The sequence below is a fragment of the Promicromonospora panici genome, assembly GCF_900608595.1.
Lineage (GTDB): Bacteria > Actinomycetota > Actinomycetes > Actinomycetales > Cellulomonadaceae > Promicromonospora > Promicromonospora panici.
The window spans coordinates 224987-282448 of the sequence record NZ_UWYY01000007.1 but is presented as its reverse complement, the minus strand read 5'-3'; the positions used below and the strand labels follow the sequence as shown (position 1 = coordinate 282448).

48 protein-coding genes and 1 riboswitch (1 of these 49 running past the window's edge) are annotated in these 57462 nt (G+C 72.5%); of the genes, 31 read left to right on the top strand and 17 right to left on the bottom strand.

From position 1 onward, the window contains the following. The 6 genes from EW117_RS10515 to EW117_RS10490 all read right to left on the bottom strand — a co-directional run. The coding region (locus EW117_RS10515; protein ID WP_165362632.1) for a glycosyltransferase at positions 1-1268 on the bottom strand (1268 nt) is incomplete at its 3' end. Further along, positions 1268-2272 carry a glycosyltransferase family 4 protein gene (locus EW117_RS10510; RefSeq protein WP_129786390.1) on the bottom strand — a complete coding sequence of 335 codons (1005 nt, stop codon included), beginning with the start codon at positions 2270-2272 and terminating at the stop codon, positions 1268-1270. The genes EW117_RS10515 and EW117_RS10510, both read right to left, overlap by 1 nt. Beyond that, positions 2269-3375, bottom strand: coding sequence for a glycosyltransferase family 9 protein (locus EW117_RS10505; protein WP_129786388.1), 1107 nt, complete (start codon positions 3373-3375; stop codon positions 2269-2271). The genes EW117_RS10510 and EW117_RS10505 overlap by 4 nt, the downstream gene beginning before the upstream one ends. Then, the gene (locus tag EW117_RS10500; RefSeq protein WP_129786386.1) at positions 3372-4931 is read right to left on the bottom strand and encodes an HAD-IIIA family hydrolase; all 1560 of its coding nucleotides are present in this window, start codon (positions 4929-4931) and stop codon (positions 3372-3374) included. Before EW117_RS10500 ends, EW117_RS10505 begins: the two co-directional genes overlap by 4 nt. Continuing rightward, positions 4928-6616, bottom strand: coding sequence for a carbamoyltransferase family protein (locus tag EW117_RS10495; protein WP_129786384.1), 1689 nt, complete (start codon positions 6614-6616; stop codon positions 4928-4930). Before EW117_RS10495 ends, EW117_RS10500 begins: the two co-directional genes overlap by 4 nt. A 137-nt stretch (positions 6617-6753) precedes the next feature. After that, positions 6754-8178 carry an FAD-dependent oxidoreductase gene (locus EW117_RS10490; RefSeq protein ID WP_129786382.1) on the bottom strand — a complete coding sequence of 475 codons (1425 nt, stop codon included), beginning with the start codon at positions 8176-8178 and terminating at the stop codon, positions 6754-6756. Between the two features lie 236 nt (positions 8179-8414). Here EW117_RS10490 and EW117_RS10485 point away from each other — a divergent pair, with 236 nt between their 5' ends. Next, a complete protein-coding gene (locus tag EW117_RS10485; protein ID WP_129786380.1) occupies positions 8415-9191 on the top strand; it encodes a PAS and ANTAR domain-containing protein in 777 nt (258 codons plus the stop codon). 58 nt (positions 9192-9249) lie between these two features. Here the strand turns inward: EW117_RS10485 and EW117_RS10480 are convergent, their stop codons facing one another. After that, positions 9250-9531 (bottom strand): DUF4235 domain-containing protein, encoded by a 282-nt coding sequence (locus EW117_RS10480; RefSeq protein ID WP_129786378.1) that lies wholly within the window; start codon positions 9529-9531, stop codon positions 9250-9252. A gap of 37 nt (positions 9532-9568) precedes the next feature. After that, positions 9569-9673, top strand: a riboswitch (TPP riboswitch). Between EW117_RS10480 and EW117_RS10475 the strand changes: the two genes are divergently transcribed. The 4 genes from EW117_RS10475 to EW117_RS10460 all read left to right on the top strand — a co-directional run bounded on the left by EW117_RS10475 (position 9668) and on the right by EW117_RS10460 (position 15109). After that, positions 9668-10756 carry a thiamine ABC transporter substrate-binding protein gene (locus EW117_RS10475; protein WP_129786376.1) on the top strand — a complete coding sequence of 363 codons (1089 nt, stop codon included), beginning with the start codon at positions 9668-9670 and terminating at the stop codon, positions 10754-10756. Its footprint overlaps the riboswitch before it by 6 nt. Then, complete coding sequence (locus tag EW117_RS10470; RefSeq protein WP_242504209.1) at positions 10732-12438, top strand: ABC transporter permease; 1707 nt, start codon at positions 10732-10734, stop codon at positions 12436-12438. The genes EW117_RS10475 and EW117_RS10470 overlap by 25 nt, the downstream gene beginning before the upstream one ends. Continuing rightward, a complete protein-coding gene (locus tag EW117_RS10465) occupies positions 12438-13190 on the top strand; it encodes an ATP-binding cassette domain-containing protein (RefSeq protein ID WP_129786374.1) in 753 nt (250 codons plus the stop codon). The genes EW117_RS10470 and EW117_RS10465 overlap by 1 nt, the downstream gene beginning before the upstream one ends. Positions 13191-13282: 92 nt before the next feature. After that, positions 13283-15109 (top strand): CocE/NonD family hydrolase, encoded by a 1827-nt coding sequence (locus EW117_RS10460; RefSeq protein WP_129786372.1) that lies wholly within the window; start codon positions 13283-13285, stop codon positions 15107-15109. 86 nt (positions 15110-15195) lie between these two features. On the opposite strand, the gene EW117_RS10455 is transcribed toward EW117_RS10460, so the two are convergent. Then, positions 15196-15606: a winged helix-turn-helix transcriptional regulator gene (locus EW117_RS10455; RefSeq protein ID WP_242504208.1), complete on the bottom strand. Its 411-nt coding sequence runs from the start codon at positions 15604-15606 to the stop codon at positions 15196-15198. Between the two features lie 126 nt (positions 15607-15732). Here EW117_RS10455 and EW117_RS10450 point away from each other — a divergent pair, with 126 nt between their 5' ends. Then, positions 15733-16086, top strand: a complete 354-nt coding sequence (locus tag EW117_RS10450) for a DoxX family protein (RefSeq protein ID WP_129786370.1) — start codon at positions 15733-15735, stop codon at positions 16084-16086. A 25-nt stretch (positions 16087-16111) separates the two neighbouring features. After that, positions 16112-17212 (top strand): M20 family metallopeptidase, encoded by a 1101-nt coding sequence (locus EW117_RS10445; RefSeq protein ID WP_129786368.1) that lies wholly within the window; start codon positions 16112-16114, stop codon positions 17210-17212. Between the two features lie 78 nt (positions 17213-17290). Here the strand turns inward: EW117_RS10445 and EW117_RS10440 are convergent, their stop codons facing one another. Next, the gene (locus tag EW117_RS10440; RefSeq protein ID WP_165362631.1) at positions 17291-18475 is read right to left on the bottom strand and encodes a PrsW family intramembrane metalloprotease; all 1185 of its coding nucleotides are present in this window, start codon (positions 18473-18475) and stop codon (positions 17291-17293) included. Between the two features lie 75 nt (positions 18476-18550). Here EW117_RS10440 and EW117_RS10435 point away from each other — a divergent pair, with 75 nt between their 5' ends. The 7 genes from EW117_RS10435 (at position 18551) to EW117_RS10405 (ending at position 26869) form a co-directional block, all read left to right on the top strand. Continuing rightward, positions 18551-19315 (top strand): copper homeostasis protein CutC, encoded by a 765-nt coding sequence (locus tag EW117_RS10435; RefSeq protein ID WP_242504207.1) that lies wholly within the window; start codon positions 18551-18553, stop codon positions 19313-19315. Beyond that, positions 19312-21000: a glucose-6-phosphate isomerase gene (gene pgi / locus EW117_RS10430; protein ID WP_129786364.1), complete on the top strand. Its 1689-nt coding sequence runs from the start codon at positions 19312-19314 to the stop codon at positions 20998-21000. The genes EW117_RS10435 and pgi overlap by 4 nt, the downstream gene beginning before the upstream one ends. 278 nt (positions 21001-21278) lie before the next feature. Further along, complete coding sequence (locus tag EW117_RS10425) at positions 21279-22532, top strand: phosphotransferase (protein WP_129786362.1); 1254 nt, start codon at positions 21279-21281, stop codon at positions 22530-22532. Continuing rightward, positions 22529-24010 carry a sensor histidine kinase gene (locus EW117_RS10420; protein ID WP_129786360.1) on the top strand — a complete coding sequence of 494 codons (1482 nt, stop codon included), beginning with the start codon at positions 22529-22531 and terminating at the stop codon, positions 24008-24010. Before EW117_RS10425 ends, EW117_RS10420 begins: the two co-directional genes overlap by 4 nt. Beyond that, complete coding sequence (locus EW117_RS10415; protein WP_129786358.1) at positions 24007-24672, top strand: response regulator transcription factor; 666 nt, start codon at positions 24007-24009, stop codon at positions 24670-24672. Before EW117_RS10420 ends, EW117_RS10415 begins: the two co-directional genes overlap by 4 nt. 136 nt (positions 24673-24808) lie before the next feature. After that, entirely contained in the window at positions 24809-25249 is a 441-nt protein-coding gene (locus tag EW117_RS10410; protein WP_129786356.1) for a hypothetical protein, read from the top strand. Positions 25250-25375: 126 nt separating this feature from the next. Continuing rightward, a complete protein-coding gene (locus EW117_RS10405; RefSeq protein WP_277986458.1) occupies positions 25376-26869 on the top strand; it encodes a M81 family metallopeptidase in 1494 nt (497 codons plus the stop codon). Positions 26870-26956: 87 nt separating this feature from the next. On the opposite strand, the gene EW117_RS10400 is transcribed toward EW117_RS10405, so the two are convergent. Continuing rightward, positions 26957-28081 (bottom strand): GNAT family N-acetyltransferase, encoded by a 1125-nt coding sequence (locus EW117_RS10400; RefSeq protein ID WP_129786354.1) that lies wholly within the window; start codon positions 28079-28081, stop codon positions 26957-26959. Between the two features lie 63 nt (positions 28082-28144). Between EW117_RS10400 and EW117_RS10395 the strand changes: the two genes are divergently transcribed. After that, the gene (locus EW117_RS10395) at positions 28145-30649 is read left to right on the top strand and encodes a glycoside hydrolase family 3 C-terminal domain-containing protein (protein WP_129786352.1); all 2505 of its coding nucleotides are present in this window, start codon (positions 28145-28147) and stop codon (positions 30647-30649) included. Positions 30650-30725: 76 nt separating this feature from the next. On the opposite strand, the gene EW117_RS10390 is transcribed toward EW117_RS10395, so the two are convergent. Beyond that, positions 30726-31349 carry an NAD(P)-dependent oxidoreductase gene (locus EW117_RS10390; RefSeq protein WP_129786350.1) on the bottom strand — a complete coding sequence of 208 codons (624 nt, stop codon included), beginning with the start codon at positions 31347-31349 and terminating at the stop codon, positions 30726-30728. A 112-nt stretch (positions 31350-31461) separates the two neighbouring features. On the opposite strand from EW117_RS10390, the gene EW117_RS30495 reads away from it, so the two are divergent. Continuing rightward, a complete protein-coding gene (locus EW117_RS30495; protein ID WP_129786348.1) occupies positions 31462-32037 on the top strand; it encodes a TetR/AcrR family transcriptional regulator in 576 nt (191 codons plus the stop codon). A 3-nt stretch (positions 32038-32040) separates the two neighbouring features. Here EW117_RS30495 and EW117_RS10380 read toward each other — a convergent pair whose 3' ends face one another. After that, entirely contained in the window at positions 32041-33150 is a 1110-nt protein-coding gene (locus EW117_RS10380; RefSeq protein WP_129786346.1) for a LacI family DNA-binding transcriptional regulator, read from the bottom strand. Between the two features lie 184 nt (positions 33151-33334). Here EW117_RS10380 and EW117_RS10375 point away from each other — a divergent pair, with 184 nt between their 5' ends. The 8 genes from EW117_RS10375 to EW117_RS10340 all read left to right on the top strand — a co-directional run bounded on the left by EW117_RS10375 (position 33335) and on the right by EW117_RS10340 (position 45513). Further along, positions 33335-34627, top strand: coding sequence for an extracellular solute-binding protein (locus EW117_RS10375; RefSeq protein WP_422890633.1), 1293 nt, complete (start codon positions 33335-33337; stop codon positions 34625-34627). Between the two features lie 8 nt (positions 34628-34635). Beyond that, positions 34636-35658: a carbohydrate ABC transporter permease gene (locus EW117_RS10370; RefSeq protein ID WP_165362630.1), complete on the top strand. Its 1023-nt coding sequence runs from the start codon at positions 34636-34638 to the stop codon at positions 35656-35658. After that, positions 35658-36533, top strand: a complete 876-nt coding sequence (locus EW117_RS10365) for a carbohydrate ABC transporter permease (protein ID WP_129786342.1) — start codon at positions 35658-35660, stop codon at positions 36531-36533. Before EW117_RS10370 ends, EW117_RS10365 begins: the two co-directional genes overlap by 1 nt. A 75-nt stretch (positions 36534-36608) precedes the next feature. Further along, complete coding sequence (locus EW117_RS10360; protein ID WP_129786339.1) at positions 36609-39053, top strand: beta-xylosidase/alpha-l-arabinosidase; 2445 nt, start codon at positions 36609-36611, stop codon at positions 39051-39053. Continuing rightward, positions 39050-40624 (top strand): glycoside hydrolase family 43 protein, encoded by a 1575-nt coding sequence (locus EW117_RS10355; protein WP_165362629.1) that lies wholly within the window; start codon positions 39050-39052, stop codon positions 40622-40624. Before EW117_RS10360 ends, EW117_RS10355 begins: the two co-directional genes overlap by 4 nt. A gap of 70 nt (positions 40625-40694) precedes the next feature. Beyond that, the gene (locus EW117_RS10350; protein WP_129786335.1) at positions 40695-41051 is read left to right on the top strand and encodes an RNA-binding S4 domain-containing protein; all 357 of its coding nucleotides are present in this window, start codon (positions 40695-40697) and stop codon (positions 41049-41051) included. Positions 41052-41222: 171 nt separating this feature from the next. Beyond that, positions 41223-44291 (top strand): S8 family serine peptidase, encoded by a 3069-nt coding sequence (locus EW117_RS10345; protein WP_129786333.1) that lies wholly within the window; start codon positions 41223-41225, stop codon positions 44289-44291. A gap of 85 nt (positions 44292-44376) precedes the next feature. Next, positions 44377-45513, top strand: coding sequence for a dipeptidase (locus EW117_RS10340; RefSeq protein WP_129786319.1), 1137 nt, complete (start codon positions 44377-44379; stop codon positions 45511-45513). Between the two features lies 1 nt (position 45514). Here the strand turns inward: EW117_RS10340 and EW117_RS10335 are convergent, their stop codons facing one another. Further along, positions 45515-45787, bottom strand: coding sequence for a hypothetical protein (locus EW117_RS10335; protein ID WP_129786316.1), 273 nt, complete (start codon positions 45785-45787; stop codon positions 45515-45517). 203 nt (positions 45788-45990) lie between these two features. Beyond that, the gene (locus tag EW117_RS10330) at positions 45991-46533 is read right to left on the bottom strand and encodes a GNAT family N-acetyltransferase (protein ID WP_129786314.1); all 543 of its coding nucleotides are present in this window, start codon (positions 46531-46533) and stop codon (positions 45991-45993) included. 183 nt (positions 46534-46716) lie between these two features. On the opposite strand from EW117_RS10330, the gene dnaK reads away from it, so the two are divergent. The 5 genes from dnaK (at position 46717) to EW117_RS10305 (ending at position 51386) form a co-directional block, all read left to right on the top strand. Next, positions 46717-48582: a molecular chaperone DnaK gene (gene dnaK, locus EW117_RS10325; protein WP_129786312.1), complete on the top strand. Its 1866-nt coding sequence runs from the start codon at positions 46717-46719 to the stop codon at positions 48580-48582. Then, positions 48579-49286 carry a nucleotide exchange factor GrpE gene (grpE, locus tag EW117_RS10320; RefSeq protein ID WP_129786310.1) on the top strand — a complete coding sequence of 236 codons (708 nt, stop codon included), beginning with the start codon at positions 48579-48581 and terminating at the stop codon, positions 49284-49286. Before dnaK ends, grpE begins: the two co-directional genes overlap by 4 nt. Before the next feature lie 76 nt (positions 49287-49362). Next, the gene (locus tag EW117_RS10315; protein WP_129786448.1) at positions 49363-50367 is read left to right on the top strand and encodes a DnaJ C-terminal domain-containing protein; all 1005 of its coding nucleotides are present in this window, start codon (positions 49363-49365) and stop codon (positions 50365-50367) included. A gap of 92 nt (positions 50368-50459) precedes the next feature. Next, positions 50460-50912 carry a heat shock protein transcriptional repressor HspR gene (locus EW117_RS10310; protein WP_129786309.1) on the top strand — a complete coding sequence of 151 codons (453 nt, stop codon included), beginning with the start codon at positions 50460-50462 and terminating at the stop codon, positions 50910-50912. Between the two features lie 165 nt (positions 50913-51077). Beyond that, positions 51078-51386, top strand: a complete 309-nt coding sequence (locus EW117_RS10305; protein WP_129786307.1) for a DUF1540 domain-containing protein — start codon at positions 51078-51080, stop codon at positions 51384-51386. A gap of 114 nt (positions 51387-51500) precedes the next feature. On the opposite strand, the gene EW117_RS10300 is transcribed toward EW117_RS10305, so the two are convergent. Further along, positions 51501-52268, bottom strand: a complete 768-nt coding sequence (locus EW117_RS10300; protein ID WP_129786305.1) for a nucleotidyl cyclase domain-containing protein — start codon at positions 52266-52268, stop codon at positions 51501-51503. A 146-nt stretch (positions 52269-52414) separates the two neighbouring features. On the opposite strand from EW117_RS10300, the gene EW117_RS10295 reads away from it, so the two are divergent. After that, a complete protein-coding gene (locus EW117_RS10295; protein WP_129786303.1) occupies positions 52415-56023 on the top strand; it encodes a sigma-70 family RNA polymerase sigma factor in 3609 nt (1202 codons plus the stop codon). Between the two features lie 46 nt (positions 56024-56069). Here the strand turns inward: EW117_RS10295 and upp are convergent, their stop codons facing one another. Continuing rightward, on the bottom strand, positions 56070-56705 hold the full coding sequence (upp, locus tag EW117_RS10290) for a uracil phosphoribosyltransferase (RefSeq protein ID WP_129786301.1): 636 nt from the start codon (positions 56703-56705) through the stop codon (positions 56070-56072). A gap of 118 nt (positions 56706-56823) precedes the next feature. On the opposite strand from upp, the gene EW117_RS10285 reads away from it, so the two are divergent. After that, positions 56824-57258 (top strand): nucleoside deaminase, encoded by a 435-nt coding sequence (locus EW117_RS10285; protein WP_129786446.1) that lies wholly within the window; start codon positions 56824-56826, stop codon positions 57256-57258. Positions 57259-57282: 24 nt separating this feature from the next. Here the strand turns inward: EW117_RS10285 and EW117_RS10280 are convergent, their stop codons facing one another. Next, positions 57283-57462: the final stretch of a hypothetical protein gene (locus EW117_RS10280; RefSeq protein ID WP_129786299.1), read on the bottom strand. Its footprint extends 465 nt past the window's final position; the window shows 180 of its 645 coding nt (coding positions 466-645); its start codon lies beyond the right edge, outside the window — the gene reads right to left on this strand; its stop codon occupies positions 57283-57285.

The following is a 57462-nucleotide window of genomic DNA, read 5'->3' as shown; positions in this document are numbered from 1 at the left end:
TGCGGCAGCGGCGGTCGGGCGGACGAGGTGCTGACGACGTCGGCGTAGGCCTCGGCCGTCCGCCGGGCCACGGCGGCCCAGCCGTACCGGCGCTCGGCGCGGACCCGGGCCGCGGCGCCGAGCCGGAGCCGGAACCGGCTGTCCGTCAGCCGGAGCAGCGCGTCCGCGACTGCGGCGGGATCCCGGGGCGGGACGAGCAGGCCGGTGCGCTCGTGGACCACCGTGTCGAGCATGCCGCCGACCGCCGAGGCGATCACCGGCACACCGCACGCCGCGGCCTCCAGCGGAACGATCCCGAACGGCTCGTACCAGGGCGTGCACGCCACGACGTCGACGGAGCGCAGGAGTCCCGGGACGTCGTCGTGCGCCACCGCGCCGAGGAATCGCACCCGGTCGGCGACGCCGGCCCGTCCGGCGAGGCCGCGCAGGCGGCGCACCTCGGGATCCTGGTCGAGCTCGGCGCGGGGCGGCCCGCCCGCGACCAGCAGCTCCACGGGCGGTCCCTGCCCGGCGATCCGGGCGAGCGCCTCGATGACCGCCGCTACGTCCTTGCGCTCCACGAGCCGGCCCAGGGACAGCACCCGCAGCGGGCCGTCGCCGTCCGCTCGGCGGGCTCGGCCGGTGGCCGGGGTGAACACGCCGAGGTCGACGCCGCAGGGCACGACGCGGACCTGGTCGCTCGCCGCGCCCATCCGGCGGAGCTCGCGGACCTCGTCGTCGCAGGTGGCGACCACCAGGTCCACCTCGCGGCACAGGGTCTTCTCCAGGGCCAGGCGGGCGGTGGGGCTGGTGTCGGCGGCGCCCTGGTAGCGGCGCTTGACCGAACCCAGCGCATGAAAGGTCTGCACCACCGGGACCGTGGGTTCGTGGTCGGGATCGCTGTTGAACTCGTGATCGAGCCGGCGGGTGGCGCGCAGTGCCGCGAGGCCCGACATCCAGAAGTGGGCGTGCAGTACGTCCGGCCGCATACCGGGGTCGGTGAAGCGTGCGGCGAGGTCGTCCCCGAACGGGTGCATCCAGCGCAGCAGCTCGTCCTTGGGGAGGTGCCGGGGCGGACCGGCGTCGACGTGCACGACGTCCACGCCGTCGGTGAGCGGGACACGTTCCGGGAGCGCCGGGTCGTCTCTCCGCGTGTAGACGTCGACGGTGTGCCCGTCCGCGGCGAGGCGCTGCGCGAGCGCCGCGACGTGGACGTTCTGCCCGCCGGCGTCCGCCGCGCCGAGAGTGGCGAGCGGGCTGGCGTGCTCCGAGATCATGCCGATCTTCATCAGGACACCTCCTGTGTCAGCAGCGTGGTCCAGCGGTCGAGAAACCGGTCGAGGGGGTAGCAGGCAAGGACGTGCTCCCGGGCGGCCTTGCCGTACGTCGCGGCCTCCGCCGGGTCGGCGAGCCACCGGCGGGCCACCGCCGTGAGCTCTTCCGGGTCGGCGCTGAGCACCCCGGCCTCCGGTGGCACAGCCGCATAGGCCGCGGTGACGGGCAGGGCCAGGACGGGCAGGCCGAGGGCCATGGCCTCCAGCAGGGCGAGCCCGAGGCTCGTCCAGCGGTACGGGTGCAGGTAGGCGCGAGCCCCGGCGAGCCGGTCGTGCAGCTCTGACTGGGGCAGGTTGTAGAGGTGCGCGGTGGCCGTGGCCGCCGTCGGGCTCAAGGGACACAGGTGCCCCGCCAGGTGGGAAGTGCCCATCCCGTACACCTCGGCCGGGATCTCACGGGCCACGTGCAGCAGCACGTCGGTGCCCGCGGCGCGCCACCGCCGCACCGGTTCGTTGACGACCGCCGCGACCCGCTCGCGCTCGCCCGTGTAGCGGTAGCCCGGGTCCGGAACGCCGTGCTCGATGACGGCGGTGCGCGCCGGGCCGGTGTCCCACATCAGGGCGTTGAACCGGGTCACGTGGACTATCGGGACGCGTCCGTCCGCGACGACGTCGTCGTCGGCCAGCGGATGGCGTGTGGCGGCGGCCGGCCCGCCCGGGGCGTCGTGCTCCAGGTACACGGCCGGCACGTCGCGTCCGGCACGGCGTCCGGTCCACTCGCGCAGGAGCCGCGCCTCGTGCGGCCGCTGGAGCAGCACGGCGTCCACGCCGTCGGCGTCGAACGCGCGGCGCAGCGCGGGCGGGTCCAGCTCCCGGACCGAGCTCGGCCAGTCCCAGGTCCGGGCGCGGCCCCGCCCGTCGGCGGGCCGCCCGGGCAGCACCGGGACCAGGTACTCGTGCTCGCCCTGGACGAAGGCGGTGGTCCACGACCCGTGGACGTGCCACAGCAGGACCCTCATGATGGCCATCCCTCGGCACGGGGCCAGCCGGCACCGGCCATGGCACGGGGCGGCAGGTGGGCGAGGCGCGCGACGGCCTCGGACACCTGGTCCGGCGTGACGGACCCCAGGCACGGGTGGCCCGGCAGGGGGCACGTGCGTGCCCGCGTGCCGCGGCATGCCGCGCCCTGGTCGCCGAGGACGAGCCGGGGCACCCCGTACGGCACCCAGCGCTCCGCGGGCACCACCGGGGCGAACAGGCTGGCCACCGGCGTGCCGACGGCCGCGGCCAGGTGCGCGGGGCCGGTGTTGCCGACCACCACGCAGGCCGCCGCCTCTAGGACCGCGGCGAGCTGGGCCATGTCGGTGAGCCCGCCCAGGTCCGTGGCGTGGCCGCCCGCCACGTACGCGGTGAGCTCGCGCTCCGCGACCGAACCGGTCACGAGCACGTCCCAGCCGTCGCGCGCAAGTCGCGCGGCGATGGCGCGCGCGTCCTCTGGCAGGGGTGCCCGGGCGGGCACGGATGCCCCCGGGTGCACGACGACGGAGCGCTGTCTCCAGGCGCCTCCGACACCCACGGCGTGCTCCGCCCGCGGCGGCACGGCGGGCAGCGGACGGCGGACGGAGAGCAGCCCGTCGTCGTCCAACGGCAGCCGCGCGCCGGCCTGCTCGGCGAGGTCGAGGCCGGCCTCCACCTCGTGCAGCCCCGGCGGGCGGCTGTGCCGTACGTCCAGCAGGGAGCCCGGGTAGTCCTCGCTCGCTGCGACGATGTGGCGTACCCCGGCGAGGCGGGCCAGCAGCGCCATCGGGAGCGGCGACTGGTGGAACGACGTGAAGATCACCGCGAGCTGGTAGCGGCGCGCGACCAGGCCGGCCACGAGGTCCAGCACGGCCTCGGCGGAGACCCGGGGCGGCCGCGATCCCGACCACGGCGCGTCGAACCGCAGGACCTCGGTCACGCCGGGCAGCAGGTCGGCGGCCTGCAGACCGGAGGCAGAGACCAGGAGATCCACCTGGTCGTACGTTGCGGCGAGCGCCCGGACGGCCGGACCGGTCAGGAGCACGTCGCCGTCGCTGTCCAGCCGGACCGCGAGCACTCGGACAGGTCGCTTCAGGTCAGTCATAGCAACGTCACCACCTCGTCGAGCGTGCGGGCCACCGCGGGAGCCGCGAACAGCTCCTCACGCCGGGTCACCTCAGTCGGTACCAGGACACTTCGCGCGCCGGCGGTGATCGCCGCACCCACGTCCGAGCCGATGTCGCCCACCACAGCGCACTCCGCCGGGAGCAGCCCGAGCTCCGCCGCCGCCCGGAGCACGAGGTCCGGCTCCGGCTTGCGGCACCGGCACTCGTCCTCCGGGCTGTGCGGGCAGCGCTGCCAGGTGTCGAACGGACCCAGCAGCCGGCGGACCCGCTCGTCCACGGCGTCCACCTGCGCGCTGGTCAGCAGACGCCGACCGATGGCCGACTGGTTGGAGACCACGCCCACCCGGAAGCCGTCGTCCCGCAGCCCGTCGAGCACGCGCCGAGCACCGGGCAGCGGCTCGACGGCGGCCGGGTCACCGTTGTAGGGCACGTCGCGGACCAGCGTGCCGTCCCGGTCGAACAGGACGGCGCGGACCGGCAGCGGCCAGGCGGGCACCTGCCGGCCGAGATCCCACCGCCACATGCCGCGCGCTCGGTGCGCGACCGCGGCGAACGGGATGAGCACGCTCGTCAGCACCATGCGGCGCAGCTCCGGACCGAAGTCCGCGTCGCCGGGCCGCGGCCCGGGCACCAGGCGCTGGACCGCGAACGCGGCGGTCAGGCCCGCCCACACCGAGCCGGCGAGGGCGGCGGTCGCCCCTTGGTTGTGGGCGTGACCGTTGCGACTACGCGCCCGCTTCAGGCGCAACGATCCCGCCCACAACCAGGCGACGGCGGCGGTTACCGTGGCGACGTGCCACGGCAGGCGGCTCCGGCCGGCTCCGGCGAGCGCGCGCCAGCCGCGGCCGTGCAGCGCGCGCATCAGCGCGTCGTCCGCGTTGCCGGCCTGGGCACGCACGCTCGCCAGGTCCCCGGCGGGCCGGACCGGGTGCTCCACCGACCGCACGCCGAGCTCGAGGTCCCAGCCGGCCTCGTGCAGGCGCAGGGCCAGGTCGGCATCCTCGCGGTACGCCCGGGGGAAGCGCTCGTCGAAGCCGTGCACGGCCGCCAGGGCGGTACGGCGGTAGGCCATGTCCGCCGTCGCCCACACCGCGCTCTCCAGGCCCGCCGTGTTGCGTTCCAGGTCGGTCGGCGGCCGGTGGGCCGGCAGCGGCACCACCACCTGGCCCTGCGCGCCGGCGACGTCGGGGCCGGCCGCCGCCAGGTCCTGCTCCAGGGCGAGGGCCCAGCGCTCGGGGACCACCACGTCGTCGTCCAGGAACGCCACCCACTCGGTCCGGACGCTGCGCCAGCCCGCGTTGCGGGCGGCGGCCGGGCCACGCCCGCCGGTGCGGAGCACCCGCACGCCCGCCACCGGGTCCGGCCCGATATCGAGGGGCGGGTTCCTGCCCTCGGCCGGGAGTTCTCGGTCGTCGACCACCACCACGTCGAACGGGCGGGGGCCTGCGGCGCTCGCGGCCCGCAGGGACGCCAGCAGTGTCCGGAGCTCCGGCCGGCCGACGGTCGGGACGACTATCGAGTACGACAGGCTCATACGGCACCTCCGGACAGCGGGGCCGGCGCGTACAGGTCCGCTCGCCGGACCAGGTGGGGCCCCATGACCAGGGCGTCGACGGGCGCTGAGCCGAAGAGCTCGAGCGCGTCGCGCGGGCTGTCCACCATGGGGCGGCCCGCGGTGTTGAGGCTGGTGTTCACCACGACCGGCAGCCCGGTGCGTGCCCGGAACGCCCGCAGCATCGCCTGCAGCCGCGGCTGCGAGCCGTCCACCGTCTGGATCCGGGCGGTGCCGTCCACGTGGACGGTCGCCGGGATCCGGTCCCGCCAGCCGGGCGCGACATCGTGGACGAACAGCATGTAGGGACTGGGGATCGGGCCGCCCGAGAAGATGTCCCCGGCGTCCTCCAGGAGCACCATCGGGGCGACCGGCCGGAACTGCTCCCGGCCCTTGACCAGGTTGAGCCGCTCGGTATTGGCCCGGTGTCCCGGGTGCGCCAGCAGCGAGCGCCGGCCCAGCGCGCGCGGCCCGAACTCGGAGCGGCCGTCGAACCAGGCCACCATCCCGTCGTCGGCCAGCACTCCGGCCACCTGGTCCGGCAGGTCGGCCGGTGTCGTGAACGGCACACGAGCCGTCCGCAGGGCTCGGGCCAGGTCGTCGTCGGACCAGGAAGGGCCCAGCGCGGCCGACTCCATGGGCGCGGTGGGCACGCCCGCCTCCGCCGTGAGCTGGAGGGCGGCGCCCAGGGCGGTGCCCGCGTCGCCCGCGGCGGGCTGCACCCACACCTGCTCGAAGGGCGTCTCGCGCCACAGCCGCGAGTTCGCCACGCAGTTCAGTGCGGTGCCGCCGGCCAGGGCGAGGGCGCGGTCACCGGTCCGCTCGTGCAGCGTCGTGGCCAGCTCGACGAGGAGCTCCTCGAGCCGGACCTGGACCGACGCCGCCAGGTCCGCCTGGTCGGGCGGCAGGCCGCCCGCGCCGGCGGGCTCGGTGAGCGCGCCCGGGGTGGCCGGCGCCGCCCACCGCGACCAGTCGGGCGCCTCGGCCACGAACCCGCCGTCGGACGTGGTGCGCAACAGCTCCCGCAGCTGAGGCAGGAACCGAGGCCGCCCGTAGGAGGCGAGCGCCATCACCTTGTACTCGTCGCTCGACCGCAGGAAGCCGAGGTGCTCGGTCAGGGACTCGTAGACCAGACCAAGGGAGTGCGGGAGCTCCTGGCTCGCGAGCACCTCGAGCTGCCCGCCGTCGTACCTGCCCGCGAGGAACGAGGAACGTTCGCCGCGGCCGTCGAGCGACATGACGCCGCATGCGTCGAACGGGGAGGCGAGTGCCGCCGAGGCGGCGTGCGCCACCTCGTGCGGGACGAACCGCACGGCGCCGGGGCTCAGCCCGGGCAGCGCGGTGGCGATGAACTGTGGCGCGCGCTCGGCGTAGCGCAGGCGCAGCCAGTCCCACGGGTCGGGCAGGCCCATCTCGTCGGACGGCTTGGCCAGCGCTGGGTCGAACGAGTACGCCACGGCGTCCAGGTCCTCGGGTGCCAGGCCGCCGACGTCGAGGCACCAGCGCATCGCCTGCTCCGGCAGCTCCCAGGCCGCGAACGGGACCGGGCGCTTGCCGTGCTTACGCCGGGTGAAGCGTTCCTCCTCGGCCGCTGCGAGGATGTGACCGTCCACGACGAGAGCCGCCGACGGGTCGTGGAAGAGGGCATTCACACCGAGAACTCGCACAGTGATCTCCACGGATGGTCGTCACCGGGCTTCTTCCGGTTCTTCAACGTTCACCGGCCGGGGAACCACTCGCATCTCGAACCGCTTCTCGGCTCTTGAACCGCTTCTCGGCCCCCCATTTGCAGCATATGTGCAGGTCAGCGCCGTGCCAGGCCCTCCGTCGCGGGTCCTTCGAGCAGGGTGCCGTCCGGGCCGAAACGCGAGCCGTGCACGGGGCAGTCCCAGGACTGCTCCTGGTCGTTCCAGCGCACGACGCCGCCCATGTGCGGGCAGATCCGGGACACGCGCGTGACACCTGGCCGCTGTCCCGACGGGCGGGCCACCGCGCAGGCCCAGCCCGTGGACTGCTCGCCGAAGGTGGCCGCGATGCGGGCGCTCGGCGTGGGCGGGCGGGCCCACGGCTCGAGCGTCGGACCCCACTCCACGGGGTCGCCGAGGATGCGACCGGCGAGCGCCAGCCCGGCGGCCGCTCCGTTCGTGAGACCCCACTTGGCGTAGCCGGTCGCGACGAGCACGCGCTCGTCGCCGGGGACGGCCGGTCCGACGAGCGGCAGCCCGGTATCGCTCGTGTAGTCCTGGGCCGCCCAGGCGTGGTGGGGAGTGTCCACCGGCAGATGCACGCGGGCCCACTCGTCGAGCACGGCCAGCCGGCGGGCGGGGTCGCGCTCCCGGCCGACGACGAATCCCTCGCCGCCCACCATGAGCAGCCCGCCGGCCATGCGGAGCGAACGCACGGGCGACCCGGCGGTGATCGACATGGTCTCGGCGAATCCCGGCGGCAGCGCCGTGCGGTCGGGCACCTCCCACGTGGTCAGCAGGCTGCGGCCCGCCTCCAGCCGGAGGAACAGACCGCCCTCGCGCCCGGGCGGGACCCCGGTGGCCAGCACCACGCGGTCGGCGAGCACGGTGCCGCGGGTGGTGCGCAGCGCGACGCCGTTCCGGAGCCGGCGCACCTGCCGGACCCGGACGCCGTCGTGCACCGGGACGCCGCGCGAGCGCAGGCGGGCGCGCAGCGCCGAGAGCATGCGCAGCGGGTCGACCTGGGCCTGGCCGGGCAGGCGCACCGCGCCGAGGGACCGCGCGGGATACGGCGGGTCCTCCTCCCACTGCGCGGCGAGGCCCTGCCGGGCGCAGGTCGCGAGCACGGCGTCGACGTCGGCCACCTGCTCGGGGGTGGTCGCGACGGTCAGGTCGTCCCGGTTCTCGACCGGCACGTTCAGGTCCTCCATGGTGCGGCGCAGCCACCCGAGCCCCGCGAAGCCCGCCGCGAGGTAGTCGCGCACGACGTCGTCGCCGTGCCGGGCGATGCGCGCGAGCCGGGTGCCCTGCAGCACGGAGAGCTTGCCGGTCGAGCGGGCCGTGGTGGTCGAGCGGGCGGTCCCGGCGTCGAGCACCACGACGTTTGCGCCGCCCTCGGCCAGCAGCTGGGCGGTGACGACGCCGGTGAGGCCCGCGCCGACCACCGCCACGTCGGTGCGCAGCGGGCCCGGGGCCATGATCCCCGAGGCGCCGCTGCCGGTGTCGTCGGGCTCCGTCGTCGCGTCGTACGAGGTCTCGCTCACGGTGCGCCTCCTGTGCCGTGGTCGGTCCCTGGGCGGGCCTCTTCAGGCTGGCACGAGGGCCGGGCGCTCGCAGCGCGCCCGCCGTCCGACGTGTCAGACGTACAGGTCACCCCGGTGACCTGTACGTCTGACACGTGGCGACGGGTAGGGCTGCCCGATCGTGGAGAACCGCTCTACAATCAAGAACGCGGAGTCATGAAGCGGCTCCCGGTCCGCATTGGATCTGGGAGGGACACATGCCCCCTTTCAAGCAGCCCAGGCTCACTGTCGTGGACGGCGCCGGAGGCGACACCGCGACACCGTCACCGGACATCTCGGCGGGTGATCTGGCACAGGCTCTCGGTCTGGGGACCAACCTTCTTGTCGGCCGCTATCGCGTCGAGCTCGGCTCGGGGAGCTGGTGGTGGTCGGACGAGGTCTACACCATGCACGGATGGAGGCCGCACGAGGTCGAACCGAGCCTCGAGGCGCTGCGCTCCCGGAAGCACCCTGACGACCGCGCGCGGGTGGTTCGCGCCGCCACCGAGGCACTCCGGCTCGGCAGGCCGTTCGCGTGCTCGCACCGGATCGTGGACCGGAGGGGCCGCACGCGGTCGCTGGTCGTCATCGGCCAGGGCAGGCGCGGCGGCCGGGACCGGCAGCCGGAGCTGGTCGGGTACGTCATCGACGTCACGCCGGTCCAGAAGGAGGCGCTGGCCCGCCGGTCGGACGGCGTCGTGACCCGAGCCTTCGTCAGCCAGGCGGTGATCGAGCAGGCCAAGGGTGCGATCGTCGCGGTGAGCGGCGTGGACGACGAGGCAGCGGGCCACCTGCTGCTCGACGCCGCGAGCAGGGCGGGCGTCCCGCTGCGCCTGGCGGCCGACCAGGTCATGGCCGGGCTACGGGCGGAGAACGGGAAGCGCGGCCTCACGCAGGCCGCTGTGACGCGTGCGCTCGACGGCGTCGAACCAGTGGGGCGGCCGCGGGGCCACGACCCGCTGCTGACCCGGCGGCCGCGCAAGCTCGCGGGCTGAGCCCGGCCCGGGGCCTGGGCGGAGAGCCCGGGGCCCGGGCGTGAGGCCGCTCTGGGGTTCAGCGCGCCGAACGGCGGGCGGCGAGCCCCAGGGCGGCCTTGTGCGCGCCCTTGGCCGCCAGACGCTTGGCGAGCACTGCGGTCCCGGCGGCTACCGCCGCGAACACCGTGGCCTGCACCAGGTCCAGCTCCGGGTCGTCCGGCTTGTTGGGCGCGTCGTCACCCGTCACGCCCTTCCAGATCATGCTCACCGCCTTCTGCGCGACCCAGCCGGCCGCGAGCGTCAGGGCGAGAGTGCCGACCTTCTCGGCGAGTGTCTGTTCCGTCTCAATCTGCGCCACCGCTCCACCGTAGCCCCCTACGGGACAGTAGGCTGGCTGGACACGACAGGGGAGCGCCCCACGGCGCTGAGAGTGCGGAAAACCGCAGACCCTTGAACCTGATCCGGTTAACGCCGGCGGAGGAAGTCGAGGCACGATGTTGCGTCTTTCGGGTGCCCGCGGGGGCACCGTGCATGCCGGGACGGTCGCGGGGGCGGCCGCCGTCGCCCTGCTGGCCGCCGGCTGTGCCGGCGGCTCGGGATCCGGCGATTCCGGGGCCGACGGGGGCGATCCGTCGGCGTCGGGCACCGTGACCCTGGTGACCCACGACTCCTGGGCGCTCGACGACAAGCTGATCAGCGAGTTCGAGCAGGAGTCCGGGCTGACCGTCGAGGTCAGTGCCGCGGGCGACGCCGGGACCCTGGTGAACCAGCTCGTGCTGACCAAGGACTCCCCGCTCGGCGACGCCGTGTTCGGCATCGACAACACGTTCGCGTCCCGCGCGCTGGAGGCGGGAGTGGTCGAGGAGTACACCCCCGCCGACCTGCCCGACGGCGCCGAGCAGGTCGGCGGGGCGCTCACCCCGATCGACCAGGGCGACGTGTGCGTGAACGCGGACGAGACGTGGTTCGAGGAGTCCGGTCTGGAGGTGCCGAAGACCCTGGAGGACCTGGCCGACCCGGAGTACAAGGACCTGCTCGTGGTGACCAACCCGGCGACGTCGTCCCCCGGGCTCGCCTTCCTGCTCGCGACCATCGGGGCGTTCGGCGAGGACGGGTTCGAGGACTACTGGGCCTCCCTCGTGGACAACGGCGTCAGGGTCGCCGACTCCTGGGAGGACGCCTACTACGTGGACTTCTCCGGCGCGGGTGAGGGCGGCGAACGGCCGCTCGCGCTGTCGTACGCGACGTCGCCGGCGTTCACGGTGAGCGAGGACGGCTCCGAGACGACCACGAGCGCCCTGCTGGAGACGTGCTTCCGGCAGGTCGAGTACGCCGGCGTACTGGCCGGGGCGGACAACCCCGAGGGCGCGCGGGCGCTGGTGGACTTCCTGCTCACCCAGGACGTCCAGGCCGCGCTGCCGGAGTCGATGTACATGTACCCGGCCGACTCCTCGGTGGAGCTGCCGAAGGACTGGCAGAAGTTCGCGCCCCAGGCCGACGCCCCGTTCGAGGTGGAGCCCGCCGAGGTGAGCGAGCATCGCGACGAGTGGATCCAGCGGTGGACCGAGACAGTAGTCGGCTGAGTCTCAGGCTCGGCCTGAAGCCCGCGGGGCTGCTCTGGGGGACGGCGGTCGCCGTCCCCCTCGGCTTCCTCATGATCTTCTTCGCGTGGCCCGTGGCCGCGCTCGTCGCCCGCGGTCTCGTGCCCGACGGCGTGCTCGACCTCACCGGGTTCACCGAGGTGCTGTCGAGCCCGCGCACGTGGCGGCTCGTGGGCCTCACGCTGACCCAGGCGGTGCTCGGCACCGCGTTCTCGGTACTGCTCGGACTGCCGCTCGCCTACCTCCTGTACCGGCGCTCGTTCCCGGGACGCACGTTGGTGCGCGGGCTCGTGACCGTGCCGTTCGTGCTGCCGGCCGTGGTGGTCGGCGTCGCGTTCCGCACCTTGTTCGCGCCCGGAGGCACGCTGGGGTTCCTCGGGCTCGAGGAGTCGCTGGCCGGGATCGTCGTCGCGCTCGTCTTCTTCAACGTGTCGGTGGTGGTGCGGACGGTCGGCGGGCTGTGGGAGCGGCTCGACCCGCGGACCGAGCAGGCGGCCGCGTCCCTCGGCGCGAGCCCCGTGCGAGTGTTCCGGACGGTGACGCTGCCGTCCCTGGCGCCCGCGATCTCGTCCGCGGCGTCGGTCGTGTTCCTGTTCTGCGCCACCGCGTTCGGGGTGGTGCTGGTGCTCGGCGGGGTGCGGTACGGCACCATCGAGACCGAGATCTGGACCCGCACGACCCAGTTCCTGGACCTGCGGGCCGCGTCGGTGCTGTCGATCCTGCAGCTCGTGGTCATCTCGGCGGCCCTGGCCGTCTCGGCGCGGGCCCGTCGACGGCGCGAGGCGGCGCTGCGGCTCGTGCCCTCGCGCGGCGCGGCCCGGCCGCTGTCCTGGCGTACGCCCGCGGACCTGACGGTCGCGCTGGTGGGCGCGGCGATCGTCGGCGGGCTCATGGTGCTGCCGCTCGCCGGGCTGGTCGCCCGGTCCTTCCGGGAGCCCGACGGGTCCTGGGGCCTCGGCAACTACGTGGCCCTCGGGACGGCCGGCGAGCGGAACGCGCTCGTGGTGACCGTGTGGGAGGCCACCGCCACCTCGCTCCGCATCGCCCTGGTCGCGACGGTGCTCTCGCTCGTCGTGGGCGGGCTCGTGGCCCTTGTCGTGTCCCGGCGGCCGCGGGCCGCGGGGGCGCGCCGCGCCGTCGGGATCCTCGACGGGCTGTTCATGCTCCCGCTCGGCGTGTCCGCCGTGACCGTCGGCTTCGGGTTCCTCATCACCATGGACCAGCCGGTCCTCGGCGTGGACCTGCGCACCTCCGGGCTGCTCGTACCCGTCGCGCAGGCCGTGGTCGCCGTGCCGCTCGTCGTACGCACCGTGCTGCCGGTGCTCCGGGCCATCGATCCGCGGCTGCGCGAGGTTGCCGCGGTGCTCGGCTCCGGCCCCGGCCGAGTGCTGCGGACCGTGGACCTGCCGATCGCCCTGCGGTCCGTCGGGCTGGCCACCGGCTTCGCGTTCGCGGTGTCGCTCGGCGAGTTCGGCGCGACGTCGTTCCTCGCGCGGCCCGACGGCGCCACCCTGCCCGTCGTGATCTTCCGCCTCATCGGGCGGCCCGGTGCCGAGAACTACGGGATGGCGCTCGCGGCGTCGGTGGTGCTCGCCGCGCTGACCGCGACGGTGATGATGGTGGCGGAGCGACTGCGCGACGAGCGCGCCGGAGGGGAGTTCTGATGGCGGGGCTGGAGGTTCGGGAGGTGTCGGTCCGGTACGGGTTCTCGGCGGGCTCGGCCCGCGGGCGGGGCTCGACCGGTGTCACGGCGGTGGACCGGGTGTCGCTCACGGTCGCTCCCGGCGAGGTGGTCGCGCTGCTCGGTCCGAGCGGGTGCGGCAAGTCGTCGCTGCTGCGCGCGGTGGCCGGGCTGGAACCCCTGGCGGGCGGCGCCGTCTCGTACGACGGCGAAGACCTCGCCGGGGTCCCGGTGCACAAGCGGCGGTTCGGGCTCATGTTCCAGGAGGGGCAGCTGTTCCCGCACCGGGACGTGCGGCGCAACGTGGCCTACGGGCTGGAGACCCAGGACCTGTCCCGGGCCCAACGGGACGTGCGGGTGACCACGCTGCTCCACCTGGTGGGGCTCGCCGGCTACGAGCAGCGGGCCGTGCCCACGCTGTCGGGCGGGGAGCAGCAGCGGGTGGCCCTCGCGCGGGCCCTGGCCCCGCGGCCGCGCCTGCTCCTGCTGGACGAGCCGCTCTCCGCGCTCGACCGGCAGCTCCGGGAGCGGCTCGCGGGCGAGGTGCGAGCGGCGCTGGTCGAGACCGGTACGACGGCGGTGTTCGTCACGCACGACCACGCCGAGGCGGCCGCCGTCGCCGACCGGATCGGCGTGATGGACCGGGGCCGGCTGCTCCAGGTCGCCGCCCCGGAGGAGCTGCGGGCGGCTCCGGCGTCCGACCGCGTGGCGGAGTTCCTGGGCCTGCGCGGCTGACCTGCCTAAATCCGGGCATTGCGGGTGAATATTCTCTAGCCTCTCGGGTAAACCCAGGCATATCGGACCTGGGCCTCCAGGGAGGACGCCCGATGAGATTTCGTACGAGACTCAGCAGGACTGCGCCTGCGGTCGCCGCAGCGGCCACGCTCTTGCTGGCCGGGAGCGCCGCGCCCGCCGCGATCGGCGCGCCCGTTGTCGCCGGCCCGGCGGGGGCCGCCGTCGGCCAGGCGACGGCGGACTCCGACGATCCGGTCACGCACGACGAGAACGAGCGCGTACCCGAGGGTGCGGCGTGGACCGAGGCGTACTTCCCGTCGTCGGGCGGTGTGGAACTGCATGCCGACATCCTGCGGCCCGCCCACCTCGCTCCAGACGCGCGGACGCCCGTGATCCTGTCGGTCGGGCCGTACTTCGCGCATGCCGGGCAGACCGGGCCGGAGGGCTGGGACGTCGTGGGTCCCTCCGCGCGGTTCCGAGACTTCGTCGACGGCGCCGACCTGATGAGGCACGAGTACACGTTCGTCATGGTCGACATCCGCGGCTTCGGCGGCAGCACCGGCTGCCTCGACTGGACGGGTCCGGGTGAGCAGGCCGACATCGGTGCCGCGATCGAGTGGTCGGCGAGCCAGGAGTGGTCCACGGGCGACGTCGGCATGTACGGCAAGTCGTACGACGCCGTGACCGGCCTGGCCGGCAACAACCTGGACCTGGAGCCGCTCAAGGCGGTAGTGGCCCAGGAGCCCCTGTGGAACATGTACAACTACCTGTGGAGCAACGAGGTCGCGCGGCCCAACGTGACCGGCACGCCCAACGCGTACAACAGCATCGCCACGATGCCGCCCATGGACGGCGACGACGAGCGCTACGCGGCGAACGCCCGCTACGAGGACGAGCATCCGGAGTGCCTGTCGGACAACCTGGCGGACGGCAACAACCCGGACCTCGAGTCGGAGTACTGGGACGCCCGCAACCTGGCCGATGACGCCGTCGGCACGGATACGCCGCTGTTCGTCACCCAGGGCTTCAGCGAGCCCAACACCAAGCCCGAGGACATGGAGATCTTCCTCGACAACCACACGGGCGTCGAGCGCGGCTGGCTCGGCCCGTGGGACCACGTGCGGGGCAACGACGTCGTCTCCGACGGGCGGCTCGCCATGGGGCGCGAGGGCTTCTTCGACGAGGTGATGCGGTTCTACGACGAGTTCCTCAAGGGCGAGACGCCCGGAGTCGAGGACCCGGCCTACGCGATCCAGGACAGCACCGGTGCGTGGCGCGTGCAGGACACGTGGCCCGAGGCCGACGGCTCGACCGTGGCCCGGCTCGGCAAGGGTTCGTACGTGGACGACGGCGGGGCGTCGTCGCTCGCGGCCACCGGGCTGACGCGGGCGCAGGTCGACGGCTGGGACATGGAGCACGCGCCGACGCTCGCCCCGCGAACCCGGTCGTTCGCGGCGGGCGCGTCGTCGTCGTACCTGACCTACTCCACGCCCGTGGACTCCGACGTGCGGATCACGGGGACGCCGTCCGTCGCCTTCAGGGCGGGTGCGGCCGGTGAGGTGATGGTGCGCCTGTGGGACGTCGCGCCGGACGGCACCGCGACCATGTTCGACGAGAACGTGGCGCTCATCGAGCGGCGCGGGCGCGTGGCGTTCGACCTGAAGTCGGCCGACTGGACCCTCGCCGAGGGGCACCAGCTCGGCGTGCAGATCGGGACGATCGAGTCGGGCGGCTGGCTGGCTGAGCCGTCCGGCAACCGGATCTCAGTGAGCGGCGCGCGGCTCTCGCTCGACCTGCAGGACCCGGCCGGCGACGTCGCCACCCCGGGTGAGCCCGCGCCGTACCTCGAGCGCTACCGCGCCGGGAACACGACGACCCTGACGGACGTGGGCGAGGGAACCTTCGACCTCGGGCGCTGACCCCGAACGTCAGCTGTGTTGTGGGCGTGATCGTTGCGACTACCTGCCCGTTTTAGGCGCAACGATCACGCCCACAACAATGAGATCTACTCGGGGATCTCGAGGATGTTGCGGTGCTTGGCACCCCACTGGCCCAGGGGTCCCAGCGCCTTGATCAGGTCGGCCCCGGCCGGCGACGGCGTGTACAGGATCTGCACGGGCATGGTCGGCACCACCTCGCGCGATATCAGCCCCTGCTGCTCGAGCTCGCGCAGGCGCTGGGTGAGGATCCGGTCGGAGATGCCGCGGACGGCGCGGCGGTACTCGACGAAGCGCCGCGCGCCCGCGACTCCGGCGAAGAGGATGGCGCCCGACCAGCGCCGCCCGGCGCGCTCGACGACGCGCTGGAAGAGGTCGCACTCGTCTGCGTCGCCGGGCTGGTTCGCCGGGGCGGAAGCTGCCGGGCCCGGGAGGATGCTTCGAGCGGGGGTGCTGGAGCCGGTCGTCGTGGAAGTCACTTACCAATAGTGAGTTGCTTCCCTGCCCCTTGGCAAGCCGCGCGCCGTGCCGGACGATTCACGAGGCGCCCGAACGGGCGCCTCGTTTCTCGCCGGGTACGTCCGGCCCTTGTCCTCGGAGGACTCGTGTTCGTCGCTTCTGTCATCGTCTCTGCCCTGCTCGCCCTGGCCACCGCGTTCAGCGGCTACGGGAAGCTGACGGGCAACCCGCAGGTGGTCGAGCCGCTCACCACCAAGCTCGGCGTGCCGGAGCGGCTCATCCCCGTGCTCGGCACGCTGCTGGTCGCCGGTGCCGCCGGCACCGTCGTCGGGATCTGGTGGGCGCCGATCGGCATCGCGGCCACCGGCTGCTTCGTCGCCTACTTCCTGGGCGCGGTCATCACGCACGTCCGCGCGAAGGACTGGCCGGGTGTCGGCCCGACCGGCGGCCTGATGCTGCTCTCGGCCGCGGCCCTGGTGCTGCGCGTGCTCTCCCTCTGATACGGACCACGGCTACCGTGCGGGCATGGCATTCCACGAGACTCCCGACGTCGACGCCCTGATCGAGGACCTGCGGACGCTGGTCGAGTGCGAGTCGCCGTCGTCGGACCCCGTCGCGCTGGCCCGGTCCGCCGACCTGGTGGCCCGGCTCGGCACCGCGCGACTGGGCGCCGAGCCGGAACGGCTCGGGATCCACCTGCGGTGGCGGCTCGGCGGCCCCACACGCGTGCTGGTCCTGGCGCACCACGACACGGTCTGGCCGGTCGGCTCGCTCCTGACGCACCCGTTCGGCATCTCCGACGGCGTGCTGCGCGGCCCCGGCAGCTTCGACATGAAGACCGGCCTGGCCATGGCGCTGCACGTGCTGGGGTCCCTCGACGACCGGACCGGTGTCACGCTCCTGGTGACCGGCGACGAGGAACTCGGGTCGCCGTCGTCCCAGACGCTCATCGAGGACGAGGCGCGCGGGGCGGACGCCGCGCTCGTGCTGGAGGCGTCCGCCGACGGTGGCGCGCTCAAGCTGGAGCGCAAGGGGACCTCCATCTACCGCGTGCTGGTGAAGGGCCGCGCGGCGCACGCCGGCCTGGAGCCCGAGAAGGGTGTGAACGCGTCGGTCGAGCTGGCGCACCAGGTGCTGGCCGTCGCGGCCCTGGGCGACCCGGCCCTGGGGACCACTGTGACGCCCACGGACGCGACGTCCGGCACCACGCGCAACACGGTCCCGGCCGAGGCGTCGTTCGCCGTGGACGTCCGCGCGCGGACGGTCGCCGAGCAGCAGCGCGTCGACACCGCACTGCGCGCGCTGACCCCCGTGCTGCCCGACGCCGCGCTCGAGATCGAGGGCGGGATCAACCGGCCGCCGCTGGAGGCCGCGCTGTCCGCGGACCTGTTCGCCCGCGCCGCACGGCTCGCCGCGGCGGCCGAGCTGCCGGCGCTCACCGGAGTGGCGGTCGGCGGGGCGTCCGACGGCAACTTCACCGCGGGAGTCGGCACCCCGACGCTCGACGGCCTGGGCGCCGTGGGCGGTGGCGCCCACGCCGACGACGAGCACGTCCTGGTCGACCGCATCGCCGACCGCATCGCCCTCCTGCGCGCCCTGCTGCTGGACCTCACCACAACTCCCTGACTTCTTCTTGGTTGTGGGCGTGATCGTTGCGACGATGCGCCCGTCTTGGGCGCAACGATCACGCCCACAACCAAGAAGTCAGGGGCGGGTTTGTTGGGCGAAGCCCGTGGCGCCCCACGGGCTGGCCGGCGGGCGCGGCTGCCGCGCCAGGAACGTGGCCCGCGCCTGCTGCATGAGCCACACCAGGTACTGCCGCTGCTGCTCCAGGCCGTGCGGGTCGAGATCCTTCTGCGCCCCGGCCCGCTGGTGCAGCAGGGCCAGCTCGGTGGCGGCCTGCTGGTAGTCGGTCATGGCCCGCTCGGCCGTTCGCCCGCCCGCGGCCCGGGCCCAGCTCCGCGCCGCCCGGCGGCCGGGCAGGCTCGACAGCATCCGCAGGTCGTCCGGGGTGACGATGCCGACCGGCCCGTACAGCGGCAGGTAGTGGCCGATGAGCTGGACGATCCGACGGCGGTCGCGCGCCAGGATCACGATCAGCGCGACCAGCACCGCGAACCCGACCAGGTACGCGCCGCCGAGGCCGACGATCCCGAACTTCGTGGAGCCGTTCCACAGGCTGTGCAGGGCGATGGCACCGAGCAGCCCGTAGACAGGTGCCCGACGGCGGAGCCGGCCGGGCCCGGCCAGGGCGGCCACCGCCACGCCGATGCCGGTCATCGCCGTGCACAGCGGGTGCAGCAGCGGCGAGACGATGGCCCGCAGCACGAACACGTACCCGAGCTGGTCCACCTCGACCGCGTCGATGAAGTACTGGATGTTCTCCGTCGCGGCGAAACCCAGGCCCACCATCGCGGCGTAGATGACGCCGTCGGTGGGCCCGTTCAGCTCCTGCCGCCGCCACCACAGCATCCCGAAGAGCACGGCGCCCTTGAGCAGCTCCTCGACCACGGGCGCGCCGAACGTCGCGACGACGTACCAGCCCTCCTGCTCGCCGGTGAGCTCGGTCTCGGTGAGCAGGGACAGCCCGAGCGTGTTCAGGATGCTCGCGAAGAGCGCGGCCACTCCGGCGCCCCAGAGGAACGCGAAGGTCAGGGCGCTCGGCGGCTCCGGCTCCAGCCGGTCCAGGGCGAGCACCAGCGGCAGCCAGACGGCGACCGGCAGCACCGCCAGCAGCAGCCCGACGACGAACGACGCGCCGCCCGTGACAGCGTCGAACGCGAGGATGAAGAGCAGGCAGACCGAGGCGAAGACGATCCCGAGGATCACTCCGATCGAAGCCCGCCCGGGCGCGCGCCCCTGGAGGATCGCACTGGGATCGATGGCCATGCCATGGGACCCTACCGACTCAGTCGCGCGCGCGACGGGCGACCGGGCCGCCGTGGCACGGCTACGCTGGCGTACGTGCCCCAACGTGTCGCTCTCGAGCTCGCTGTCCAGGACCCGGCCGGGGCGGTGATCGCTGCCGACGTCGGAGCCCGGCGCGTCGAGCTCTGCTCCGCGCTCGGCGCCACCGGCGGCATCACGCCGAGCGCGGCGCTCATCGAGGCGGCGCTCGACGCGGCGGCGGTGGTCCCGTCGTCCGACGATGTGCCGATTCTCGAGGTGCACGTCCTGGTGCGGCCCCGGCCGGGCGGCTTCGTGTACTCGCCCGCCGAGATCGACCTCATGGTCCGTGAGGTCACCCGCTCCGTCGACGCGGGGGCCGACGGCGTGGTCGTGGGCGCCCTGACGCCGTCCGGCACGGTGGACGAGGCGCGGATGCGCGACCTGGTCGACGCCGCGATCGGCGCCGAGGTGACGTTCCACCGGGCGCTCGACGTGGTCGCGGACCCGATAGCGGCCCTCGACACGCTGGCCGAGCTGGGTGTCACGCGGGTGCTCACCTCGGGCGGCGCGGCCCGCGCGGGCGACGGGCTGGAGCGGCTCGCCGCCCTGGTCGAGCACAGCGCCGACGTGGGAATCGAGATCATGGCGGGCGGCGGCGTCACGGCGTCGGACATCCCGGCCCTTGTGCGGGTCGGCGTGGACGCCGTGCACCTCTCCGCGAAGCGTTTCGTGGCCGACGCCGGCGGGCCGGGCGGCGGGGACGGCACCGGCTACGAGGTGACCGATCAGACACTCGCCAAGGCTGCGGCGGAGGCGCTCCGCACTACGGTTGTCCCATGACCTCAGTGCCAGCCCGTCTGCCTGTCGACGCCACCACCACTTCCGCCTGGGGCTCGCTCACCGAGCTCTCCAAGAACCTCCAGCCCGACCTGCGCGGCTGGTTCGCCGCGGACCCGGCTCGCGCCCGGCGCATGAGCCACCAGGCCGCTGACCTGCACGTGGACCTGTCGAAGAACCTGCTCGACGACGAGGTGCTCGCCTCGCTGCTCACCCTGGCCGAGGAGGTCGGGCTCGCGGAGCGTCGCGACGCGATGTTCGCGGGTGAGCACATCAACGTCACCGAGGACCGCGCCGTGCTGCACACCGCGCTGCGCCGCCCGTCCGACGAGCCCCTGACGGTCGACGGTCAGGACGTCACCGCCGACGTCGCCGACGAGCTCGCCAAGGTCTACGCGTTCGCGGAGAAGGTCCGCTCCGGCGAGTGGACCGGCGTCACGGGCGAGCCCGTGAAGACGATAGTGAACATCGGCATCGGCGGCTCCGACCTCGGCCCCGTCATGGCGTACGAGGCCCTCGAGCCGTTTGTGCAGGACGGCCTGGAGTGCCGGTTCGTCTCCAACATCGACCCGACCGACGTCGCGCAGAAAACCGCCGACCTCGACCCCACCACCACGCTGTTCATCGTCGCGTCCAAGACCTTCGGCACGCTGGAGACCCTCACCAACGCGCGGCTCGCCCGCGACTGGCTGTGGCGCTCGCTGGTCGCCGCGGGCGCGATCGAGGACTCGGAGGAGGGCCGCGCCGACGCCGTCGCGAAGCACTTCGTCGCGGTGTCGACCGCCCTGGACAAGGTGGAGGCGTTCGGGATCGACCCCGAGAACGCCTTCGGGTTCTGGGACTGGGTGGGCGGCCGCTACTCGGTCGACTCGGCGATCGGCACGTCGCTCGCGGTCGCGATCGGGCCGGACGCGTTCGCCGAGTTCCTGGGCGGCTTCCACGCGATGGACGAGCATTTTCGGACGACGCCGTTCGAGAGCAACGTGCCCGTCCTGATGGGGCTCCTCAACGTCTGGTACGTGAACTTCCGCGACGCGCACACGCACGCCGTTCTCCCGTACGCGCAGCAGCTGCACCGGTTCCCGGCGTACCTGCAGCAGCTCACCATGGAGTCCAACGGCAAGTCCGTGCGCTGGGACGGGACGCCCGTCACGTCCGACACGGGCGAGGTCTTCTGGGGCGAGCCGGGCACCAACGGGCAGCACGCGTTCTACCAGCTCATCCACCAGGGCACGCGCACGATCCCGGCGGACTTCATCGCCGTCGCGAACCCGGCCTACCCGCTGAGCGACGCCGACGCCGACGTGCACGGCCTGTTCCTCGCGAACTTCTTCGCGCAGACCAAGGCGCTCGCCTTCGGCAAGACGGCGGACGAGGTGCGGGCCGAGGGTGTCGCCGAGGACCTGGTCTCGGCGAAGGTGTTCAGCGGCAACCGGCCGACGACGTCGATCCTCGCCCCGGCGCTGACCCCGGCCGTGCTGGGCCAGCTCGTCGCGCTGTACGAGCACATCACGTTCGTGCAGGGCGTCGTCTGGGGCATCGACTCGTTCGACCAGTGGGGCGTGGAGCTCGGCAAGAAGCTGGCCCTGGAGATCGCCCCGGCGGTCGCGGGCGACGAGGCGGCCCTGGCGGCCCAGGACCCGTCGACGGCGGCCCTGATCACCAAGTACCGCGAGTTGCGCGCCTGAGGATCTCCTCTTCGACGTCGAACCGCAGGTCGCCCGCTGCCCGCCCGGCGCCGAACCGCAAGTTACCCGTCTCTCCCGCCGTTGCCGAACCGCAAGGCACGTGTCCATCGGCGCCTGGATCGACCATGATCTTTCGGTTCGACGGCGCGAGAGACGGGTAACTTGCGTTTCGGCGCCCGGGCGGGCGGCGGGTAACTTGCGGTTCGGGTACTGCTCGGTGAGAGGATTCTCATCCGAATGGAGGGGCCTCGGCGTGGACCGGCTGCGAGGATGGCCGGGTGGACACGCACCTTGACCTGCTGACCGGCGACGCCGCTGCGGGGCTCCTCGATGCCGCCGTAGCGACGGCGGGCGGTGAGCTCGTGGACTGGCGGGTGCGTCAGGTGGACCATCGGCCGGGCTCGACCACCACCGTGGCGTACCGGGCGACCGTGCGCTGGGACGGCGTGACGCGCTCCGAGACACTCGGCGCGAGCGTCGGTCGGGCCCGCGACGGCCGCAAGCCGGGCGTGGTCACCCTGTCCGACGGCGACGCGACGGTCGCCGTGTGGCGGTTCCCGGGCGACCCGGCGCTGCCGGCGCTGCCGCGCGCGTTCAACCCCTCCGCCGTCGAGGAGCTGCTGGCCGGCCTGGGTGTCGCCCCGGAGGCACGCGCGCACCCCGAGCTCAAGGTCCGGGCCTACCGCCCGACCCGGCGCGCGGTGATCGAGGCCAAGGCGGCGGCGTCCCGCGTCTTCCTCAAGGTGCTGCGCCCGCGCAAGGTCGCCGACCTGCACGAGCGCCACGCGCTCCTGTCCAGGGCCGGCCTGCCCGTCCCGCGTCCCCTCGGCTGGTCCGACGACGGCCTGCTCGTGCTGTCCCCGCTGCACGGCACCGAGATGCGCGCCGCCGTCCGCGACGGCGGCCGGATCCCGTCGCCGCGGGAGGTGCTGGACCTGCTCGACCGGCTGCCCGCCGAGGTGCGGGACCTGCCGCGCCGGCCGGCCTGGAGCGAGTCGGCCGAGCACTACGCGGGTGTCATCGGGGCCGCGCTCCCCGCTGAGGCCGCGCGCGCCGCCGACCTGGCCGGCGCCGTCCGGACCCGCCTCGCGGAGCGCGGAACCGGGACGGACCCCACGCACGGCGATCTCTACGAGGCGCAGATCATGCTCACCGACGGCCGGATCACCGGGCTGCTCGACGTCGACTCCGCCGGGCCCGGGCACCGCGCCGACGACCTGGCGTGCCTGGTGGCGCACCTGGACGTGCTGTCCCTCGTGCACACGTCGGACACGGCGCAGAGCACGTACGCCGCCCGGATGCGCCGGCTCGCCGCCGACTACGCGACAGGTTTCGTGGCGGCCCCCGGCGGCCGGGGCGCCGACCGGAGCGACCTGGCGGCCCGCGTCGCCGGGGTGCTGCTGTCCCTGGCCACCGGCCCGCACCGCGTGCAGGAACGCGACTGGCAGGCGGCGACGTCGCGCCGCCTGGACGTCGTGGCCGGCTGGCTCGACGGGTCCCGGCTCGCGCGGTCCGGCACGGTCCGCGTATGAGCCTGCGCCGGCCGTCGGTACGGGCCAAGGTCGTGACGGTGGTCGTGGCGGTCACCGCCATCGGCCTGCTCGGGGCGGGCCTGCTCACGCACGCCATCCAGACCCAGCAGATCATGGACGACATCTCGGAGGACTTCGACCAGGAGTATGCGGAGCTGCAGCGGCTGGCGGCCAACGGCGTGGACCCGGAGACCGGCCAGGAGTTCCATGGCGCCGGCCGGCTCATGAGTATCGCCATGGAACGGAACGTCCCGGGCAACAACGAGATGTTCGTCAGCTACCTGGACGGCAAGCATCAGCAGTCCAGCCCGCCCGCACTGGGACGGCTGGTCGCCGAGCATCCGGTGGTTCTGGATGCCGTGGAGAGGCTCACGCCGGAGTCCGACCGGACCTATCAGCGCGAGATCGACACGGAGGAGGGCCGCGTATGGTTCGTCGTCGTTCCGGTGACGGTGGCGGACCGCCAGGAGGTGGGTGCGTACGTCATGGCGGCGGCCCTCGACCGGGCGCTGGCTCCCGAAGCCGACGTGATGCGCACCTACGCGATCGTCTGCGTGGTGGCGCTCGTGCTGCTGGGCCTGTTCGCGTGGCTCGTCGTCAGCCGCTTGCTGCGCCCGCTGCGGCAGCTCAGCTCCACCGCGACGCGCGTGACCGAGACCGACCTGTCCCAGCGCGTAGCCGTCGCCACCGACGACGACCTCGGCGAGCTCGCGGGTGCCTTCAACACCATGCTCGACCGGCTGTCGACGGCCATCGAGACGCAGCGCCAGTTCCTGGACGACGCCGGGCACGAGCTCCGCACACCGCTCACCGTCCTGCGGGGCCACCTGGAGGTGCTCGACCCGGACGACCCGGCGGACGTGCGCGAGACGCGGGACCTCCTGCTCGACGAGACGTCCCGGATGGGGCAGATCGTCGAGGAGCTGGTCCTGCTCGCCAAGGCCGAGCGGTCCGACTTCGTGACCCTGGCCCCGGTGGACCTGGGCAGGCTCACGGACGACGTGCACGACAAGGCGCGCGCGCTGGGTGCGCGGCGCTGGGTGGTGGACGCGCGGGCCGACGTCGAGGTGCCCGCCGACGTGCACCGGCTCACCCAGGCCGTGCTGCAGCTGGCCGACAACGCGGTGAAGTTCACCGGCCCCGACGACGAGGTGGGCATCGGCACGCAGGTGGTCGCCGGACCGCCCGGGCGCCAGGTGCGGCTCTGGGTGCGGGACACCGGGCCGGGCGTCCCGCCGGAGGAGGCGGATCGCATCTTCGACCGCTTCGCGCGGGGCAGCACGGCGGGCGGCGCGCCGGGATCCGGCCTGGGCCTGGCGATCGTGCGGGCCATCGCGCAGGGACACGGCGGGGACGTGACGGTCCAGCAGTCCGACGCCGGCGGTGCGCGCTTCGTGATGACCTGGCCGGCGGACGGCGTGGGCCCGTCGAGCGGACAACCCGGGGCCAAGGGCAAGGCGATGGAGGTGGCAGGTTGAACCAGATCCTGATCGCGGAGGACGAGGAGCGCATCGCGCAGTTCGTGCGCAAGGGGCTCAAGGCGCACGGCTTCCAGCCGACCGTGGTGTCCGACGGCGCCACGGCGCTCGCCCATGCCATGTCTGGCGGTTACGACCTGATGGTGCTGGACATCGGGCTGCCCGTGCTGGACGGGTTCACGGTGCTGCAGCGGCTGCGCGACGTCGGCTCGACGCTGCCGGTCGTCATCCTCACCGCGCGGGACTCGCTGTCGGACCGGGTGGCCGGCCTGGAGGGCGGGGCCGACGACTACATGTCCAAGCCGTTCGGGTTCGACGAGCTGCTCGCCCGGATCAAGCTGCGGCTGCGCCGCGCCACGGGGGAGGCCGCGTCGTCGGAACGGCTGGAGCACGGCGACGTCGGGCTCGACCTGCGCACGCGCACCGCGACCGTGGCGGGGCGGGAGGTGGAGCTGTCCGCGCGGGAGTTCGCGCTCGCCGAGGTGTTCCTCCAGCACCCGGGCCAGGTGATGTCCCGGGAGCAGCTGCTGTCGCGAGTGTGGGGATACGACTTCGATCCCGGCTCCAACGTGGTGGACGTGTACGTGCGGTACCTGCGCAAGAAGCTCGGCGCGGACCGGATCGAGACGGTGCGCGGGTCCGGGTACCGGTTCAAGGGCTGACGTGCCGGCCCGCGTCAGGGTCGCTGGTCAACATGAGAGTCGTCTCATCCGGGTCTCCTCGTCGCCTCATCCTGGCGACGCAGACTCGTAGCAGGAGGCACCCGCAGCGGGTGCCGCGAGACCGGAGGTCACAGAGATGAACCCCTCGACCATGAAAAAGCGCTGGGCCATCGTCGGGGCGGCTGCCGTGCTCGGCGTCGTCGGTGCGGGAACTGCCGCCGCACTGAACGACCCGGCCCCGCGTGCCGAGTCCTCCGCGGCCGTCGCCCTGGACGGCGCGACGCCGTCCGGCGATGCGGGTGCCGCGACGACCGACCCCTCGCCGGAGTCGGCGGACTCGCCGAACGAGTCGGCCCGCGATACCCCGGGCTCCGCGCAGTCGGCGGACTCCCCGGGCGACGCGAACTACGACCCGTCGCCGGAGTCGGCGGACTCGCCGAACGAGTCGGCGACCGACACCGCGGGCTCGGCCCAGTCGGCAGACTCGCCGAACGACGCGAACTACGTCGGCGACCAGGACGACGACACCCCGGACGACGCGGATGACGACGAGGCCGACGACCGGGGCGACGACTGACCCCGCGCGAGGCCTTCCTCGCTGCGTGGCCGGCCGGGTGGCTCGGCAGCCCAGGCTGCCGGGCCACCCGGAATTTTGTGGCGGAATGCGTACAAAGTAGTAACCCGTCCCGCCTACACTTCCCGCGTGACCCGTACCCACCATCGACCGCGGATCGCGATCTGCGGCATGGCCATCGAGTCCAGTACGTTCTCCCCGCACCGCTCGGGCTGGGAGGCGTTCACCCTGCTGCGCGGCAACGAGCTGGTCCGGCGGTACCCGTTCCTGCGGGACGGTGCGCCGCTGCGCCGCGAGGCCGAGTGGGTCGGGATCCTGCGGGCCGGGGCGCTCCCCGGCGGTGCGGTCCTGGCCGACGTGTACGAGTCGGTCCGCACCGAGATCGGCCTGGCGCTGGAGGCGCAGGGTCCGTTCGACGGGGTGCTGCTCGACATCCACGGCGCCATGTCGGTGCTCGGGTACGCCGACGCCGAGGCGGACCTCGCACGTGCGGTCCGCGCCGCCGTCGGGCCGAGCTGCCTGGTCTCCGCCTCGATGGACCTGCACGGCAACGTGTCGCGGGAGCTCGCCGCGACCGTCGACCTCATCGCCTGCCACCGGATGGCCGCGCACGAGGACGACGACGAGGCCCGTCAGCGCGCGGCCACCGATCTGCTGCGCCGCATCGACGGGTCCGGTCGGCCGCACAAGGCGTGGGTGCAGGTCCCGGTGCTGCTGCCGGGGGAGAAGACGAGTACCCGGCTGGAGCCGGCGAAGGGCATCTACGCGGACGTGGCGCGGGTCGCGGCTCTGGACGGTGTGCTGGATGCGTCCGTCTGGGTCGGGTACGGGTGGGCGGACGAGCCGCGCTGCCGGGCCGCCGTCGTCGTGATGGGTGACGACCCCGCCGTCATCACCCGGGAGGCTGAGCGCCTGGCCCGCCGGTACTGGGACGCGCGCGACGAGTTCGAGTTCGTCGCGCCCGCGGGCAGCTACGACGAGTGTTTGGAGGCGGTGCTGGCGAGCGACGCCCGGCCGTTCGTCCTGTCCGACTCGGGCGACAACCCCATGGCCGGTGGCGCGGGCGACGTCACCTGGACCCTCGCGCGGCTCCTGGCGGAGCCGGCTTTCGCCGTCCCGCCCGCCGACGGCGGCCGGAGCGCGATCTACGCCTCCCTGCCCGATGCCGAGGCCGCCCGCGCGGTGGCCGACGCCGGGGTGGACGCCGTCGTCGAGGTGCGGGCCGGCGCCCGGGTCGACGACGGCCCGCAGGGCCCCTTGACGCTGCGCGGCGTGGTCGAGCACGTCCGCCTGGACGATCCGGTGGGCGGGACCGTGTGCGTGGTGGCCGTGGGCGGGCTCAGGGTGATCCTCACCGAACGCCGCAGGCCCTACCACCTGGAGTCGGACTTCACGGCCATCGGCCTCGACCCGCGCGGCACCGACGTCGTGGTCGTCAAGATCGGCAACCTCGAGACCGAGCTCTACGACATGGCCGAGGACTGGATGCTCATGCTCACCCCGGGCGGCGTGGACCAGGACCTGCACCGGCTCCGGCACACCAACCTGGGTGGCCCGGTCCACCCCTTCGACCCGCCGGAGGCCTTCGGCCCGGGCCCGGACCTCACCCCGAACCTCCTCTGACCCCCACCCCCAGCTTTGTTGTGGGCGGGATCGTTGCGCCTAAAACGGGCAGGTAGTCGCAACGGTCGCGCCCACAACGAATGGCTGTCAGAGCGGGCCCTGGAACTCGGCGCTGCCGCCCGCCGGGACGAACCCCAGCGCGACGTTGATCGCGAGCATGTGCGGGTTCTCCTCGTTGTTCCAGGTGTAAATGCGCCGGGCGCCGGGCCGCAGCCGTGCGTGCTCGCGTAGGTTCACCGCCTTGATCAGCATCCCGAGCCGGTGCCCCCGATGCTCCTTCAGCACCACGGTGGCCTGCTGGTCGGTGTGGTCAGGCCGTTGGTCCTCCCACGTCAGCATGGTCATGGCGACGAGCTCGCCCGTGGCCACGTGCTCCGCGGCGGTCACCACGTACTGGCTGCCGCGCGCGACGTGCGCGGCATCCTCGAGGCGGATGCGGTCGGCGTCCCAGACGTCGGACTCCATGTCGAGACCGCCGCGCGGCTCGTCGTCGGCCAGGGCCTGCTCCAGGGCGGCGTACTGCACGATCCACTCCTCGGGCGTGGGCGTGGTCCAGGTGTGGACGCGGTACGCGTCGCCCGCGGCGGCGCGGGCCTCGGCCTCGAAGCGTGCCAAGGTATCGGCGGGGACCGGCAGGTCGATCCGGGAGCGGCGCTCCACGAGCTGCGGGGTCAGGCCCAGCTTTCGCGCCAGGTGGACCCCCGGCAGGTTCGCGGAGATCGCGCCGATGCCCGACGCCGGGGCCAGCGTCTCGCCATCGGTCTCCTCCGGCCCGAAGTCGACGGGCGCCAGGACTGACGTCCGGCCCTCTGCCCGCGCCGTACCGCGTACCCAGTCGGTGAGGGCCGCGCCGATGCCGCGCCGGCGGTGTTCCGGGTGCACCTGCACGAAAGCGTGGGCCAGCTCCGGGTTCGACCTGACGTGGAGGTACATGATCGCGGCACCAACAACCTGCGGGCCCTCGGGCGAGTCCACCACGGCGACGTGCCGGAGCTTGCGCATGTATTCCTGGTTGTTCATCCCCACCAGGAGCCCGATCGCGGTCGGGGCACCGTCCGCGTTACCGAGGTCGGCGCGCCCCACCGCTGCGTACAGCTCCGCGATGCCGCGGTACGCCCAGGCCTCCGGTTCCTCCAGGGAGGACGCGTGCGGGGGTTCCATCAGCCGCCACGCCGACGTCGCCGGGGCGGGTACTGCCGAGGTTGAGGTCATGGACCCAGGGTGCTCCCGGGGCTCCCAGGGTGCACGGCTTTTTGCCACCGATAGCGTGACCGCATGACGAAGAAGCCGCATGCCGACCCCACCGCCACCACTGGGCCCGGCCCCGCGGCGATCGTCCGGAAGCTCAGCCTCGAACAGAAGGCCCGGCTGCTGTCCGGCGCCTCGTTCTGGACCACCGCCGAAGCGCCCGGCGTCCCCCAGGTCTATCTCGCGGACGGACCGCACGGCGTCCGCCGGCTCGACGCCGACATCGGCGACATCGAGGGCGCCGTCCCGGCCACGTGCTTCCCGCCCGCCGTCGCGCTGGGCAGCACCTTCGACGTCGGCCTCGTCGAGCAGGTGGGGGAGGCCGTCGCCCAAGAGGCGAGGCGGCGCGACGTCGACGTCGTCCTCGGGCCGGGCATCAACATCAAACGCAGCCCCCTGTGCGGCCGCAACTTCGAGTACGTTGCCGAAGATCCCCTGCTCGCCGGCGAGATCGGCGCGGCGCTCGTCACCGGGATCCAGCGCCGGGGCGTGGGCACGAGCCTCAAGCACTTCGCCGCGAACAACCAGGAGACCGAACGCATGCGCGTCTCCGCCGACATCGACGAACGCACCCTGCGCGAGATCTACCTGCGGGCCTTCCAGCGCGTCGTCACGAAGGCGCAGCCCGCCACGATCATGTCCTCGTACAACCGGATCAACGGCACGCACACCGGCGAGGACCGCCGCATCACCACGGACATCCTGCGCGGCGAATGGGGCTTCGATGGCCTCGTCATGTCCGACTGGGGCGCCGTGCACGACCGGATCGCCGGCATCCGCGCCGGCCTCGACCTGGAGATGCCCGCCGGCGGCGACGGCCGGGTCAAGGAGATCGTCGCGGCCGTGAAGTCGGGCGCCCTCGACCTGGCCGACGTCGACCGCTCGGCCACCCGGGTGGTCGCCCTGGCGCTCGCGACGCAGGCCGCGCGTGGGACAGCCGGTGACGCGGCCGGGGGCGCGGCGGCGCTCGCGGAACGCGGCCATGACCCGGAGGCCTGGCACGACGCCGCCCACCACGCCCTGGCCCGTGAGGCGGCCGGCCGCGCGATAGTGCTGCTCAAGAACGACGGCGGGATCCTGCCGCTGGCCCCGCAGACGCGCCTGGCCGTGATCGGCGAGCTGGCCCGCACGCCGCGGTACCAGGGCGCGGGCTCGTCCCAGATCGTCCCGACGCAGCTCGACGACGCCCTCTCCGCGGTTCAGGACTCGGCCACCGACGTCGTCTTCGCGCCGGGCTACGAGCTGGACCCGGCGCGCGTCTCGACAGGCTCTGCCGGTGGTGAGGGCTCGACGAACGGTGCGGGCTCGGCCAACGGGCGGGGAGCGGGCGGCACCAAGGGCTGGCGGTGGCCGGCCAAGGCAGCCGCGTCCGCCGACCGTGCCGAGGCGCTCGCCGCCGACGCCGTTGCCGCGGCGCGGGACGCCGGTGTGGTGCTGTTCTTCGCGGGCCTGCCGCAGTCGGCCGAGGCCGAGGGTCGCGACCGACGGGACATCGAGCTGCCCGCGGCCCAGCTCGACCTGCTGGACCGGGTGCTGGAGGTCAACCCGCGCGTCGTCGTCGTGCTCTCCAACGGTTCGGTGGTGCGGCTGTCCGGCTTCGCGGACCGCGTGCCCGCGATCGTCGAGGGCTGGCTGCTGGGCCAGGCGGGCGGCGGCGCGGTGGCCGACGTGCTGTTCGGCCGGGTCAACCCGTCCGGCCGGCTGGCGGAGACCGTCCCGCTGCGCATCCAGGACACCCCGGCCTGGACGGGCTTCCCCGGCACGGGCCTGCACGTGACCTACGGCGAGGGCATCTTCGTGGGCTACCGCTGGTACGACGCGCGGGACCTGGCGGTCCAGTACCCCTTCGGGCACGGGCTCTCGTACACGACGTTCGCCTATTCGGGGCTGAGGGTCTCGATCGACTCGCCCCGCGGGAACGGCTCGACCCTCGAAGAGGGCCGCACCGCCCGCGTCACCGTCACCAACACGGGCGGCGTCGCCGGGCGCGAGGTGGTGCAGTGCTACGTGTCCCTGCCCGGCTCGTCGGTCCCGCGTGCGCCGCGCGCCCTCGTCGCGTTCGCGATCGTCGACCTCATGCCGGGCGAGTCCCGGGAGGTGAAGCTGACGATCGCCCGGGACGACCTGGCGTACTGGGACGTCCGCGCCGACCGCTGGGTGGTGGAGGGCGGCTCGTACCGCGTCGAGGTGGGAGCCTCCAGCCGCGACATCCGCGTGACCGCCGACGCCGAGGTGCGGGCCGACGCGCCCGTCGCGCCGCTCACGCCGCAGTCGTCGGTGGGCGAGGCCATGACCCACCCCGTCATCGGCCCGACCGTCACGGGCATGCTGCAGGGGGCCGGCCTGTCCGACGACGTCCTGATCATGACCCAGGCGATGCCCCTGGGCCGGCTCGCCTACCAGCCCGGCTCCGGCGTCACGCACAAGCAGGTGGGGCAGCTGCTCGACGTCGCGAACGGCACCGGCGGCCTGGTCACCCGCGCGGCCGGCAAGCTGCTGGCCGCGACCAACCGCCTCCGCCGATCCCGTTGAGTGCTGGCTATTTGTGCGGATCGGGCGCGCAGATCGACAAATAGCCAGCACTCAACGGAGGTCAGAGCCGCGCGGGTCAGGCGGCGACGGAGATCGCCTGCCCGACGGCGGTGTCGTCGGGCAGGGCGTCGAGCATCGCCAGGGCGAGGTCCGGCCGGGCGATCGTCCAGGCCCAGCGCACATTGCCGTCTCGCCGTGCCTTGTAGCGACCGGTGCCGGGCCGGTCCTGGAGGCGCGGCGGGCGCATGATCGTCCAGTCGACGTGGCTTGCCCGGATCACCTTCTCCATGGCCTCCAGGTCGGCGTTCGCGGTCGCCAGCGCCCGCTTGAGGATCGGCTTGGCGACGTAGCGGGAGAGCGGATCGTCGCCGTCCACCACCCAGCCGCTGGCGCTGATCGCGACCAGGCGGCGCACGCCGGCGCCGTCCATGGCCGCGAGGACGGCGGTGATGCCATCACGCAGGACGTGCGCCGACTCGCCGGGTACCGGACCGAGGCAGCTCGCGACGGCGTCGACGCCCTGGAACGCGGCGGTGAGCGCCGCGACGTCGGACGCCTCGGCGACCCGGACCTCGCCCGGCGGGTCGGCCAGCCGGGACGGGTCGCGCACGACGGCGACGATCTCGTGCCCGGCGGCGGCAGCGGCGCGGACGAGCTCGCGGCCGGTGCGGCCGCTCGCTCCGACGACAGCGATCTTCATGACGTCTCCTCAGTTCTGGGGTGGTGTGACGAGAGGTGTGAGTGAATACTTACTAACACCGTGCCACGCGGTATGGCTGCTGGTCAAGGGAACGGGGGCGAGAATGGCTGGCATGAGCACACGGGAGCGGATCCTCGACGCGGCGGCCCGCGTGATGCGCGAGCGCGGCGTCGCGCACGCGACGACCAAGGAGATCGCGCGGGCGGCCGGCTGCTCGGAGGCGCTGCTCTACCGCCACTTCGACGACAAGCAGGGCCTGTTCATGGCGGTGCTGCAGGAGCGGATGCCGGCCTTCGCCCTGCCTGACGACGCCGCCGGCACCGGGACCGTCGAGGGCAATCTCGTGCGTCTGGTCGGCGGGCTGCTCGACTTCTACGCCGACAGCTTCCCGATCTCGGCCTCGATCTTCTCCAGCAGCACGCTCCTGGCGCGGCACCGGGAGGCGATAGCGGCCCACGGGGCCGGGCCACAGGTGCCGCACCTTCGCCTGCAGGCCTACCTGGAGGCGGAGCGGAAGGCCGGCCGGGTGCGTCCCGACGCGGACGTCGAAGCGGTCGCCAGGCTGCTCGTGGGCGCGGCCCTGCACCACGCGTTCCTGGTCGCGTTCTGGGGCGAAGGGAACGCCGCCGAGCCCGGCCTGGGAGAGCGCCTGGTGGCGCCGGTCCTCCCAGCTCTGCTCACCGGCTGACAGCTACGAGGCGGGCGGGGGAGCCGTGCTCGCGCGTTGCACCAGGCGCGTGGGTAGTCGGGTGTGCTTGCCCGCAGTGGTACCCGACTCCAGCATCCCGATGACCATCCGGAGCGCCTCGGCACCCATCTCGTGCAGGGACTGCGCGATCGTCGTCAGCGGAGGCGACGACGCGGCGGCCTCCGGGATGTCGTCGAACCCGATGACCGAGAGATCCTCCGGGACGCGCAGCCCCAGCTCCTGGGCGACCTGGAGCACGTGGATCGCCGACAGGTCGTTCGCGGCGAACACGGCGGTGGGCCGGTCGGTGCGTTCGAGCAGGTCGTGCGTGGGGCGGTCGGAGCGGTCGGGGCGGTAGCCGCCCTCGAGCATCAGGCTCGGGTCGGGGGTGAGGCCCGCCGCCTCCATCGCCTCGACGAAGCCCAGCTCGCGCAGGCGGGCCGACTCGAGGTCGGCGCGTCCGCCCAGGTAGCCGATGCGCGTGTGGCCCAGGGCGATGAGGTGCTCGGTGGCGGTGCGGGCGCCGCCCAGGTTGTCGGAGTCCACGGTGGCCGGGCCGGTGGGCCCGGTGTGCGGGTCGATGGCGACGACGGGGACGCCCTCGTGCACGGGGAGAGCGAGCGTGGGCGTGACGATGACGACGCCGTCGATCAGGGTGCCGGCGAGGCGGGACAGCGATCGGCGCTCCCAGCCCACGTGGTCCGAGCGGCCGGCGTCGCCGCAATAGGCGAGCAGCTCGTAGCCGGTACCCCGCACCGCGGCGGAGATGCCCTTGAGGAGCTCGGTGCTGAACGGCTCGAACTCGGCGACCAGTACGCCGATCACGTTGGTCTGCCGGCGGCGCAGGCTGCGCGCGACCAGGGACGACTCGTACCCGAGGTCGGCGACGACGCCGAGCACCCGCTCGGCGGTGGCGGCCGCCACGCCGTACCGGCCGTTGACGACCTTGGAGACGGTCGCGACCGACACGCCGGCGACACGCGCGACGTCGGTGATGGTGGCGCGGCCGGTCGCACGCTCCTGGGTGGCGAACGGTTCCGCGGCGTCCGGGCCGTTCGTCACGCCGTCACCCGGTCCGGCGGTGGACCCGGGTGAGCTTGTCCCACTGTGCACGGAAGTGAGAGTACCCCGGGCAACTGCATGAGGCGGGTGGGAACATCCGTTTCGAAATCGATATCGAAACCGTTTGACTTGACTATGGCCCTCCTGCCAGTCTCCTGATGTGACGGACCTGTAGTCCGTCAACCGGCAGGCTCCTGCCGACCGTCGATGACGACCTACAAGGGGTTCCACAATGATGAGGAAGACGCGGGCCGCGGGCACTCTTGCCCTGGGCGCCACCGTTGCCCTGCTGGCCGCGGGCTGTTCCGGCGCCAACGGAGGAGGAGGGTCGGACGGCGGCGACGTCACGATGACCTTCTGGCACAACTCCACCACCGGGCCCGGCAAGGCGTACTGGGAGGACACGGTCGCTGCCTTCGAGGCGGACAACCCCGGTGTGACGATCGAGGTCCAGTCCATCCAGAACGAGGACATGGACGGCAAGCTTCAGACCGCCCTGAACTCGGGCGACGCGCCCGACATCTTCATGGCGCGCGGCGGCGGCAAGCTGGCCGACGTCGTCGAGGCGGGCCAGGTCATGGACCTCACCGACTCGATCGACGAGGCCGCGAAGACCGCGGTCGGCGAAGCCGGCTTCAGCGCCCTCAGCGTGGACGGCGCGATCTATGGCATGCCGACCTCCATCCTGCCCGGCGGCATCTTCTACAGCCAGGACCTCTTCGACGAGGCCGGTGTCACCGAGACGCCCGCCACCATCGACGACCTGAACGGCGTGGTGTCCGACCTCAAGGCCGCCGACATCTCCCCGATCGCGCTCGGTGGCAAGGACGCCTGGCCCGCCGCGCACTGGTTCTACTTCTTCGCGCTGCGCGAGTGCTCGCAGGAGACCCTCGAGGCCGCCGCCGAGTCGCGTAGCTTCGACGACGAGTGCTGGCTGGCCGCGGGCGAGGACCTGGAGGCGTTCGCCGAGACCGAGCCGTTCCAGGAGGGCTACCTCACCGCGACGGCCCAGCAGGGCGCCGGTTCCTCGGCGGGTCTCATCGCGAACCACAAGGCGGCCATGGAGCTCATGGGCGCCTGGGACCCGGGCGTGATCGCGGGCCTGACCCCGGACCAGAAGCCGCTGAAGGACCTCGGCTGGTTCCCGTTCCCCGCCGTTGAGGGCGGCGAAGGTGACCCGGCCGCGTTCATGGGTGGCGTCGACGGATACTCCTGCTTCGTCGAGGCTCCGCCGGAGTGCGCCGAGTTCCTGAACTTCTTCATGCAGAAGGAGCACCAGGAGGCCTACGCCGAGGCGTTCGTGACGCTGCCCGCCAGCCAGGAGGCCCAGGGCGTCGTGACCGACCCGGCGCTGAAGTCGGTCCTCGAGGCTTACAACGAGGCCCCGTACGTCTCCGTCTGGCTGGACACGCTCTACGGCCAGAACGTCGGCAACGCGCTCAACGCCGGCGTCGTCGAGATGCTGGCCGGCGACGGTGACCCGCAGAGCATCGTGGACGCCGTGAACGCCGCGGCGGCGATGGAGTAACGGCCCAGATGACTCACTCCCTGGGCGAGAACTCAGCAACCGTGACGACCTCGCCTGAGGGTGCCTCGGTGGCCGGAGGCGGCGTGCAGACGCCGTCCCCGGCCCGCCGGCCGTGGCGGGGCCGCAAGTTCGACTGGCGCAAGACGTTCGAGATCTCCCTGCTCTCCGGCCCCGCCATCGTCGTGTTCCTGGCGTTCGTCATCTTCCCCGTCTTCCTGGCGGCCTACTACGGGTTCTTCAGCTGGAAGGGCTACGGGCCGCCGACGGAGTTCGTCGGGCTCCAGAACTACCTGGTCATCTTCCGGGACTCGGCGTTCCACGAGGCGCTCCTGCACAACGGCTACATTGTCGTGCTCTCCCTGATCCTCCAGGGGCCGGCGGCGGTAGCGCTGGCGCTGCTGCTCAACCAGAGGATCCGCGGCCGGTCCATCATCCGCGTCCTGATCTTCGTGCCGTACGTGATCTCGGAGGTCATCGTGGGCACGGGCTGGAGCCTGATGCTCCAGACCTCCGGCGCGGTGAACGACCTGTTCGAGAAGATGGGCCTCGGGTTCCTCGCCGTCGACTGGCTGTCCGATCCCGACATCGCGCTCTGGTCGCTGATGATCATCATCAGCTGGAAGTACATCGGCTTCGCCGTGATCCTGTTCCTCGCTGGCCTGCAGAGCATCCCCGAGGAGCTCTCCGAGGCGGCGGCCATCGACGGCGCCTCGTACTGGCAGATCCAGCGGACCATCACATTGCCGCTGCTCGGCCCGACGCTGCGCATCTGGGCGTTCCTGTCGATCATCGGCTCGCTCCAGCTCTTCGACCTCGTCTACATCATCTGGGGTCAGTACGTCTCCGCCACGGCGGGCACCTCGACGATGGCGACCTACATGGTCCTGAACGGGCGTCTGGCGGGGAACTTCGGCTACGGCAACGCGGTGGCGGTAGTGCTCTTCGTGATCTCGCTCGTCATCGCCCTGGTCTACCAGCGCTACGTGCTGCGCCGGGACACCGAGGGCGCACTCACGGAAGGGAAGAACTGATGGCGACGCTGCTCGAAGCCCCCACGACGGCCGGGCAAAAGCTCCGCCGGATACCGAAGGTCGCCTGGGGCAGCCCGATGACCTATGTCATCGCGTTCCTCTTCGTCGGTATCTGCATCGGTCCCGTGCTCTACATCATCGTGGGCGGATTCCGGACGAACGCGCAGATCACCGTCGACCCGTCCGGCATGCCGAGCCCGTGGGTCATCGACAACTATCTGAGCGTGCTCGGGAGCGGGGTGTTCTGGCGCCAGGTCGCCAACTCGGCGGTCGCCGGCATCCTGACCACGGTCGGCGTCGTGGCGCTCGGACTCATGGTGAGCTTCGTGCTCGCGCGGTACGACTTCAAGCTCAACGGTGCGATGTACTCGCTGTTCGCGGCCGGTCTCATGTTCCCGATGACGGTGGCGATCACCCCGCTGTACATCCTGATCCGGGACCTCGGCCTGATGAACACCGTTGGCGGCATCGTCCTGCCGCAGATCGCGTTCGCGCTGCCGACCACGATCATCATCCTGGTGCCGTTCCTGCGCGCCATCCCGAAGGAGATCGAGGAAGCCGCAGCGATCGACGGCGCGGGCCGCATCGGGTTCTTCTTCCGGATGGTCGTGCCGCTGTCGCTGCCGGGCGTCATCACGGTCGGCATCCTGGCGTTCGTCGCGTCGTGGAACTCGTACATGCTGCCGCTGTTCATCCTGAACGACGAGCTGTCGTACACGCTGCCGCTGGGCGTCCAGGCGTTCGCGTCCCAGTACTCGGTCGACACGGCACGGGTGCTCGCGTTCACGTCGCTGTCGATGATCCCGGCGCTGATCTTCTTCTCGCTGTTCGAGCGGCGCATCGTCGGCGGGCTCACGGGCGCGGTCAAGGGCTGAGCCGAGGCGCCGACGAGGCGCCGCGCCACGTTCAAGCACGCCATTACACGTAGTACCGAGAAAGGAAAACGTTCCATGACGGAGCTGCCGACGGCGCTGAGGGCGATGCCCGAGGTGTCGGAGCGCGTGCGCGACCTGCACGCACGGATGACCCTCGAGGAGAAGCTCGCCCAGCTGGTCGGGTACTGGCTGGACCAGGGCGGCAACGTCGTGGCACCGATGCAGGGCGAGATGGCCGGCGACCGGGGCAGCGCCACGCTCCCGGAGATCACGAAGAACGGCCTGGGCCACTACACCCGTGTGTACGGCACGCGGCCGGTGGACCCGGCCGAGCGTGCGGCGTGGCTCTGGGCGGAGCAGCGGAGGCTGAAGCGCGAGACGCGCCTCGGCATCCCCGCGCTGGTGCACGAGGAGTGCCTCACCGGCCTGGCGGCCTGGCAGGCGGCCACCTTCCCGACGCCGCTCGCGTGGGGCGCGTCCTTCGACCCCTACCTGGTCGCCGAGATGGGCCGCCTCATCGGGGAGTCGATGCGGGAGCTCGGCGTCCACCAGGGGCTCGCGCCCGTGCTCGACGTCGTCCGCGATCCCCGGTGGGGGCGGGTCGACGAGTGCATCGGCGAGGACCCGTACCTGGTCGGCACGGTCGGCACGGGGTACGTCCGCGGGCTGCAGGGGACGGGCGTGCACGCGACGCTCAAGCACTTCGTCGCCTACTCGGGCTCCAAGGCGGGGCGCAACCACGCCCCGGTGAGCGCGGGCCCGCGCGAGATCGCCGACGTCTACCTGCCGCCCTTCGAGATGGCGGTGCTCGACGGCGGTGTGCGTAGCGTGATGGCCTCCTACAACGACGTCGACGGGGTGCCCATGCACTCGTCGGCCGAGTACCTCACCGAGCTGCTCCGCGACCAGTGGGGGTTCGACGGCGTGGTGGTCGCCGACTACTTCGGCGTCGCGTTCCTGAACGTCATGCACGCGATCGCGGCCGACCGGGGCGCGGCGGCGGCCGCCGCCCTGGAGGCGGGCGTCGACATCGAGCTGCCGTCCGGCGACGCGTACCTCGAGCCGCTCGCCGCACTCGTCACGGACGGGACGGTGCCGGTCGAGATCGTCGACCGGGCGGTGCTGCGCGCGCTCCGGCAGAAGGAGGAGCTCGGGCTCCTCGAGCCGGACGCGTACGAGGACGCGCCGCCGGCGGCGGTGGACCTGGATACGCCGGCGCACCGCGACGTCGCCCGGCGCCTCGCCGAGGAGTCCGTGGTGCTGCTCTCGAACGACGGCGTGCTCCCGCTCGGCGCGTGGCACGACAAGCCCGCCCACGTCGCGGTGATCGGGCCGAACGCCGCCCGCCCCGAGGCGCTGATGGGCTGCTACTCGTTCGCCAACCACGTGCTGGCGCACCACCCCGGCGTGCCGACGGGCTTCGAGATCCCGTCGGTGGCCGAGGCCCTGACCGAGGAGTTCGGCCGCGCGGGCCTGCCCGTGCCCGAGCTGACCTTCGCGCAGGGCTGCGCCGTCGAGGGCAGCGATACCTCCGGGTTCCCCGAGGCGGTCGCCGCCGCCGAGGCGGCTGACGTCGCGGTGGTCGTGGTCGGCGATCAGGCCGGGCTGTTCGGGCGCGGGACGGTGGGCGAGGGCAACGACAGCGAGTCGCTCGAGCTGCCCGGCGTGCAGCGCGAGCTCGTCGAGGCAGTCCTCGCCACGGGGAAGCCCGTGGTCATGGTGCTGCTCACCGGGCGTCCGTACTCGATCGGCTGGGCGCTCGACCCTGCCGACCCGGGTCTGAACGGCGTCCGGAAGCCCGGCGCCGTGCTCCAGGCGTTCTTCCCGGGCGAGGAGGGCGGCACCGCGCTCGCGGGCGTGATCTCGGGCCGGGTGAACCCGTCGGGGCGCCTGCCCGTGTCGCTGCCGCGCTCCACTGGTTCGCAGCCGTACTCGTACCTGCACCCGATCCTCGGCGGCGCGTCCGAGGTGACGGCCACCGACTCGACGCCGGTGCGGGCCTTCGGGTTCGGCCTGTCGTACACGACGTTCGCGCGCGAGCTGGTCGCCGTGGACCCGTCCGTCGAGGCGGGCGGCACGTTCCGCGCCGTCGTGACGGTGACGAACACGGGTGAGGTGCCCGGGTCCGACGTCGTGCAGCTGTACGGGCACGACGTGGTGGGCTCCGTCGCGCGGCCCACCGCGCAGCTGCTCGGCTACCACCGGGTCACGCTGCGCCCGGGGGAGTCGGCGACCATCACCTTCGACGTGCCGACGACGCGCTTCGCGTTCACCGACCGCGAGATGGTGCGGATCGTCGAACCCGGTGACGTCGAGGTATGGGCCGGCGCACATGCGGCCGACAGCGTTGTCAGGGTGGTGGCCGAGGGCATCGCGGATCTGGACGAGCCGCACGCCACGGCGGGTCCCGCGTCGCCCGTCACCGTCTCGCCGGTCCGTGCCGTCGTCGCGATCACGGGTGACGTGCACGAGGTGACGACGGCGGACAAGCGGTGGGTCGACGTCACGGTCGCGCAGTGACCGCTGTCCACAACCCGATCCTTCCGGGGTGCTACCCCGACCCGACGATCTGTCGGGTCGGGGCGGAGTACTACCTCGTCACCTCGACGTTCGAGTACTTCCCCGGCCTGCCCGTGTTCCGCAGCCGCGACCTGGTGCACTGGGAGCAGATCAGGCACGCGCTCGACCGGGCCGGGCAGCTCGACATGCAGGGGATCGCGTCGTCGGGCGGGCTGTACGCGCCGACGCTGCGGCACCACGACGGGAGGTTCTGGCTGGTCTGCACCCTGGTGGACCAGCGGGACCAGGCGCGTGGCGGCAACTTCGTGCTGACCGCCACCGACCCTGCGGGGCCGTGGTCTGACCCCGTCTGGCTGGACGCGGACGGCATCGACCCGTCCCTGTTCTTCGACGACGACGGGCGGGTCTGGCTGCACGGGACCCGCCTCGCCCGGGAGCCGGAGTGGCACGACCAGACCGAGGTCTGGCTGCGCGAGCTCGACCCGGCGACGATGCGGCTCACCGGGCCCGAGCACGTGCTCTGGCGCGGCGCGGTGCTGGGCGCGGTGTGGGCTGAGGGGCCGCACCTCTACCGGGTGGACGGCACCTACTATCTGCTGGCCGCGGAGGGCGGCACCGAGTTCCACCACGCCGTCTCCGTGGCCCGGTCCGACTCCGTGACCGGCCCGTACGTCGGCAACAAGGCCAACCCGGTGCTGACCCACCGGCACCTGGGGCGGGACGTGGACGTCGTCGGCGTGGGGCACGCCGACCTGGTGGAGGCGCCCGACGGGTCCTGGTGGGCCGTGCTGCTCGCCATGCGCCCCTACGGCGGCTACCACTACAACCTCGGCCGGGAGACGTTCCTCGTACCGGTGACGTGGGAGGACGGCTGGCCGGTTTTCGCGCCTGGCCAGGGCCGCGTGCCGACGGTGGTGGAGGTGCCCGACGGCGTCCGGGCGGGGAACGAGGGCGGCGGACCGGCGTCCGCATGGCCGCCGGCGGGCTCGGTGCCGCCCGGCGACCTGCGCTGGACCGGCCTGCGCGGTCCGGCCGACTTCGCCGAACCGCGGGGCGAGGGCTGGCTGCTGCGCATGCGGCCGGAGAACCTCACGGACGCGGCGACGCCGGCGTTCCTCGGCGTCCGCCAGCAGCATCAGGCGGTCACGGTGCGGATGGTGCTGCGGTTCGACCCGGCCGGGCCGGACGAGCAGGCCGGCCTCGCGGTCCGGCAGTCCGAGCGGGACCACGTGCTGCTGGTGGTGACGGGTGCGCCCGACGGCTTCGGGCGCCGGGTCCTCGCGGTGCACCGCCAGGCGGGGGAGGCGACGGTGCTCGGCGAGCGCTCGCTGTCCGGCGGCGACGACCCCGTCACGCTCGCCGTGCAGGCGCACGGGCAGGACTACGCGCTGCTCGTGGCGGTAGGGGACGAGCAGCTGACGGAGCTCGCGGTCGCCGACGGGCGCACCCTGGACAGCGTCGCGGCCGGTGGGTTTCTCGGGGTGTGGCTCGGGCTGATCGCCACGAGCAACGGCACGCCGTCGGACTCGGTGGTGACGGTCGAGCGGTTCGAGTACCAGCCGTACGTCTGAGGACCGCCCTTGACGGCCGGGCCTCGCCGGCCGGCGCCTCGACGGCCGGCGTCGGTGGGAGGATGGGCCGATGCGCATAGACGTCTGGCTGTGGGCGGTGCGACTGACCAAGAGCCGGTCGGTCGCGGCCGACCTGTGCCGCAGCAACCGGGTCCGGATCAACGGGAAGATCGCCAAGGCCTCGACGTCCGTCACCGTGGGCGATCGCGTGACGTGGCGCGATCCCCTGCGGGACCGGGAGGTCGAGGTCGTCGAGCTGCTGCCCAAGCGGGTCGGCGCGCCCATCGCCGCCAAGGCGTACCTGGACCACAGCCCGCCCCTGCCGACGCGGGTCGAGCGGGAGGCGGTCGGGCTGCGTGACCGTGGCGCCGGGCGCCCGACGAAGCGTGAGCGGCGTGAGATCGACCGGCTTCGCGGGCGGGGCTGAGGGCCTGCGCCCGGGTTGATGAGGCGTCCCGGGCGGGCCGGGTGATTTCTCCGAGAATGCGAGAGATTGGGCCGGTCCGACGGCTAGTGTGCGCCTGTCTCCTCTGCCTGCGAGGGCAGGGCTCTCTGGCCCGTGACTGGGCACCCCCATCCAACTCTCCGGAGTGCCCACATGCATCGTCGTACGTTCGTGACCAGGGCTGTCGCGTCGGCAGCCGCTGTCGCGTTCCTCGCATCCCCCGCGGCCGCGTCCGCCGCGCCGGACCCCGCCCCGGGCGGCGGGACCGGCGTTCAGCCCAGCACCGCCGCCGACCGGAACCGGTCGGAGCTCCAGGCGGCGCGCACCCTTGACCCGGCGGACAAGATCACCCCCGCCGCCACCAAGGCCTTCCGCGCGAAGAGTGAGACGGACTTCTGGCTCCGGTTTGCCGGCGAGACCGACCTCTCGGCGGCGGGCGGGATCACGAGCTGGTCCGAGCGCGGCGAGTACGTGCGCGACACGCTCGTCGCGGCCGCCGAGGCGTCCCAGGAGCAGGCGATCGCCGCCCTGGAGAAGTCGGGCACCGAGTACACCTCGTACTGGGCCAGCAACGCGATCCTGGTCGAGGACGGCTCGCTCGACCAGGCGGTCGACCTCGCGGCGGACATCCAGGTCCTGGAGGTCCGGCCGACGATGCGGCACGCGGTCGACGAGCCGGAGACGACGGACGGCGCCGTGCCGAACGCGGCGGCGAGCTCGACGTACGGCATCAGGGCGATCAACGCCGACGACATGTGGAACCTCGGCTTCACCGGCGACGGCGTCGTCGTCGCCGGCCTGGACACCGGCGTGAGCCGTACCCACCCGGCCCTGGCCGCGCAGTACCGCGGTGCGACGACGGGCAGCAACTACAACTGGTTCGACGCCGCCCGCGTCGGCGACAGCTCCCCGAGCGACGACCACGGGCACGGCACCCACACCATGGGCACCATGGTGGGCACCGACGACGGCTCGATGAACATCGGCGTGGCGCCCGGCGCGGAGTGGATCGCGGCGAACGGCTGCGCCGCCGGCTGCTCGGACGCCGCTCTGATCGCGTCGGGCCAGTGGCTCCTCGAGCCGACCCGCCTCGACGGCACGGGCGCCGACGCCGGCAAGCGGCCGCACGTCATCAACAACTCGTGGGGCCTCTCCTTCTCCACCGACCCGTTCATGGAGGACGTGATCTCCGCCTGGGAGGCGGCGGGCATGTTCAGCACGTGGGCCAACGGCAACGACGGCGAGTTCGGCTGCGAGTCGTCCGGGAGCCCGGGGGCGCGCACGCTGTCCTACTCGGTCGGCGCGTTCGCGCCGTCGGGTGCGATCGCGTCGTTCTCCTCGCGTGGTCCGGGCCAGAGCGGCACTGTGAAGCCCGACATCGCCGCGCCCGGCCAGACCGTCCGGTCCGCCGTACCCGGCGGCGGGTTCGAGCAGTGGGACGGGACGTCGATGGCCGCACCGCACGTCGCGGGCGCCGTCGCGCTCCTGTGGGACGCCGTGCCGGAGCTCGTGGGCGACGTGACGGGCACCCGGGCGATCCTCGACGGGTCCGCGCGGGATGTCCGCGACGTCACGTGCGGCGGCACGACCGACGACAACAACGTGTGGGGCGAGGGAAAGCTCGACGTCCTCGCGGCGTACCAGCTGGCCACCAAGCTCGCGTTCGACGCAGCGCCCGAGCCGGTCGTCTCCGGCGCGGAGGCCAAGGTCGGCGTGCAGCTCACGGCCACCGTGCCCGCATGGTCGCCGGCCGCGACGTTCACCTACCAGTGGCGCCGGGACGGCGCGAAGATCCTCGGGGCGACGGGCAGCACCTACACGCCGCGCGGCGCCGACGGCGGCGCCCGGCTCTCCGTGACGGTGCTCGGCAACGCCACCGGACGCACGCCCACGGCCCGGACCAGCGCCGAGACCGCCGAAATCGCGCCGACCGCCATCACCGCGTCCGACCCGACCATCAGCCCGACGGCGAAGGTGGGCACCACCCTCTACGCGAAGTCGGGGACCTGGACCTCCGGCACGCGGTTCACCTACCAGTGGTTCGCGAACGGGACGCCGATCACGGGCGCCACCGGATTCACGTTCGTCCCCACGAGCGTCCACCGCGGTAAGCAGCTCACCGTCACGATCACGGGCAAGCGCCCGGGCTACGTGACCGAGGCCCGCACGAGCCCCGCCGTCCCGGTGGGTTACGGGACGTTCTCCATGGCCGGGCCGCGCATCTCCGGGATGTCCAACCCGGGCGCTACGGTGGCGGTGGTCGCCCCGCCCGCCACGCCGGCGCGCACCAGCACCACCTATCAGTGGAAGATCGACGGCAGGAACATCTCCGGTGCGACGGGTTCGAGGTTCACGATCCCGGCGTCGTACGACGGGCGCCGGCTGACCGTGACCGTGACGGGCAAGCGCCCCGGCATCACGACCAAGTCGGTGACCTCGGCCCACTCCACGGTCGACCGGAAGTTCTCGTCGTCCCCCTCACCCACGATCTCGGGCACGGCCCGGGTCGGCGGGAAGCTGACGGCCAAGGTCGGTAGCTGGAGCCCGTCGCCGTCGTTCACCTACCAGTGGTTCGCCGACAGCGTGCCGATCCGAGGCGCCACCTCCTCGACGTACACGCTCAAGGGCGCGCAGCAGGGCAAGAAGATCTCCGTGGCCGTCACCGCCCGCAAGTACGGGTACGCCACCGCCGTCCGTTCAGGTGGGCCCACCTCCGCCGTCGGCCGGCCGGCCACGGCGATCCCCGCGAACGGCTACCTGGTGGGCAGCGACAGGCCGGCGGCCGGCACCTACGTGGCGGCCGCGGGCGCCCGGGGCTGCTCCTGGGTGCGCGAGTCCCAGTCGGCGGTGCTCGGCGCGAACTACGGCTCCGGCCAGCGGATTGCCACCGTAAAGTCCACCGACTACGGCTTCTTCTCCGACGAGTGCGGCCCCTGGGTCAGGTACTACCCGGGCACGAGGGCGCCGCGGACGAGCACGTCCGCCCACGGTGTCTACATGCTCGGTGACCAGCTCCAGCGCGGTACCTACGTGACCGCGGGGCCGGCCAACCCGAACACGAGCCCCTGCTACTACGCGATCATCGGCGACGAGTTCACCGGCCTGGAGAGCCGCGCGAACCTACTGTCGTACGGCACCCTGACCGACCCGAGGACGATCACGCTGCCGTCCGACGCGAAGGGCTTCGAGACGATGAACTGCACCTGGCGGCGGGTGGGCTAACCCTCGACGTGTCAGACGTACGGGTCACCCGGGTGACCCGTACGTCTGACACGGCCGCTGGCACGCGGGAGGTAGCCTCGCCCGCATGACGACAGCCGCTCGCCTCACCGCGCTCCTCGAGAAGAACCCCGTCTGGGACGGCCACAACGACCTCCCCTGGGAGCTCCGCGAGCAGTCGTCCTACGACCTCGACGCCGTCGACATCGCGCAGCGGCTCACCACTACCCACACCGACCTGCCGCGCCTGCGCGAGGGTGGCGTCGGCGCCCAGTTCTGGTCCGTGTACGTCCCGGCCAGGCTCCAGGGTGGTGCCGCCGTCACGGCCACGCTCGAGCAGGTCGACTGCGTGCACCGCCTGGTCGCGAAGTACCCGGACACCCTCCAGCTCGCGCTGACCGCCGCCGACGTCGAACAGGCCTGGAGCAACGGCCGCATCGCGAGCCTCATGGGCGCCGAGGGCGGCCACTCCATCAACGAGTCCCTCGGTGTGCTGCGCATGCTCTACACGCTCGGGGTGCGCTACATGACGCTCACGCACAACGGCAACGTGCCGTGGGCCGACTCCGGCACCGACGAGGAGGTGCTGGGCGGCCTCTCCGCGTTCGGCGAGGACGTCGTACACGAGATGAACCGCCTCGGCATGCTCGTCGACCTCTCGCACACCTCGGCCGGCACCATGCGCCACGCGCTACGGACCACCTCGGCCCCGGTGATCTTCAGCCACTCGAGCGCCCGCGCCGTCTGCGACGTCCCCCGCAACGTGCCCGACGACGTCCTGGGCACCCTCGCGACCAACGGCGGCGTCTGCATGGTGACCTTCGTGCCGCAGTTCGTGTCACCCGCCGTCGCCGAGTGGCGTGCCGGCGGCGCGGAAGCGGCAGCCGCCGAGGGGATCAGGAGCACCGACATCGGCGCCTTCGAGCCGTTCGTGCGGCAGTGGCAGGCCACCCACCCGCAGCCCCGCTCCACGCTGTCCGACGTCGTCGCGCACGTCGAGCACGTCCGAGAGGTGGCCGGCATCGACCACGTGGGTCTCGGCGGCGACTACGACGGAACGCCCCGCCTCCCGGAAGGGCTGGAGGACGTGACGGGCTACCCGCGTCTGCTCGCGGCGCTCGCGGACAACGGCTGGTCCGACGCCGATCTGGGCAAGCTGACCAGCGGGAACATCCTGCGCGTGCTGCGCGACGCCGAAGCGGCATCGGACCGGTCAGGGGGGTGACTCAGCCGGGCAGCTGGACCACCTTGCGCTGGAAGCCCAGGGCCACCTTCTGCAGGGACTCGAGCGGCTCCTGCTCGTTGTGGTAGCTGATCTGCCGCAGCATGGAGCCGGACGAGGCGAGCAGCGCGACGATCACGTCGCGCGCGTCCTCGCGGGTCTCGAGCGCCTCCTGGAGCAGCTCCTGGACCTGAGGCGATCTGAGCCCGTCCTCCTCGGGATCGAGCAGTGCTGTCAGGAGTGCGATCGACAACGAGCTTCCGTGGATGCTTGCCATGGTGGTCTCCCCCCGTCGGGGCCCGGGGTCCCGGGCATCAGGCACCCGCGGGCAGGCCCGCGAGTCACTCGTCCGATGCCCCACCCCCTGTGGCCTCGGTCGTGCACCCTTGTGTACCGCAGGTAAGGGCGTCGCGCCTGTTGACGGGGGTGAAATAGCGCCCGCCGTGGCGTGTCGCACAGCGCGGGGGCGGCTGTGCCGCGTCAGGGGTGCAGGATCAGTTGGAAGATGACGTGATCCTGCCATTTCCCGGCGATCTTCAGATAGCTCGGTGCGAAACCGAACTTCTCGAAGCCGATCCTGGTCAGCGCGGCCTGGGACGCCTCGTTGTGCGGGAGTGTCGCGGCCTGCAGGCGGTGCAGTCCCAGCTCGTCGCGCGCGTGGGCTGCCAGAGCCTCGATCGCCCGGGTCATCAGGCCTCGGCCGGTGAACCGGGCGTCGAGCCAGTAGCCGATATTGCCGCTCTCGAACGCGCCCCGCACGATGTCCGTGAGGTTGAGGCGGCCCACTATCTCGCCGTCCGCCTCGAGGACCGTGTAGAGCGCGCGGCCCGTCGCGTTCTCCAGCACCTGCGCCGCCAGCCGCTCCTCGTGCCACTTCGCCGTGTAGAAGTCCTCGGGCCGCGCGGGCTCCCACGGGGCGAGGTGCTCGCGGTTGCGCACGTAGGCGTGGGCGAGCGCCACGGCGTCGTCCTCGGTCAGCTCACGCAGGGTGACGTCGGTGGTCAGGGCGGTGGCGAAAGGCATGGCGACACGATAGTCAGGCGCGGCAGGCGCCCGGCGCGCTGGGAACACCGGGCCGGGAACTTTTCGGCTCCGACGGAGGTTGAGTGAAGTGGACTCAACTTTGCGGGACCGGGTTTGCTTCCCGACGGACTCCGGCCTAAGTTGAGTGCAGAAGACTCAATCTGTCGGAGGAAGGCAGTCAACATGGCACGCGCAGTAGGTATCGACCTCGGCACCACGAACTCGGTGGTGGCGGTTCTTGAAGGTGGCGAGCCCACCGTCATCGCCAACGCGGAGGGCTCGCGGACCACCCCCTCGGTGGTCGCGTTCTCCAAGACCGGCGAGGTCCTGGTGGGTGAGGTCGCCAAGCGTCAGGCGGTCACCAACGTGGACCGCACCATCTCCTCGGTCAAGCGCCACATGGGCACCGACTGGAGCGTGGACATCGACGACAAGAAGTACACGCCGCAGGAGATCTCCGCCCGCATCCTGGGCAAGCTCAAGCGCGACGCCGAGGAGTACCTGGGCGAGCCCGTCACGGAGGCCGTGATCACGGTCCCCGCCTACTTCAACGACGCTGAGCGTCAGGCGACGAAGGACGCCGGCCAGATCGCCGGCCTCGACGTCAAGCGCATCGTCAACGAGCCCACCGCTGCCGCCCTCGCCTACGGCCTGGACAAGGGCAAGGAGGACGAGCTCATCCTGGTCTTCGACCTCGGTGGCGGCACGTTCGACGTGTCCCTGCTCGAGGTGGGCAAGGACGAGGACGACTTCTCGACCATCCAGGTGCGGGCCACCTCGGGTGACAACCGCCTCGGCGGTGACGACTGGGACCAGCGCGTCGTGGAGCACCTCATCAAGCAGGTGAAGAACTCCTCGGGCGTCGACCTGTCGAAGGACAAGATCGCGCTCCAGCGCCTCCGCGAGGCGGCCGAGCAGGCCAAGAAGGAGCTCTCGTCCGCGACGAGCACCAACATCTCGATGCAGTACCTGTCGATGAGCGAGAACGGCCCCATCCACCTGGACGAGAAGCTCACGCGCGCTCAGTTCCAGCAGATGACGCAGGACCTCATCGACCGCACCAAGTCGCCGTTCCACGCGGTCATCCGCGACGCCGGCATCTCGGTCTCCGACATCGACCACGTCGTGCTCGTCGGCGGTTCCACCCGTATGCCCGCCGTGACCGAGGTCGTCAAGGAGCTCACCGGTGGCCGTGAGCCCAACAAGGGCGTGAACCCGGACGAGGTCGTGGCCGTCGGCGCCGTCCTGCAGGCCGGTGTCATCTCCGGTGACCGCAAGGACGTCCTGCTGATCGACGTCACCCCGCTGTCCCTCGGCATCGAGACCAAGGGTGGCGTGATGACCAAGCTCATCGAGCGCAACACGGCCATCCCGACCAAGCGCAGCGAGGTCTTCTCCACGGCGGACGACAACCAGCCGTCCGTGGCGATCCAGGTGTTCCAGGGCGAGCGCGAGTTCACGCGCGACAACAAGCCGCTGGGCGTCTTCGAGCTCACCGGTATCGCGCCGGCCCCGCGCGGCGTGCCGCAGATCGAGGTCACGTTCGACATCGACGCGAACGGCATCGTGCACGTGTCCGCCAAGGACCGCGGCACGGGCATGGAGCAGTCGATGAAGATCACCGGCGGTTCGGCCCTCCCCAAGGAGGACATCGACCGCATGGTCAAGGACGCCGAGGCGCACGCCGACGAGGACAAGAAGCGTCGCGAGGAGGCGGACACCCGCAACCAGGCCGAGGCCTTCGCGTACTCCATGGAGAAGCAGATCGCGGACAACCGCGACAAGCTCCCGGCCGAGGTCGTCACCGAGGTCGAGGCGGACATCGCCGCGGTGAAGTCCGCGCTCGAGGGCGAGGACGCCGACGCCGTGAAGACGTCGTACGAGAAGCTCGGCGCCTCCTCCCAGAAGATTGGTGAGGCGCTGTACTCGGCCGAGCAGCCCGCGGCACAGGGTGCCGAGGGCGGCCCGCAGACGGCGAACGCGCAGTCCGCCCCCGAGGAGGACGTCGTCGACGCCGAGATCGTGGACGACGAGGACGACCGCAAGTGACCGAACAGAACAACTCGCAGGGTCCCCCTGAGCCCGAGGGCTCGGGGGAGCACCCCTTCCAGTTCACGGACAAGCGCAAGGTGAACAACTCCGGTGACCAGGCCCGCCCGGCCGAGCCCGCGCCGGCGGACGACGCCACGTCGGCCTCGGCGGATGAGTCCGCGTCTGCGGACTCGCCCGAGCCGATGGTCGACGCTGCCGAGATCCAGGACGCCTCCGGCGACCCGCTGGAAGGGCTCGACTTCGAGCCGTCCGGTGACGCCGCGGAGGCCTCCGAGGTGCTCAAGGCGAAGGCCGAGGCTGCCGAGCACCTGGATGCGCTGCAGCGTGAGCGGGCCAGCTTCACGAACTACCGCAACCGGGCCCTGCGCGACCAGGAGGCCGCGCGGAACCGGGGTGTGCAGGACGTCCTGGCCGCCTTGCTGCCCGTTCTCGACGACGTGGAGCGGGCGAAGCAGCACGGCGAGCTGAGCGGCGCCATGGCGGCGATCGCGGAGAAGCTCGACCAGAGCCTCCAGAAGTTCGGCGTCGAGCGGTTCGGCAAGGTGGGTGAGGAGTTCGACCCCACCGTGCACGAGGCGCTCATGCACTCGACCGACGCGGACGCGGCGGCCACCACGGTGAACCTCGTGGTGGAGCCCGGGTACAAGATCGGCGAGAAGGTGGTCCGGGCGGCACGCGTGGGCGTCGTCGGACCGGAGTGATCGCTCGGTGGTCGAGCTCGTCGAGGCCCAGGTCTCGACGAGCCCGACCACCGGTATCGACGCGGAAGGAGGTGCCATGACCGGTCAGGACTGGATGGAGAAGGACTTCTACGCCGTGCTGGGCGTGCCCAAGGACGCCGACGACGCGGCCATCAAGCGGGCCTACCGCAAGCTGGCGCGCCAGCATCATCCGGACCAGAACCAGGGCAACGCGGCGGCGGAGACCAGGTTCAAGGAGATCGGCGAGGCCTACGCGGTCCTGTCCGACCCGGAGCAGCGCCGGCAGTACGACGCCGTGCGCGCGATGGCGGGCGGCGCCCGCTTCTCCGCGGGTCCCGGCGGTGCCGGTGCAGGCGGCTTCGAGGACATCATGGGCGCCATGTTCGGCGGCCAGGGTGCCGGCCGGGGCGGGCCCCGGGTCCGCTACTCGCAGGGTGGGACCGGCGCGGGCTTCGAGGACATCCTCGGCTCGATGTTCGGTGGCGGCAGGCAGGGATACCCCTCGGCCGGCCCCACCGGGTTCACCGCACCGAGCCCCGGCGCCGACGTCGTCGCGCAGGTCACGCTGCCGTTCCGTGCGGCAGTGGAGGGCACGACCGCGGACCTCGAGGTCAACGGCCGCACCATCACCGCCCGGATCCCGGCGGGGATCAACGACGGCAAGAAGATCCGCCTGCGTGGCAAGGGTCGGCCCGGCACGAACGGAGGTCCCCCGGGGGACCTCGTGGTCACCGTCCACGTGGCGCCGCACCCGGTGTGGACGCTGGACGGTTATGACCTGCGCATGACTGTGCCCGTCACGTTCGCGGAGGCGGCCCTCGGCACCACGCTGGAGGCGCCGACCCTGGACGGGGCGACCGTGCGGCTGAAGGTGCCCGCGGGAACGCCGTCGGGCCGGGTGCTCCGCGTCAAAGGGCGCGGGGTGCGGACGGCGAACGCGACAGGAGACCTGCTCGTCAGCGTGCAGGTGGTCGTGCCGCAGAAGCTCAGCAAGAAGGCCAAGGAGGCGCTCGAGACGTTCGCCGCCGAGAGCGACGGCGAGGACGTGCGCGTCGGATTGGCCGAGCGGGCGGCGGAATGACGATCGGCGCGGTGGGGCGGCTGCCCCATCGCGCCGAGTTCGGTTAATCTGCCCGGACGCAAAACAGCGCGAATGAGACAGGGGAGGGGCACATGGTCGACGACGACGCACCCGTGCTCACCGTCTCCAAGGCCGCGGAGCTCGCGGGAATGCACCCACAGACGCTGCGCCAGTACGACCGGCTCGGCCTGGTGGTGCCCCGGCGCACCCGCGGCAGGGGCCGCCGGTACTCCCGCCGGGACGTGGCGCGCCTGCTGCAGGTGCAGCGGCTCGCGCAGGTCGAGGGCATCAACCTCGCCGGGATCAAGCGCATCCTCGACCTGGAGGCACACGTCTCGGTCCTGGAGGAACGCCTCGGTGACCTGCTCATGCGCGTCCAGGAGGAGAGCCGCGTGTTCGCTGCGGGCCCGGACGCCGGCGACGTCGTGGTGGTGCAGCGCGGTCAGCGGGTCCGCAGCGCGGCGATGCGGGTCGACCTCGAGCATCGCGCCGTCCGCGGCGGCGCTGTGGTGCTCTGGCGGCCGGCGCCCCGCCGCGAGGAGTGACCGGCTCCTTCGGCCGCACGCAGATTTCGGCAACGCAATTCTTTCGTTAATCGAGAATGCGTGCGGAATGTAGGTAAGGCATTCCTTGCTCCACGCGTTCTGCATTTCAGGAATATGATCGGGGATATTCCTGGAGGAGCGGCGCACCGAGCGAGGAGAAAACCCATGAGCACGCTGATGGAAATGCCCGAGGTCGTGGAGTGTTCGATCGACGGCTGCGGCTACAACCACGAGCACGGCTGCCACGCGGGCGCCGTCACGATCGCGGGGCACACCGGGGACGCCTCCTGCGCCACGTTCATCCCGCTGAGCCACAAGGGCGGCCTCGAGAAGGTCATCGCCCACGTCGGCGCCTGCCAGCGCGAGGAGTGCGTCCACAACGATCACCTGGAGTGCAACGCCACGGCGGTCCGCGTAGGCCCAGGGCCCGAGGACCCGACGCACCCCGACTGCCTCACGTTCCAGGAGGGCTGACCGCACGCCCCAAGACATCTCCATCCCCGGACCAAACCATCGCCGGAAGGTCCCCCGGAACCAGCCAGGGCGCCTACTCGACACTGAGTAGGCGCCCTGCGGTGTCGTGTGGGCTCAGCGGGCCAGGTGGTCCATCAGGAGCAGAGCGTCGTCGTGCGTCGCGGGCAGGCGTTCCACCCACACCCGGGTCGGTCGGCGGACCTCGGTCGTGAGGCCGAGCACCTCGGCGTTGCGCTCCACGACGCGGCGGAGCGACTGGCCCAGCTCGGCGGTCGCGGGGCCGCGCTCGCACAGCACCACGAACGTGCCGTCGCCGATCGCGGCCATCGGGTGGCCCTCACCGAAGACCTGCTGCAGCGTCCTGCCGATCGCGGCGGAACGCGCGAGCCGTTGCCACGTGTCCAGGTTTTCGAGGCCGACGTCGAGCACGAGCAGGCAGTGGGAGGTCCCAGCGGTGCTGCCGGAACGCTGCGCCGTGCCGTAGGTCTCGCGGAGCCGTTCGCCGAGGTACTCACCGGTCGGCAGCCCCGTCGAAGGGTCGTGCGTGGCGATCTGGTAGGGGACGCGCTCGCGCTCCCCGACCCAGCCGATCGCCGCTGCGCGCAGCGCGCCTACGTCCGTGGGGCGGCCGAAGGCGGCGTAGAGGCAGGCGACGTCGTCCAGGGCCTCGGTGATGCCGGCGCCGACGGCGGCTCGTGCGGCTCCCAGACGCTCTGCGGGCGCTATGACGCCGCGCCCCTCGGCCAATGCCTCGGCGAGCGCTTCTGCGGCGGGATGCTCCCAGTCGTTCGGCCGGATCCAGACCGAGGCAAGACTCGTAGCGCGCCACCGCTCGCGCAGGTTATGTACACGCACCTGCGCCTCCTTCTGGGACTCGCTCATGATGAAGGGACCCTCACGGGGATACATCATGACGCACCTTCGGCCGTGGTGTACCCCACTTCACCCGGGAAATATTTTTTTCCACCCTAAATCGCCGAGCTGGCTCTATAGTCTTGGGCAGGATACGGCCGAGAGTCTGGGTAGACGTGAAGCAAGCCGAGAGCAGCACCGGGGGAACCCCGAGCGACGCGGAACTGATCCTGCAGGTCAGGTCGGGTGACCGTGACGCTTTTGGTGTGCTCTACGAGCGGCACGCGGCCGCCGCACGGGCGCTCGCCCGCCAGTACGTCTCGCCGACCGACGCCGAGGACGTCGTCGCCGACGCGTTCAGCAAGCTGTTCGAGATGCTCCGCCGGGGCGCCGGGCCCGACGCCGGGTTCCGCCCCTACCTGTACACGGTGGTCCGCCACCGGGCGTTCGACGTCTCCCGTGGCGCCGCGCGAACCCGCCCCTCCACGGACGACGAGATCGAGTCCGTGCTCGGCCGAGTGGCGTCCGAAGAGGACCCGGCGCTCGCCGGCTTCGAGCGCAGCGTGATCTACAAGGCGTACGCCGACCTGCCCGAGCGCTGGCGCGAGGTGCTCTGGTACGTGCTGGTCGACGACGTGAAGCCGGCCCAGGTGGCACCCGTGCTCGGGCTCAGCCCGAACGGCGTCTCGGCCCTGCTCTACCGCGCCAAGGAAGCTCTGCGCGCGGGCTACCTGCAGCAGCACCTGACGCATGCGCCGTCGGACACGTGCCGCAGCGTGAACCCGCTGCTCGGCGGGTACGTGCGCGAGAGCCTGTCCAAGCGCGAGACCACGAAGATCACCGAGCACCTCGCCACCTGCGGTACCTGCAACGCGCTCGTGCTCGAGCTCCACGACGTCGCGCACGGCATGAAGACCGTCATCGCCCCGCTGGTGCTGGGCGCGGGCGGGCTGGCCCTCGTCGGTGCGGGGGCGCCGATCGGCGGGCTCGCGATAGCGGCCAAGGCCGGAGCGGGGGCCGGAGCAGCAGCCGGTGCACCGGCCACCGTGGGTGTTGGCGCGGCCTCGGCCGGGACTTTCTCCGGTGCGGTGTCGTCCGCCGTCTCCGCGACCGCCGGTGCCATCGCCTCCGCCGCGGCCGCTGCCACGGGTGGGAGCGTTGCAGCAGGTGCGCTCGCGGCCGCCGCGGTCGGCGTGGTCGCGGCCCTGCAGATCGCCGGACCGCCCGAGCCCGAGCCCATTGCCGCCGACCAGGTGATCACCACCACCGAGGGCCGCGAGCTGCCGGGCTCCGAGGAGATCAACGGCAAGCCCGTGCTGCCCACCGACGTCGGGCCGGGCGACACGACCACCAGCAACTATCTCGTGGTCGACTACGACGACGCCTCGAAGCCGCTGGCCCCTCGCCAGCCTCAGGACCTGACGCTCTCCGTCGAGAACACGGGCGAGGCCACGGCCACGGGCACACAGCTGGAGATCCATCTTCCCGCCGGGCTCACCGTCGCGAGGCCGGAGGGACCGTTCGGCACGGGCGTCGGTGGACGGCTGGTACCGGCCTCCGTGGAGACGCCCGAGGATTCGGCGGGCAACGCCAACGGCGCGGAGGACGGCGGCGCCCAGATCGTGACGCCGAGTCCCGAGGCGTCCGCCGACGCCGGCCCGGCCAAGAGCGCCGAGTCCGGTGGGGCACCCGACGCCGCCGGCGAGGCAACAGCTGAGCCGACGTCACCGCCCAGCGAGCCCTCCACCGTGGGGCCGGTGGCCGGCGACGGGCCGTCCGCGTGCACGCCGACGGAGCAGACGAACGTGCTGCTCTGCTCGCTCGGGGAGCTCGCGCCGGGGCAGAAGCACAACGTCACGGTGCGGGTGCAGGCCAACTTCGGCGGCGACTACCCCGTCGGAACCGAGGTCTGGGCCGACGGCCTCGAGCATGTCGCCCGCACCCTTCCCGGCCGGACGGTCGCCCCCTTCGGCCCGGAGCTGTCCGCCGCGACCGCTGACGTGTCGCTTTCGAGCCCGGGTGTGGCCGCGCTACCCGTTCGCGTCGCCAGCACGGGCGACCGTGCGGTGCCGGCCGGCGGCTGGGCGGTCGACGTGACGCTGCCGGACGGCGTCACGCCCGCCGTCTCACAGCCTGAGCTGACGTGTGCGCCCGGTGCGATGCCGAACGCCTGGCGCTGTGCGCCGCTCGCCGGCACGGACGCGGCGGCGGTGGAGCTGGCGCCGCAGGCCACCGCGGAGGTGGCCCTGAACATCACGACCGCGACGGCGGCGCCGTCGTCGTCGGCCACCGTGCTCGGTGCCGCGAACGTCCGGCCCGTCCTCGAGGGCAACGCGCACTCGGCGTCGGCCACGCTGGTCGTGACGTCGGCCTGGGCCAATGCCGCGGACGGCGTGGGCACGGTCGCCGCGTCCTGCGAGGCCGAGGGCGGCGCCGCCGTCGCCGATTCGGTCGTCACGGGTACGTACACCAACACGACCCAGCACGAGGTGCGGGCCACCCTCGAGGCGGCGGGCAGCAAGGCTTCCTCCGGTACCCTCGCGCCGGGTGAGTCCACCACGCTGACGGTGCACGACGGCCTGCGCGTCCCGGCCGGCCAGGCGACGTTCGTCCTGGCCACGGACGTGGACGGCCGCCCCTACGAGACCCGGGTTCCGGCCGGTCCGCACGAGCGGGCGGGCTGCTACGTGCCGAAGTGGACCACCGACACGAGCGCGAGGACCTTCAACTCCGGTGGCACCGTGGCGGTCGAGGGCACGCTGAAGAACACGTCGGACGAGATGATGAACGCCGTCATGTCCGTGCCCGTCGGTGACTCGACCATGGAGTCGGTGAGCCGCGTCGTGCCCCCGGGCGGCGTCGTGAACTTCACGGTGAACACGGGCCGGACCGAGCTCGCCGCGGGCGAGGCCACCTTCCGCCTGACGCGCGACGGTGTGGACGAGGACGGCGACCCGCCCATGCGGGCAGTCGTTCCGGAGACCAACCCGAAGGCGGCCTTCGAGGGCGCGACGATCGATCCGGCCCAGGGGTCCGAGTCGATGGCCTCGGGGGTCTGCGAGTTCAACGCCGAGCAGGACCGCTCGGTGCAGATGTTCAGCGTCATGGCCGACAACACCGGGTCGACGCTGCCCGTGCTGTTCCACGTCGGTGACATCAGCAGGACGGTGCAGCCGCGCGAGTCGATGAGGATCGATTTCCCGGTCGCCTGGGGCACGGAGACCGTCGACCTGAGGGCGGCCGGCAAGACGCTCGCGAAGCTCAAGGTCCCGTTCGAGTCGTGTGCCGAGCTGAAGTGGCCCGCGGAGGCCGTGACGGTCACTACTGCCGCGCAGTGTGTCGACGACTGGCACGTCCAGCACACGGCCGCGGTCGAGAACCGGACCGGCCGGGACTGGATGGGCGTGCTGGTCCGTGAGGGCAGCGGCGAGGTAGGCCCGGAGAAGCAGGTCGGCGCGGGGACAACGACGCTCGAGGTGACCCGCAATACCCCGATCAGCGGCGAGGGCAACGTCACCGTACGGCTCACCCGCCAGCTGGAGGGCGAGGCGCACACCGTGGACCGTTCGTTCCCGGGGGGCAGCATGACGTGCCCCGACGGCGGCGAGGAGGTAGTCGGGGGCGAGGATCCCGACGTCGGGGGCGACAAAGCCGACGGGACCGAGGAGGCCGACGGGACAGGGGAGGTCTGCGAGCCGACATCGGCAGCGACGACGCCAGCGTCGTCAGACCCCTCCGACGGCGGGTGGCTCGCGCCGTGGCTCCCGGGCTACTGCGGCGACTGACGCCGCTGACCCGCCCGTATAGGGCGGGAGGGCCGAACCGCCCAGGTCAGACGATCCCGTACAGCCGGTCGCCCGCGTCGCCGAGGCCGGGCACGATGTACGCCTTCTCGTTGAGGCGCTCGTCCACGGCGGCGACGACCACCGTCAGGTTCGCGCGGTCGCCGACGTGCTCCTCGAGCAGCTGGATGCCCTCGGGGGCGGCCAGCAGGCAGACCGCCGTCACCTCGCGGGCACCGCGCTCCAGCACGTAGTCGATGGCCGCGACCAGCGTGCCACCGGTGGCGAGCATCGGGTCGATGAGGAACACGTGCCGGCCCGTGAGGTCGTCGGGCAGGCGGTTCGCGTACGTGACGGCCTTGAACGTCTCCTCGTCGCGGACCAAACCGAGGAAGCCGACCTCGGCGGTCGGGAGCAGGCGGCTCATACCGTCGAGCATGCCCAGGCCGGCGCGCAGAATTGGCACGACGAGCGGCGGCGGTGACGCGAGACGCGTCCCCGTCATGGTGGTGATCGGCGTCCTCACCTCGTGCGGCTCGGTCGCGATCTCGCGCGTGGCCTCGTAGGCCAGGAGCGTGACGAGCTCGTCGACGAGCAGGCGGAAGGTGGGTGAGTCCGTGGTCTCATCCCGCAGGACGGTCAGCTTGTGGGCGACCAGGGGATGATCGACGACGTGAAGGCGCATGACCCCAACGCTACCGGCCCCCACCGAGTTGTCAGACGTGCGGGTCACTAAGGTGACCTGTGTGTCTGACACGGGAGGGATGAGCGTCGCCGAGCGGCGCGCGCACTGGGAGAGCTGGATGGGTCGCGCGCTCGACGAGGCCCGCCGCGCGCTCGACACCGGCGACGTCCCGGTCGGCGCCCTGGTGCTCGACGAGGCGGGTCGCGTGATCGGCGTCGGGCACAACGAGCGGGAGGCGACGGGAGACCCGACCGCCCACGCCGAGCTGCTCGCGATGCGGGCCGCGGCCGTCGCCCGCGGCGAGTGGCGCCTGACCGGCTGCACGCTCGTGGTGACTCTCGAACCGTGCCCGATGTGCGCGGGAGCGCTCGTGCAGGCCCGGGTGCGGCGCCTGGTCCTCGGCGCGTGGGACCCGAAGGCCGGCGCCACCGGTTCCGTCTGGGACCTGGTGCGCGACCAGCGCGCGCTGCACGAGGTCGAGGTGCTCGGCGGCATCCGCGAGGACGAGTGCGGGGCGCTGCTCCGCGAGTTCTTCGAGGCCCGGCGGGGCTGACGCGGCGGTGCGCCCGGCCCGCCGTCAGACCTGCGGCAGCGCGGAGTGCAGCTGGTCGAGCAGCGTGCGCAGGCGGAGCAGGTACAGCCGCTCGTTGGCCAGGCTCGACAGGTTCGAGCCGACGTCGTCGCCGTCCTGGTACTTGATGAGCATGAGCTCGAACTCGGTGAGATCCCGGCGCCAGTTATAGCCCTGCACGCGCTC

What these genes read in the sequence shown, in the direction of transcription:
- EW117_RS10510 (WP_129786390.1), bottom strand. Translation starts at nt 2,272, where the DNA reads ATGAGGGTCCTGCTGTGGCACGTCCACGGGTCGTGGACCACCGCCTTC.
- EW117_RS10505 (WP_129786388.1), bottom strand. Translation starts at nt 3,375, where the DNA reads ATGACTGACCTGAAGCGACCTGTCCGAGTGCTCGCGGTCCGGCTGGAC.
- EW117_RS10500 (WP_129786386.1), bottom strand. Translation starts at nt 4,931, where the DNA reads ATGAGCCTGTCGTACTCGATAGTCGTCCCGACCGTCGGCCGGCCGGAG.
- EW117_RS10485 (WP_129786380.1), top strand. Translation starts at nt 8,415, where the DNA reads ATGCCCCCTTTCAAGCAGCCCAGGCTCACTGTCGTGGACGGCGCCGGA.
- EW117_RS10475 (WP_129786376.1), top strand. Translation starts at nt 9,668, where the DNA reads ATGTTGCGTCTTTCGGGTGCCCGCGGGGGCACCGTGCATGCCGGGACG.
- EW117_RS10465 (WP_129786374.1), top strand. Translation starts at nt 12,438, where the DNA reads ATGGCGGGGCTGGAGGTTCGGGAGGTGTCGGTCCGGTACGGGTTCTCG.
- EW117_RS10460 (WP_129786372.1), top strand. Translation starts at nt 13,283, where the DNA reads ATGAGATTTCGTACGAGACTCAGCAGGACTGCGCCTGCGGTCGCCGCA.
- EW117_RS10445 (WP_129786368.1), top strand. Translation starts at nt 16,112, where the DNA reads ATGGCATTCCACGAGACTCCCGACGTCGACGCCCTGATCGAGGACCTG.
- EW117_RS10440 (WP_165362631.1), bottom strand. Translation starts at nt 18,475, where the DNA reads ATGGCCATCGATCCCAGTGCGATCCTCCAGGGGCGCGCGCCCGGGCGG.
- pgi (WP_129786364.1), top strand. Translation starts at nt 19,312, where the DNA reads ATGACCTCAGTGCCAGCCCGTCTGCCTGTCGACGCCACCACCACTTCC.
- EW117_RS10420 (WP_129786360.1), top strand. Translation starts at nt 22,529, where the DNA reads ATGAGCCTGCGCCGGCCGTCGGTACGGGCCAAGGTCGTGACGGTGGTC.
- EW117_RS10410 (WP_129786356.1), top strand. Translation starts at nt 24,809, where the DNA reads ATGAACCCCTCGACCATGAAAAAGCGCTGGGCCATCGTCGGGGCGGCT.
- EW117_RS10400 (WP_129786354.1), bottom strand. Translation starts at nt 28,081, where the DNA reads ATGACCTCAACCTCGGCAGTACCCGCCCCGGCGACGTCGGCGTGGCGG.
- EW117_RS10395 (WP_129786352.1), top strand. Translation starts at nt 28,145, where the DNA reads ATGACGAAGAAGCCGCATGCCGACCCCACCGCCACCACTGGGCCCGGC.
- EW117_RS10390 (WP_129786350.1), bottom strand. Translation starts at nt 31,349, where the DNA reads ATGAAGATCGCTGTCGTCGGAGCGAGCGGCCGCACCGGCCGCGAGCTC.
- EW117_RS30495 (WP_129786348.1), top strand. Translation starts at nt 31,462, where the DNA reads ATGAGCACACGGGAGCGGATCCTCGACGCGGCGGCCCGCGTGATGCGC.
- EW117_RS10375 (WP_422890633.1), top strand. Translation starts at nt 33,335, where the DNA reads ATGAGGAAGACGCGGGCCGCGGGCACTCTTGCCCTGGGCGCCACCGTT.
- EW117_RS10370 (WP_165362630.1), top strand. Translation starts at nt 34,636, where the DNA reads ATGACTCACTCCCTGGGCGAGAACTCAGCAACCGTGACGACCTCGCCT.
- EW117_RS10365 (WP_129786342.1), top strand. Translation starts at nt 35,658, where the DNA reads ATGGCGACGCTGCTCGAAGCCCCCACGACGGCCGGGCAAAAGCTCCGC.
- EW117_RS10360 (WP_129786339.1), top strand. Translation starts at nt 36,609, where the DNA reads ATGACGGAGCTGCCGACGGCGCTGAGGGCGATGCCCGAGGTGTCGGAG.
- EW117_RS10350 (WP_129786335.1), top strand. Translation starts at nt 40,695, where the DNA reads ATGCGCATAGACGTCTGGCTGTGGGCGGTGCGACTGACCAAGAGCCGG.
- EW117_RS10345 (WP_129786333.1), top strand. Translation starts at nt 41,223, where the DNA reads ATGCATCGTCGTACGTTCGTGACCAGGGCTGTCGCGTCGGCAGCCGCT.
- EW117_RS10340 (WP_129786319.1), top strand. Translation starts at nt 44,377, where the DNA reads ATGACGACAGCCGCTCGCCTCACCGCGCTCCTCGAGAAGAACCCCGTC.
- EW117_RS10335 (WP_129786316.1), bottom strand. Translation starts at nt 45,787, where the DNA reads ATGGCAAGCATCCACGGAAGCTCGTTGTCGATCGCACTCCTGACAGCA.
- EW117_RS10330 (WP_129786314.1), bottom strand. Translation starts at nt 46,533, where the DNA reads ATGCCTTTCGCCACCGCCCTGACCACCGACGTCACCCTGCGTGAGCTG.
- dnaK (WP_129786312.1), top strand. Translation starts at nt 46,717, where the DNA reads ATGGCACGCGCAGTAGGTATCGACCTCGGCACCACGAACTCGGTGGTG.
- EW117_RS10315 (WP_129786448.1), top strand. Translation starts at nt 49,363, where the DNA reads ATGACCGGTCAGGACTGGATGGAGAAGGACTTCTACGCCGTGCTGGGC.
- EW117_RS10310 (WP_129786309.1), top strand. Translation starts at nt 50,460, where the DNA reads ATGGTCGACGACGACGCACCCGTGCTCACCGTCTCCAAGGCCGCGGAG.
- EW117_RS10305 (WP_129786307.1), top strand. Translation starts at nt 51,078, where the DNA reads ATGAGCACGCTGATGGAAATGCCCGAGGTCGTGGAGTGTTCGATCGAC.
- EW117_RS10300 (WP_129786305.1), bottom strand. Translation starts at nt 52,268, where the DNA reads ATGAGCGAGTCCCAGAAGGAGGCGCAGGTGCGTGTACATAACCTGCGC.
- upp (WP_129786301.1), bottom strand. Translation starts at nt 56,705, where the DNA reads ATGCGCCTTCACGTCGTCGATCATCCCCTGGTCGCCCACAAGCTGACC.
- EW117_RS10285 (WP_129786446.1), top strand. Translation starts at nt 56,824, where the DNA reads ATGGGTCGCGCGCTCGACGAGGCCCGCCGCGCGCTCGACACCGGCGAC.